The 57,671-nt window shown below is 71.7% G+C and carries 46 protein-coding genes (2 of these 46 running past the window's edge); 18 read left to right on the top strand and 28 right to left on the bottom strand.

The window, feature by feature from the left end:
* On the top strand, positions 1–155 hold the final stretch of the coding sequence (locus WMF11_RS49610; RefSeq protein WP_437975749.1) for a 2OG-Fe(II) oxygenase. Its footprint begins 244 nt before the window's first position; 155 of the gene's 399 nt are visible here — the last part of the coding sequence; its start codon lies beyond the left edge, outside the window; the stop codon is at positions 153–155.
* A gap of 252 nt (positions 156–407) precedes the next feature.
* Here the strand turns inward: WMF11_RS49610 and WMF11_RS49605 are convergent, their stop codons facing one another.
* From WMF11_RS49605 to istA, 3 genes are all read right to left on the bottom strand, one after another.
* On the bottom strand, positions 408–2,852 hold the full coding sequence (locus WMF11_RS49605; RefSeq protein WP_437975748.1) for a cellulose binding domain-containing protein: 2,445 nt from the start codon (positions 2,850–2,852) through the stop codon (positions 408–410).
* Positions 2,853–3,616: 764 nt separating this feature from the next.
* On the bottom strand, positions 3,617–4,438 hold the full coding sequence (locus WMF11_RS49600; protein WP_437975131.1) for an ATP-binding protein: 822 nt from the start codon (positions 4,436–4,438) through the stop codon (positions 3,617–3,619).
* Positions 4,438–6,024, bottom strand: coding sequence for an IS21 family transposase (gene istA / locus WMF11_RS49595; protein WP_437975132.1), 1,587 nt, complete (start codon positions 6,022–6,024; stop codon positions 4,438–4,440). The genes WMF11_RS49600 and istA overlap by 1 nt, the downstream gene beginning before the upstream one ends.
* Positions 6,025–6,515: 491 nt before the next feature.
* Here istA and WMF11_RS49590 point away from each other — a divergent pair, with 491 nt between their 5' ends.
* Positions 6,516–6,950 carry a fosfomycin resistance glutathione transferase gene (locus WMF11_RS49590; protein WP_437975747.1) on the top strand — a complete coding sequence of 145 codons (435 nt, stop codon included), beginning with the start codon at positions 6,516–6,518 and terminating at the stop codon, positions 6,948–6,950.
* 111 nt (positions 6,951–7,061) lie between these two features.
* On the opposite strand, the gene WMF11_RS49585 is transcribed toward WMF11_RS49590, so the two are convergent.
* On the bottom strand, positions 7,062–8,309 hold the full coding sequence (locus WMF11_RS49585; protein ID WP_437975746.1) for an MFS transporter: 1,248 nt from the start codon (positions 8,307–8,309) through the stop codon (positions 7,062–7,064).
* A 74-nt stretch (positions 8,310–8,383) separates the two neighbouring features.
* On the opposite strand from WMF11_RS49585, the gene WMF11_RS49580 reads away from it, so the two are divergent.
* The 8 genes from WMF11_RS49580 to WMF11_RS49545 all read left to right on the top strand — a co-directional run bounded on the left by WMF11_RS49580 (position 8,384) and on the right by WMF11_RS49545 (position 16,268).
* Positions 8,384–9,340 carry a LysR family transcriptional regulator gene (locus WMF11_RS49580; RefSeq protein WP_437975745.1) on the top strand — a complete coding sequence of 319 codons (957 nt, stop codon included), beginning with the start codon at positions 8,384–8,386 and terminating at the stop codon, positions 9,338–9,340.
* Positions 9,337–11,523: a WD40 repeat domain-containing protein gene (locus WMF11_RS49575; RefSeq protein ID WP_437975744.1), complete on the top strand. Its 2,187-nt coding sequence runs from the start codon at positions 9,337–9,339 to the stop codon at positions 11,521–11,523. Before WMF11_RS49580 ends, WMF11_RS49575 begins: the two co-directional genes overlap by 4 nt.
* Before the next feature lie 390 nt (positions 11,524–11,913).
* Positions 11,914–12,186 carry a hypothetical protein gene (locus WMF11_RS49570; protein ID WP_437975743.1) on the top strand — a complete coding sequence of 91 codons (273 nt, stop codon included), beginning with the start codon at positions 11,914–11,916 and terminating at the stop codon, positions 12,184–12,186.
* 131 nt (positions 12,187–12,317) lie between these two features.
* Entirely contained in the window at positions 12,318–13,157 is an 840-nt protein-coding gene (locus tag WMF11_RS49565) for an N-acetyltransferase (protein WP_437975742.1), read from the top strand.
* A 58-nt stretch (positions 13,158–13,215) separates the two neighbouring features.
* On the top strand, positions 13,216–13,812 hold the full coding sequence (locus WMF11_RS49560) for a DUF4291 domain-containing protein (RefSeq protein ID WP_437975741.1): 597 nt from the start codon (positions 13,216–13,218) through the stop codon (positions 13,810–13,812).
* A 71-nt stretch (positions 13,813–13,883) separates the two neighbouring features.
* Positions 13,884–14,414 carry an SMI1/KNR4 family protein gene (locus tag WMF11_RS49555; RefSeq protein ID WP_437975740.1) on the top strand — a complete coding sequence of 177 codons (531 nt, stop codon included), beginning with the start codon at positions 13,884–13,886 and terminating at the stop codon, positions 14,412–14,414.
* 115 nt (positions 14,415–14,529) lie between these two features.
* Entirely contained in the window at positions 14,530–15,213 is a 684-nt protein-coding gene (locus WMF11_RS49550) for an aspartate/glutamate racemase family protein (protein ID WP_437975739.1), read from the top strand.
* Positions 15,210–16,268 carry an AraC family transcriptional regulator gene (locus WMF11_RS49545; protein WP_437975738.1) on the top strand — a complete coding sequence of 353 codons (1,059 nt, stop codon included), beginning with the start codon at positions 15,210–15,212 and terminating at the stop codon, positions 16,266–16,268. The genes WMF11_RS49550 and WMF11_RS49545 overlap by 4 nt, the downstream gene beginning before the upstream one ends.
* Here the strand turns inward: WMF11_RS49545 and WMF11_RS49540 are convergent.
* Positions 16,244–17,539 (bottom strand): tyrosinase family protein, encoded by a 1,296-nt coding sequence (locus WMF11_RS49540; RefSeq protein ID WP_437975737.1) that lies wholly within the window; start codon positions 17,537–17,539, stop codon positions 16,244–16,246. The genes WMF11_RS49545 and WMF11_RS49540 overlap by 25 nt on opposite strands.
* A 97-nt stretch (positions 17,540–17,636) precedes the next feature.
* Positions 17,637–18,368 carry a hypothetical protein gene (locus tag WMF11_RS49535; protein ID WP_437975736.1) on the bottom strand — a complete coding sequence of 244 codons (732 nt, stop codon included), beginning with the start codon at positions 18,366–18,368 and terminating at the stop codon, positions 17,637–17,639.
* Positions 18,369–18,488: 120 nt separating this feature from the next.
* Between WMF11_RS49535 and WMF11_RS49530 the strand changes: the two genes are divergently transcribed.
* On the top strand, positions 18,489–18,911 hold the full coding sequence (locus WMF11_RS49530; protein ID WP_437975735.1) for a hypothetical protein: 423 nt from the start codon (positions 18,489–18,491) through the stop codon (positions 18,909–18,911).
* A gap of 45 nt (positions 18,912–18,956) precedes the next feature.
* On the opposite strand, the gene WMF11_RS49525 is transcribed toward WMF11_RS49530, so the two are convergent.
* The 10 genes from WMF11_RS49525 to WMF11_RS49480 form a co-directional block, all read right to left on the bottom strand.
* Positions 18,957–19,694, bottom strand: a complete 738-nt coding sequence (locus tag WMF11_RS49525; RefSeq protein ID WP_437979410.1) for a DUF4328 domain-containing protein — start codon at positions 19,692–19,694, stop codon at positions 18,957–18,959.
* Positions 19,695–19,913: 219 nt separating this feature from the next.
* Positions 19,914–20,924 carry a UDP-glucuronic acid decarboxylase family protein gene (locus tag WMF11_RS49520; protein ID WP_437975734.1) on the bottom strand — a complete coding sequence of 337 codons (1,011 nt, stop codon included), beginning with the start codon at positions 20,922–20,924 and terminating at the stop codon, positions 19,914–19,916.
* Between the two features lie 69 nt (positions 20,925–20,993).
* Positions 20,994–22,193, bottom strand: a complete 1,200-nt coding sequence (locus WMF11_RS49515) for a CgeB family protein (protein WP_437975733.1) — start codon at positions 22,191–22,193, stop codon at positions 20,994–20,996.
* Positions 22,184–23,383 carry a glycosyltransferase family 4 protein gene (locus WMF11_RS49510; RefSeq protein ID WP_437906021.1) on the bottom strand — a complete coding sequence of 400 codons (1,200 nt, stop codon included), beginning with the start codon at positions 23,381–23,383 and terminating at the stop codon, positions 22,184–22,186. Before WMF11_RS49510 ends, WMF11_RS49515 begins: the two co-directional genes overlap by 10 nt.
* Positions 23,370–24,662: a TIGR04295 family B12-binding domain-containing radical SAM protein gene (locus WMF11_RS49505; RefSeq protein WP_437975732.1), complete on the bottom strand. Its 1,293-nt coding sequence runs from the start codon at positions 24,660–24,662 to the stop codon at positions 23,370–23,372. The genes WMF11_RS49510 and WMF11_RS49505 overlap by 14 nt, the downstream gene beginning before the upstream one ends.
* Positions 24,659–25,747 carry an SDR family NAD(P)-dependent oxidoreductase gene (locus WMF11_RS49500; RefSeq protein WP_437547764.1) on the bottom strand — a complete coding sequence of 363 codons (1,089 nt, stop codon included), beginning with the start codon at positions 25,745–25,747 and terminating at the stop codon, positions 24,659–24,661. The genes WMF11_RS49505 and WMF11_RS49500 overlap by 4 nt, the downstream gene beginning before the upstream one ends.
* A 638-nt stretch (positions 25,748–26,385) precedes the next feature.
* On the bottom strand, positions 26,386–27,804 hold the full coding sequence (locus WMF11_RS49495) for a hypothetical protein (protein ID WP_437975731.1): 1,419 nt from the start codon (positions 27,802–27,804) through the stop codon (positions 26,386–26,388).
* 283 nt (positions 27,805–28,087) lie between these two features.
* On the bottom strand, positions 28,088–29,188 hold the full coding sequence (locus tag WMF11_RS49490) for a hypothetical protein (RefSeq protein WP_437975730.1): 1,101 nt from the start codon (positions 29,186–29,188) through the stop codon (positions 28,088–28,090).
* Between the two features lie 43 nt (positions 29,189–29,231).
* Positions 29,232–31,541 carry a substrate-binding domain-containing protein gene (locus WMF11_RS49485; RefSeq protein WP_437906017.1) on the bottom strand — a complete coding sequence of 770 codons (2,310 nt, stop codon included), beginning with the start codon at positions 31,539–31,541 and terminating at the stop codon, positions 29,232–29,234.
* A gap of 112 nt (positions 31,542–31,653) precedes the next feature.
* Positions 31,654–33,903, bottom strand: a complete 2,250-nt coding sequence (locus WMF11_RS49480) for a substrate-binding domain-containing protein (RefSeq protein WP_437975729.1) — start codon at positions 33,901–33,903, stop codon at positions 31,654–31,656.
* 256 nt (positions 33,904–34,159) lie between these two features.
* On the opposite strand from WMF11_RS49480, the gene WMF11_RS49475 reads away from it, so the two are divergent.
* From WMF11_RS49475 to WMF11_RS49465, 3 genes are all read left to right on the top strand, one after another.
* Positions 34,160–35,353, top strand: coding sequence for a hypothetical protein (locus tag WMF11_RS49475; protein WP_437975728.1), 1,194 nt, complete (start codon positions 34,160–34,162; stop codon positions 35,351–35,353).
* A 222-nt stretch (positions 35,354–35,575) separates the two neighbouring features.
* Positions 35,576–36,646 carry an alpha/beta hydrolase family esterase gene (locus tag WMF11_RS49470; protein ID WP_437975727.1) on the top strand — a complete coding sequence of 357 codons (1,071 nt, stop codon included), beginning with the start codon at positions 35,576–35,578 and terminating at the stop codon, positions 36,644–36,646.
* Between the two features lie 77 nt (positions 36,647–36,723).
* Positions 36,724–37,989 carry a DUF3237 domain-containing protein gene (locus WMF11_RS49465; RefSeq protein WP_437906011.1) on the top strand — a complete coding sequence of 422 codons (1,266 nt, stop codon included), beginning with the start codon at positions 36,724–36,726 and terminating at the stop codon, positions 37,987–37,989.
* 79 nt (positions 37,990–38,068) lie between these two features.
* Here WMF11_RS49465 and WMF11_RS49460 read toward each other — a convergent pair whose 3' ends face one another.
* From WMF11_RS49460 to WMF11_RS49435, 6 genes are all read right to left on the bottom strand, one after another.
* Entirely contained in the window at positions 38,069–39,100 is a 1,032-nt protein-coding gene (locus WMF11_RS49460; protein WP_437975726.1) for a hypothetical protein, read from the bottom strand.
* Positions 39,097–39,498 carry a hypothetical protein gene (locus WMF11_RS49455; RefSeq protein WP_437975725.1) on the bottom strand — a complete coding sequence of 134 codons (402 nt, stop codon included), beginning with the start codon at positions 39,496–39,498 and terminating at the stop codon, positions 39,097–39,099. Before WMF11_RS49455 ends, WMF11_RS49460 begins: the two co-directional genes overlap by 4 nt.
* Before the next feature lie 6 nt (positions 39,499–39,504).
* On the bottom strand, positions 39,505–39,744 hold the full coding sequence (locus tag WMF11_RS49450; protein WP_437975724.1) for a hypothetical protein: 240 nt from the start codon (positions 39,742–39,744) through the stop codon (positions 39,505–39,507).
* A 298-nt stretch (positions 39,745–40,042) separates the two neighbouring features.
* Positions 40,043–41,218 (bottom strand): glycosyltransferase family 4 protein, encoded by a 1,176-nt coding sequence (locus WMF11_RS49445; protein ID WP_437975723.1) that lies wholly within the window; start codon positions 41,216–41,218, stop codon positions 40,043–40,045.
* Positions 41,215–42,585, bottom strand: coding sequence for a phenylacetate--CoA ligase family protein (locus WMF11_RS49440; protein WP_437975722.1), 1,371 nt, complete (start codon positions 42,583–42,585; stop codon positions 41,215–41,217). The genes WMF11_RS49445 and WMF11_RS49440 overlap by 4 nt, the downstream gene beginning before the upstream one ends.
* Positions 42,586–42,910: 325 nt before the next feature.
* Entirely contained in the window at positions 42,911–46,852 is a 3,942-nt protein-coding gene (locus WMF11_RS49435) for a protein kinase domain-containing protein (RefSeq protein ID WP_437975721.1), read from the bottom strand.
* A 130-nt stretch (positions 46,853–46,982) separates the two neighbouring features.
* On the opposite strand from WMF11_RS49435, the gene hisC reads away from it, so the two are divergent.
* Positions 46,983–48,065, top strand: a complete 1,083-nt coding sequence (hisC, locus tag WMF11_RS49430) for a histidinol-phosphate transaminase (RefSeq protein WP_437975720.1) — start codon at positions 46,983–46,985, stop codon at positions 48,063–48,065.
* 16 nt (positions 48,066–48,081) lie between these two features.
* Here the strand turns inward: hisC and WMF11_RS49425 are convergent, their stop codons facing one another.
* Positions 48,082–48,819, bottom strand: coding sequence for a hypothetical protein (locus WMF11_RS49425; RefSeq protein ID WP_437975719.1), 738 nt, complete (start codon positions 48,817–48,819; stop codon positions 48,082–48,084).
* 479 nt (positions 48,820–49,298) lie between these two features.
* Between WMF11_RS49425 and WMF11_RS49420 the strand changes: the two genes are divergently transcribed.
* Positions 49,299–50,495, top strand: a complete 1,197-nt coding sequence (locus tag WMF11_RS49420) for a hypothetical protein (protein WP_437975718.1) — start codon at positions 49,299–49,301, stop codon at positions 50,493–50,495.
* Here the strand turns inward: WMF11_RS49420 and WMF11_RS49415 are convergent.
* Complete coding sequence (locus WMF11_RS49415) at positions 50,417–51,688, bottom strand: cytochrome P450 (RefSeq protein WP_437975717.1); 1,272 nt, start codon at positions 51,686–51,688, stop codon at positions 50,417–50,419. The two genes, WMF11_RS49420 and WMF11_RS49415, sit on opposite strands and share 79 nt — an antisense overlap.
* A 42-nt stretch (positions 51,689–51,730) precedes the next feature.
* Here WMF11_RS49415 and WMF11_RS49410 point away from each other — a divergent pair, with 42 nt between their 5' ends.
* Both WMF11_RS49410 and WMF11_RS49405 read left to right on the top strand, forming a co-directional pair.
* Positions 51,731–52,477: a helix-turn-helix domain-containing protein gene (locus tag WMF11_RS49410; protein ID WP_437975716.1), complete on the top strand. Its 747-nt coding sequence runs from the start codon at positions 51,731–51,733 to the stop codon at positions 52,475–52,477.
* A 100-nt stretch (positions 52,478–52,577) separates the two neighbouring features.
* Positions 52,578–53,750, top strand: a complete 1,173-nt coding sequence (locus WMF11_RS49405) for an aminotransferase class V-fold PLP-dependent enzyme (protein WP_437975715.1) — start codon at positions 52,578–52,580, stop codon at positions 53,748–53,750.
* On the opposite strand, the gene WMF11_RS49400 is transcribed toward WMF11_RS49405, so the two are convergent.
* From WMF11_RS49400 to WMF11_RS49385, 4 genes are all read right to left on the bottom strand, one after another.
* Positions 53,747–55,003: a phosphatase domain-containing protein gene (locus WMF11_RS49400; RefSeq protein ID WP_437975714.1), complete on the bottom strand. Its 1,257-nt coding sequence runs from the start codon at positions 55,001–55,003 to the stop codon at positions 53,747–53,749. The two genes, WMF11_RS49405 and WMF11_RS49400, sit on opposite strands and share 4 nt — an antisense overlap.
* 33 nt (positions 55,004–55,036) lie before the next feature.
* A complete protein-coding gene (locus tag WMF11_RS49395) occupies positions 55,037–56,377 on the bottom strand; it encodes a PAS domain-containing protein (RefSeq protein WP_437975713.1) in 1,341 nt (446 codons plus the stop codon).
* 195 nt (positions 56,378–56,572) lie between these two features.
* Positions 56,573–56,752 carry a hypothetical protein gene (locus tag WMF11_RS49390; protein WP_437905998.1) on the bottom strand — a complete coding sequence of 60 codons (180 nt, stop codon included), beginning with the start codon at positions 56,750–56,752 and terminating at the stop codon, positions 56,573–56,575.
* 26 nt (positions 56,753–56,778) lie between these two features.
* Positions 56,779–57,671, bottom strand: partial view of a c-type cytochrome gene (locus tag WMF11_RS49385; protein WP_437975712.1) — the 3' portion only. Its footprint extends 520 nt past the window's final position; the window shows 893 of its 1,413 coding nt (coding positions 521–1,413); its start codon lies off the right edge, out of view; its stop codon occupies positions 56,779–56,781.

Here is a 57,671-nt window from a genome sequence, read left to right as displayed (position 1 = left end):
GCAGGTGGACGGTGCTCATCGGCGCAAGGGCGCCGCGCGATAGCGTTTTCAGCGCGACAAAGAAGAAGGCTCTATATGGTCCGCCTCTGTATCCGCTGGTTGCGCTCGGGACAACAATGTTCAAGCGCATGCGCTCCAACGCTGCGCCGAGTTGACCATTTCATGCGATTGAATTCGCTCGCCCTCAGTCATTTATCGCCGAATAGCGAACGGTCGGGCTACGGCATTTTTGTCCTCAACCGTCTTCGTGCGATTTCACGACCGCGAAATGCGAAGGTTATTGCGATGGCCCAGTGCCCGCATGGGCGACGAGAGCGGCGACGTGGGAATGAGCCTCGTCGCGCGTGAAGTGGCGGTGGGGCGCCCCGGTCCGGCCTCGATGCGGGCCGGGGCGCGCCGTCGTCAGCTCAGGGAGCGAGCGCTGTCTTGTCGAGGTGCCCGAAGTCCCAGGCCACGGAGGAGCCAGGACCGTAGTCGACCGTCATCGGCTCCTGCGCGGCGAGGCGGTCGAAGGCGGCGCGCGGGAGCAGGAATTGAACGGTGTGGAGATCGCCGTTCGGATGGCGAGCCGCGGTGCTTCGCTCGGCGCCGACGGTGAGCACCAGGTTGGTCGCGCGGAGGTCGAAGAACTCGGCGCTCGTGAGCGTGAGCTCGACAGCGTCGGACCCGCTGATCCTCACGCTCTGGATGGCGTTGCCCGCCGTGATCCGCCGCGCCTCGGGCCTGCTCGTGCCTGCGGCGCGCGCGAGGGAGCTCGGCGGCGCCGCGCTCGACGCAACGGAGGCGAGCTGCCCCGAAGCGGCCAGCGCCTCGGTGGTGGCACGGGTCGCGCGGATGTTCGCCAGGTACAGGCTGCTTCCGTCGAGCGGGGTGGTGAAGGTCAGACGAACCCCGCGCACCGACGCGAGCGTGGCGCCGCTGAACGCGGACAGCGGAATGCGCGCGGTCGGCAGCGTGGTGCCGCCGCGCGGCGGCGGACCGAGATCCAGGAACTCATCGATGGCGACGGCGCTCGACCGGGTATCGTCGGCGTTCACGAGCTCCACGAGGAACGACGCCTCGGTCGGGTCGGAGCTCCAGCTGCGGTCGGCGCGAAGATCGAGGGTGTCGTACCCCGTGAGATCGAAGCCCGTGCCTGCGGCGGACCAGTTCGACTGGAAGAACGTCGCGCTGCCCGCGGCCACGTCGTGGATCCAGGCGCCCGAGAGCGAAGGGTCGTGCCCGCTCAAGGGCGTGTGCTCCACCGAGAGGGTGCCGCCGGTCGTGTTCGGCAGTCCGTAGGAGCTCGTGCCTGTCGGATTGATGAAATCCTCGAGCATCAGGCTGTCGGCGGAGCCGCCGCCCGGGTGATAGCCGCGGCGGACGCGGTACGGGACGTCCGGAAAGGGGAAGGCGGGGTCGAACAGGGCGTTCGCGGCCTCGTCGCGCTCCGCGCCCACGTTGGCGGTGAAGAACTGAACGGCCGCCAGGCGACCCGTCTCGCGCTGCGCCGGCGAGCCGTGCTCCAGCGGATCGAAGAGCTCCTCATGGTCGATACAACCCGTGATCCCGCCGCTGTTCCCGTCCGCGAGCTGCCACTCGCTGTTGTAGTAATTGTGATTGGCGCCCCACACATGATAGAAGGACTTGGAGAGGGGCTCCGGTTCGGCGATGCTCATCATGCGATCGAACGGGCGCATCCCGGGCAGATCGCTCAGGTCCCAGTCGCAGGCCGGAAGGATCACGTTCCAGGCCGTCTGGTCAGCGTTGAGGTGCTGGCCGTTCTGGCCCTGATCGGTCGGGCCGATCTCGAAGATCCCGCGGATGCTCACGGGGCTCTCTATCAGCGCAGGCCAGGGGCTGCCGCTCCGGCGGTACTCGTTGTAGGCGAACCGCACGGCCTCGCCGCCGCGCGAGTGCCCCAGCAAGCCCACCTGGTCGAAATCGATGCGATCGAGCAGATCCACGCCGAGCTCCGGGGGCGTCGGCTCGGCGCCGCTGTCCCAGCGGCTCAGCCGCTCCAGGTGGCGGAGCAGCAGGCGTCCGCGCGGCCCGATGACGAACTCGTCGCTGGGCGAGCCCGACGCGGCATGGATACCCCGGTTCGTGTTGATGGACACGACGAAATAGCCGCGCGCGGCGAGGTCCGCGGCCATGTAGTCGTAGCCGCGATGGTTGGGGACGACGACGTAGTTCGCCGGGCACGTCCCCGTCGCGGCATACTGGTTGTTGTTGTCCGTGCGAGGATTCACGCCCGTGCCGCACGTGGGGTGATTCCCGTGCATGAACACGAGCAGCGGATACTGCTTGCCGGCCTCGAGGCTCGTCGGGCGGTAGAAGGACGCCCAGAGCTCGGTCGCGTAGTCAGGGCTGACCATCGCGTCGATCGCGGCCGGGAACTTGTACTCCGCGATCGCCACGCCGCTGCCCATCGGCGGCAGGTCGCTGCTCACCGACAGCACGACCGGCTCGATCCCCGGGCTCGGGATGCTGGCGCAGAACCCGAACTGGCGGCTGCCCGACGGGGGGATCGCCGCATTGCTGCCTTGGGGCGTGACCGTGATCTGACCCGTGCTCCCGCTGAACGTGCCATCCCAGGACGAGAAGATGGCGCCCGGGCCGACGTCGAGCGCGACGCTCCACGTCCCCGTCGTGGCGCTCGGGTGCTGGTTGCTCACCACGATGTGCGCGCAGTACCCCTGACCCCACTGCGAATCGATCACGCGATCCGCGCTGATCCCGTTCGCGCCCTGAAGCGCGGCCTGCGATGTGCCGATCGGCTCTGTCGAGCCGTCGCCGCATGCCGGCAGCAGCGCCAGCGCTGCTGCCGCCGCCCACGTGTTCCATCTGCTCTGGAAGCTGAAGTTGTGCATGGTTCTTACCCAAGTTGGTGATGAAGCGTCCGATCGTCGCGCCTCGTTCGGCAGGGCGACGAACCACCCCGTGCGTCACGACGAGCTGCTGACACTCGAACCGATCTAGCGTCCGGATTCATGACCTGGCAAGCGCCGGGGATGACCCGATGCGCATGCGCGATGCCGTGATTCAGCCGTGATGCCGGGGCTCACACCGGACGACGCACGCCGCGCGCTCGTGCCGGCGCGGCGGGCGGTCGGTCTCGGTGCGACGAACGCTATTGGCAAACAAAGGAGCCCTGTCAAGCTCAGCAGTGCAAAATCATTTGTCCCATCGCCGGACGGCCGATGGCGGCGCATTGCATAGTCGCTCTTCGACCCGTGCGCCAGTAGGGTTCTTCCGGACTTCAGCACGGATCCTCGTGCGCTTGGCGTACCACCTGCCACGTCGCAGGGTCATGGGGCCACCCCGTCGCAGGGTCATGGGGCCAGGGGGAGACGCCGTGATCGGTCTCGACCATGCCCGAGACCGCGAAGCGTGTCGAGGTCCCCGGAGCCGGGCGCGCAGCGACCGGCGACGTCTCTCTTTTCGCAGGGTCATGGGGCCACCCAGGCCCCCGTGTAGAACCCGGCAGGGTCCGCGACGCTCAGGACCAGGCAGGTTCACCCCGCCCCCGGCAGCACCAGCGGTCCTATCGACGAGGGTGGGCGAGGCACACCGATCGGAGCGAGGGGTCAGAGGCGCGGCCCCGGGCTCGACGTCCTCGCCGGGGCCGCAGCGGTCATCGCCGCCTGCTGCGTGGGTGGGTGGGCGGCTTGCTGCGCGCGGGCACCGGCGCGGCCGTGGTGCTCTCGTCGAGCTTCGGCTTGAGCCGCGGTCTGTACGACTCCCCGTCGATGATGAAGTCGAACGCCGCGTTCTTGAACCGATCGACGGCGCTCTGCGCGAGCAGCACGTCGTCGAACATCGCGAGCCACTCGGCCGTGTCGCGATTGCTCGTGACGATCATCGAAGCGTTGCCTGTGCGTTCGAGAAAGAGCTGGTACACGTCGCGGCTCTCTTCTTTGTTCATCGCCTCGAGCGCGAAGTCGTCGAGGATGAGCAGGTCGACGGTCGTGAGCGCGACCATCTCGGCGTCGCGTGAGTTGTCGAGTCTGCTCTGGCGCAGCCTGCGCAGCATCGCGTCCGCGCGCAAGAAGCGCACGCTGTAGCCGTGCTGGCACGCGAGGTGTCCGAGCGCGTTCGCGAGGTAGGTCTTGCCCACGCCGACAGAGCCGAGGATGACGATGTGCTTGTGCTCTTCGAGGAAGCGTAGGCTCGTGAACCCGCCGAGCAGACGCTTGTCGAAGCTGACCTTCGCCGTCTTGTCCCAGAGCTCCAGGCGCATGGCCGGATCGAGCCCGGCGTCGCGTACGCGGCTCTCCGTCGCGCTGGCCTCGCGACGCGCGATCTCGTCGGTGAGCAGCATGAGCAACAGCTCCTCGTGTCCCATCGACTGCTTTTCGGCGACCAGGAGACGCTCGCGCAGCGTCGCCGCGATGCGGCCGAGGCGAAGGCGCTTGAGCGCCGTGATGAGCGCAGGGTCGACTTCGCTCGCGCTCATCACGAGTCCTCCTTGGTCGCGGCAGCCGCCGGCGTGCGCGTCGCGAAGTGCTCCGTGCTACGCGCGAACCGCGGCGCGGGCAGCGCAACGACGGTGCGCTGGCCCGTGGACGGTGACGCCGGCGTCTTCGCCGTCTCGAGCATGCGGGCCACGCGCTGCACGTCGACGACATCGAACGCGAGCGCGCTCTGGCAGATCGCCTCGACGCGCCCGTTACCGAACTTCTTGCACAGACGCAGCAGCGCATAGACCAGCCGCATGCGCGTCCAGGGCAAGGGCACCGCGAGCAGCCGCTCGGCGTAGACCCCGACATGCACTCCGCACGTCTTCGCACTCGCGATGAGGGAGGCGACGTCGCGCACCGCCGCGACGTCCTTGCCCATGGGGTAGTCGCTCGGATCGGTGGAGCGCTTCCCCGGCGCGACGCGCGCGTGCACCTTCACGAGCTCCGTACCGGCGTAGAGCCTCACCGAGGCGCGGTCGGCGCGGACGCGCACCGTGCTGCCGACGTAGCGGGTGGGCACGCTGTAGAGCGACCGGAGCACCTGCACGTGATGATCGGGGTGCACCTTCGCGTCGGTCCAGTACGGCACGTCGAACGGTGCTGCCGGCGCCGGCTTCATGGCGCTCCTCTCGCGCGCCTCGAACACCTCACGCGGCACCTCGCGCGTCGTGCCGTGGACGCGCGCGCCGGCGACGTCGCGGCACCACCGCTCAGCCGACACGCGCGCGTCGTCGAGGCTCGTGAACGACTCGCCGTCGAACCAGCTCTCCCGCACGTAGGCGACCTGATTCTCGACACGTGCCTTGTCTCTCGGCGACCTGACACGCGCGGCATCCACGAACAGCCCGCGCGTCTGAGCGTAGTCGAGGAAGGCCGGCACGAGCACGGGGGCGAGCTCGTCAGCGCGCAGCACGATGGCCTTCATGTTGTCCGGGATGATCACGCGCGCCATCGCGTCGAAGAACCGCCACGCCGCATCCAGGCCCGCGCACACCGCCTCGGTGGTCTGCTCGAACGACGGCCACACGAACTGGTAGCGGCTGTACACGAGCGTCACCACGAGCACCCACAGGTTGCGAGCTCGCTGCGTCGCCGGATCGAACAGCTTGCCCATGAGGCCGAAGTCGACCTGCGCGACCTCCCCGGGCTCGGTATCAGCGACACGAACCGTCGGCGTCTTCTTGCGCCACGCGAGCTCCTCCTTGGCGAAGCGCCAGAGGGTGTCGTAGCTCGCGGTGACGCCGTGGTCGCGCTGAAGCAGCGTGTGGATTTTCCGCAGCTTCAGCGGGCGAGATTGGGCGAGCCAGGCCTCGATACGCATGCGATGCGCGTCGACCTGCTTCCTCTCGTCGCTCGCGTCGGGCACCGGGCGCGCCTGCACGCGCTGGGCGATCGCGTGAATCTCCTCGTCCGTCGGCTCGCGGTCGCGCGGCAGTGGCAGCGTCGCTGCGGCCTCGAAGTACCTGCCGACCGTCTTGCGATCGAACCCCGTCTCGCGCGCCACCTGACGCGCGCTTTGCCCCGCCGCACGACGGCGGAGCATTTCCTTGATGTCAACCATGATCAGCTCTCGGTAGGGCATCGGGCTCCTTCCGACGGCGACCCGCGCCGTCGTCGGAAGGAGCCCGTCTCAGATCCCGACCGCGGCGTCCCGAGCTGGCCCCATGACCCTGCGAAAAACCTCGGAAGCTGGCCCCATGACCCTGCGAAAAACTGGGTCACGCCCCCGCGCGGGTGGCCCCATCCTCCTGCGATTGGGGTGGCCCCATGACCCTGCGAAAAACGCCGTCAGGTGGCCCCATGAGCCTGCGAACTGGCACCACCCACCCTCGGCGATATGGATCCATGTGCCAGGAGCGATTCGTGGTTTAATTTCGAAAACTATCGTGTGAAGTAATGTAAAGGAGCATGAAATTCATTGCGTCCGGGCGTCTGCCAGCGGCGCGACGCGCCGTGAAGGGGCGAGGCCGCGACGGGGCTCGGCGCTCGCCGTCCCCGCACCGGTCCGTCAACCAGGAGCCTGGAGATCGAACACTCCATCACGGGCCCGTTGTCGCCTATGCTGCCGGAGCCATGGCGATCGGCGGCATCAACCACGTGACCCTCGCGGTTCGAGATCTCGACCGCGCCGTGCAGTTCTACGTCCAGGTGCTCGGCGGAACGCGGCGAGCGCAGTGGGCCAGGGGCGCGTACCTCGAGCTGGGAACGCTCTGGCTCTGTCTGGAGCTCGACGCGCGCGCCGCGCGGCAGGCCGACGACTCGCACCTCGCCTTCTCGGTCGATGCAGAGGGCTTCGCCTCCCTGGGCGAGGCCGTTCGCCTGAGCGGGGCCCGGATCTGGAAAGAGAACCGCTCCGAAGGGGCATCGCTCTACTTCGAGGACCCGGACGGCCACAAGCTCGAGATCCACGTCGGCGACCTCCGGACGCGCATTACGTCCTGCCGCGAGAAGCCCTATGAAGGGATGGAGTTCTTCGACGACGGAGAGAGCGAGGCGCCGGCGCGCTGAGCGATCACCACGTGGCGCTCGGCATCGTCGAGGTACAGAAGGAGACGTCGCGCGGATCACGCTGGCAAAAGCAGGGCTGAAGGACAGGGGGAGGTCTGCTGTCGTGAGCCGTCACGCGCTCGGAGACGGGCGCGGCGCCGGCCAGAGTCGGACGAGGAGCGCGCTGGCCGCCGCCGACGAGGCGAGGGCCGTCACCGCCAGCCAGCCCCACCGGGCGAAGAGCACGCTGCCCAGCGCGGCGCCGGCGGCCATCCCGACGAACATGCCGACGACGAGCACGGCGTTGACACGGCTGCGCGCGCCGGGCTCGATGCCATAAACGATGGTCTGATGCGCCACCAGCGCGGCCTGGATGCCGAGGTCGAAGGCGACGGCGCTGGCGCCGAGCAGCCACAGCCGTCCATGCGCCGACAGCATGGGTGACAGCGCCATGGCGGCGAAGGCCACGAACGAGAGGGCGGCGCCCATGCGCGTCACCCGTTCGGGCCCGCTGCGGTCGGCGATGCGGCCGGCCAGGGGCGCCGCCACCGCGCCGGCCGCCCCGGCCAGGCCGAAGGCGCCCGCCACCGCGCTGCCGAGGTGGAACGGCCCGCCGTGCAGCATCACGGCGAGCGTGGACCAGAACGCGCTGAACCCCACCGACAGCAGCCCCTGGGCCATCGTCGCGCGGCGCAGGGCGCCGTGGCGCTTCCACAGCGCGGCCAGGGACCCGAGCAGCGCGGCGTAGCTCAGCTGCGTGGTCGGCTCGAAGCGCGGCAGGCTGCGCCACATCGCCGCGCCGAGCAGGGCGATGCTGGCCGCGGCGGCGACGAACACCGCGCGCCAGCCGAAATTCTCCGCCACGAAGCCGCTGATCACGCGGGACAGCAGGATGCCCAGCAAGAGGCCGGTCATCACGGTGCCGACCACCTTGCCCCGATGCGCCTCCGGGGCCAGCGTCGCGGCGGCGGGCACGATGTCCTGCGCCAGGGTCGCGGCCAGGCCGGTGACCAGGCTGGCGACCAGCAGCGTGCCGATCGCGTGCGCGGCGCCGCCAAGCAGCAGCGCGGCGGCCAGAAGGGCAGCCTTGGCCAGGATGATGCGCCGCCGGTCGTAGCGGTCGCCGAGCGGCGCAAGCAGCAGGATGCCCAGCGCATAGCCCAGCTGGGTGAGCGTGGGCACGAGGCCGAGCGCGCGGTCGGAGGCGCCGATCTCGGCCCCCAGCACGCCGAGCATGGGCTGGCTGTAGTAGATCGAGGCCACGGCCAGGCCCGCGCCGGTGGCCAGCAGCAGCACCAGGGCGGCGGGCAGGGGCGGCGCGGACGCGGCGGGCGGCGGCTGGGTGGCGGGGGGTGTATGCGTCAACTGAATGGCGTGCATGGTACACCGAGTATGGGAAGCGTCGCTCCAGCGCTGTAGTGGCATGGAGCGCACGATGGTTATACGGTTGACGTATGACCAGGCCGGCACCCCCCTCGCCCTCGTCGCTGGACGACATCGGCTTGCTGCAGACGTTCGTGAGGATCGTCGAGGCCGGCAGCCTGTCGGCCGCGGCCACGCTGCTGGGCACGACGCAGCCCACCGTGAGCCGGCGCTTGCAGGCGCTGGAGCGCTCGCTGGGCCTGCCGTTGCTGCAGCGCTCCACGCACACGATGAAGCTGACCGAGGACGGCGAACGGTGCTTCGAGCGCGCCAAGGCGCTGCTGACCAGCCTGGAGGCGTTCGCGTCGGACATGCGAGGCGACCGCGACCAGCCCGACGGGACGCTTCGCGTGGTCGTGCCGCACGCGTTCGGCCAGCACCAGCTGGTCAAGCCGCTTGCCGACTACCTGCGCCGCTACCCGCGCGTCTCGGTCGAGTGGCTGCTGCACGACGGGCAGCCGAACTTCATCGCCGACGGCATCGACTGCGCGATCCTGGTCGGCGCGGTGGCCGATCCGGCCGTGGTGGCGATCCGCCTGACCGAGGTGCCGCGCATCGTGGCCGCCGCGCCCTCGGTGCTGGGCCGGGCCGCGCGGCCGGCTCATCCATCGGATCTGGCCGACATGCCGTGGCTGGCGTTGCGCACCTACTACCGCGACACGATCACGCTGACCCGCGCGTCGGGCGATGAACGGGTCGAGCTCGCGATCCGCCCGCGCATGAGCACCGACAGCCTGTATGCCCTGCGCAGCGCCGCGCTGATGGGGCTGGGCGTCTGCGTGGCCTCGTCCTGGCTGTTGACCGACGACCTGGCGCAGAAGCGGCTGCTGCACCTCGCGCCGTCGTGGCAGGCGGATCCGCTGCCGGTCCACCTGGTCTATCCTCATGCCCGCTTCTATCCGGCCCGGCTGCGTCGCTTCATCGAGGTGATGCGGGCGTCCGTGCCGGCGGTTGTCGACGGCGCGGACAGCGCAGGAGGAAACCCTTGATCCCGTTCAGCGAACTCCACGCAAGGCTCGAGGTCGAGGGGCCGCACGCGCTCACCGAGGATTCGAGTCTCTCCGCCACCGCTGCGACCAGGCTCGTCATGGACGCGATCCGGCTCTCCGCGCACGTGCTGGCCGGCGATCCGGGGGCGCTCGCGGCCCAGCTCCGCGGTCGCTTGCTCGGGTGCCCCCTGCCCGAGGTCGAGGCGCTGCTGGAGCAGGCCACGCAGGCGGCGAAATCTCCCCAGCTGTTGCCCATGACGCGCAACCTCACCCCTCCCGGCGGACCGCTGCTCCGCACCCTGACCGGCCACTCGGGAGCGGTTCACTCGGTCGCGCTCACGCCGGACGGCCGCAGGATCGTCTCCGGATCGAGCGACCACACCGTCAAGGTCTGGGACCTCGCGAGCGGCGCCGAGATCATGACCCTGACCGGCCACGGCGATGCAGTGAAAGCGGTGGCCGTCACGCCGGACGGGCTCGGCGTCCTCTCGGGCTCGACCGATGGCACGTTGACGCTCTGGGACCTCCAGTCCGGCGCCGAGCGCTGGGCATTCCCGGGGCTCTGCCCGGTCGAGGCCGTGGCCGTGACCCCCGATGGAGAGCGCGCGCTCATCGCCCAGGAGGACGAGATCCTGAAGGTCGTCCGCCTGCGCGACGGGGTGGAAGAGCACGCGCTCGAAGGCCACGTAAAAGCGGAGGAGAACGCCTGGTTCCCCAACGTGACCCGCGCGGTGGCGATCACGCCCGATGGGCAGCGGGCCGTGTCCGCCTCGGAGGACAGGTCGTTGATCCTCTGGGATCTCGCGCGCGGCACGGCGGTTCGCGCCCTCTGGGGTCACACGAGCTGGGTGACCGCGGTGGCCATCACGCCCGGCGGAGCGCGGGCGATCTCCGGCGGGGGAGACGGGCTCAAGGTGTGGGAGCTCGCGACCGGCGAGATCGCCTGCGACTTTCCGAGCGATGGTCGGAGAATCAACGATCTCGCCGTGATGCCGGACGAACGCCATGTCATCTCCGCAGGCTTCGACTTTGGGGAAGACGGAGGCGATTGGCTCTTCCGCATCATCCGGCTCGCCGACGGCTCGGAGGTGCGGGCGCTCGACGGCCACGCGGATGAGATCAACGGCGTCGCCATTTCGCCCGACGGACAGCGCGTCGTCTCTGCCTCCGGCGACGGTACGCTCAAGATCTGGGATCTGAGCCGTGACGGTCATCCGGTCGAGGACCTCTTGAGAGGCGCTCGCCGAGGCCACACGCGCGCTGTCTCCGCGATCGCCGTGCTCCCTGGTGGCCAGCGGGCGATCTCCGCGTCCATCGACCACACGATCAAGCGCTGGGATCTCCAGAGCTGCCGCGAAGAGCGCGCCATGAGGCATGAGCCCGCCCTTCCGACGTGGAACATGTCGGAGTTCGACTCGGCGCTCCTGGTCATCGATCGCGACGGCAAGCGGATGTTCTCCGCCATCGAGGGCCCGTCGCTCACCGCGTGGGACATCGCGTCTGGCGAGCGCCTCTGGCACGCCGAGGGCTCCGAGTTCGTGGTGGCTCGGCTGGCCATCACCCCCGATGGATCGAAGCTGATCGTCCAGCATGCGCACGAAGATCACATCCGGGTGCTCGACTCGGGCGAGGGCGAGCAGCTGCGCGCGCTGGGCCCGACCTGGGGTCAAGCGGGCACCATGGTCGTGACGCCCGATGGACGGCGTCTCGTTGTCGCGTCCTGGCACACCATCGAAGTCTGGGACATCGCGAAGGGCCTGCAGCTGTCGAGCTTGACCCCATCCACGGGCAAGGCCTGGACGGTGGCGGTGACGCGCGACGGGCGTCGTGTGCTGGCGAGCGGGATGACCCCGGACATCCACGTCTTCGATCTCGAGAGCGGGGCCGAGATCGGCGTGCTCAGGGCGCACACGGGCCTCGTACAGGCCCTCGCGCCCACCGACGACGGCCGGCTCCTGGTCTCTGCTTCCAGGGATCGCACCGTCCGCGTCTGGGACCTCCGTCGGCTCGCCCTCGTCGCGACGTTCACCGGCGACGCCCCGTTCTATGCCTGCGCCGCTTCCTCCGACGGCTCCACGATCGTCGCCGGCGATGTGCTGGGCGAGGTCCATTTCCTGCGCTTTCAGCCAGAGCGACCCGCAGAGACACCGGCCGGCGCCCCCGCGGCGCGGCCGCCCTGCTAACCTGGTCACGACGCGCGACGCTGACGAGCGGGGCTCGTGCCCTCAATGACGAGGCGCTCCTGCTGCAGTCGGAGAGCGCCGCGATCTCCTGGAAGGACAGCTCATCCGCAACGCGAAAGCCCGGCGCGGATCCAGCCGCGGAGAGGATGTCGGCGGACCAGCGGGCTTGACACCCGCCTCTACCCGGCGACACTCGAGCTAACCTGCTACAACAACCCGAGTACCGCCTCACACGACCGAACCGCCACGGAGGAATCCAGAACGTGGGAAGCTGGAGCGTCGTGGGTGTTCTAGGATGTTCGGCCGCTCCGAGAGGTTCGCCCCATGTCCAAGCTTCGCCTTGTAGCGCACGTTGGTCCCCTGCGGGGTGAGCCTGGCACTCGCCACACCATGGGCACGCTCGGAGGCGCAGGCCACCTCATGCCATTGGCTGAAGTCGTCTTGATGGAGGTCCTCGACGATGGACCAGCGCTCCTCTATCGCTTCACACGGGATGGCGTCTTCGCTGGCGACACATGGCACGAATGCCGCGAGAACGCTGAAGACCAGCTAGAGTACGAGGTTGGCGATGCCGTCGGCGCGTGGACTGCTGTGCCTTTGGACGTGGAGGATGCCCAGGCATACGCGGTCAACTGGGCACAGCGCACGCATCCAGAACGCTGACCGTACACCGCTGACGCGGAGCGCTCGCACGATGTCGTCGAGGTCCTGTGCGGGCGAGGCAGCACGATGCCGCCGACCCGTCGGGCCGCAGTGAGCGTCCGCGCCGCCGTCTCCGGCGCTATCCTTCCCGCGTGACGCCCCGACCCGTCTTCGTCGATCAGGCCCTGTCCGCCCGGCTGGAGGCCACCGAGGCGGCGAAAATCGAGGCGCTCGCGCGCGAGGTCGCCGCACGGGTCCCGGCGCGGCGCGCCGCCGTCGCCGTTATCGCCGGCGGTCGCGCCGCGTTCGTCGCCCCGCACGCCCGGCTCTCGCGCGCGGTCGGCCTCGGGTTGAGCGGCCCGGTCGAGGCGCGCGACGTCGAGGCGCTCGAGGACTTCTACGCCTCGCGCGGCACCGCGGCGCGCATCCTGGTCTCGCCCTTTGCCCACCCTTCGCTGCTCGCGCGGCTCGGGGAGCGCGGCTTCCGCCTGGACTCGCTCGACACCGTGCTCGTGCGCCGGCTCGCCCCCGCGGTCGAGGTCCACGCGCCCGAGCCGGCCGCGCACGGCGGCCTGGTCGTGCGGCGCGCCGCGCGTGAGGAGGCCTCGACGTGGGTCGCGGCCTCGCTCTCCGCCTTCGCCATACCGGGTGAGCCTCCGTCCGATCGGACCGACGTCTTCGAGGCGGGCTTCCACGTGCCCGGGGCGGCGTACTTCCTGGCATCGTCAACCGCCGGCGCCGTCGCCGGCGTCGGCGCGGTCTACGTGCACGAGCGCGTCGCCCTCCTGTTCGCGGGCGGGACACTCGCGGCCCACCGCGGCCGGGGCGTGCAGCGCGCCCTCATCGACGCCCGCCTCCTGTACGCCCGCGACGCCGGGTGCGACATCGCCTACTCGGTCGCCGACGCGGGGAGCACCTCGCAGCGTAACCTGGAGCGCGCGGGCCTCGTGGCCATCTACTCGCAGGCGACGCTCATCAAGTCCTTCGCCTGAGCGCCGTCTTCGGGGGTAGCCTCCCGGCAGATCCTACCGATCGCGAAGAGTGGACCGCATGCCGAAGCTTCACGAGATCCGAGCGGACTATGACGCGGAGACCATCGTCATGTACCAGGCCTACGCGCCGGCCATCGCCGAGCCTGCGCTCGCTGCCCAGCGCTTCGTCGCCCCGTTCTCGTTCGGTCGCATGACCTGGATCAAGCCGTCGTTTCTCTGGCTCATGCACCGCAGCAACTGGGGGCGCAAGGCCGGGCAGGAGCGGATCCTCGCCGTCCGCATCCGGCGGACGGGCTGGGAGCAGGCGCTCTCCCTCGCCGTCCTCACCTCGCCGGAAGCGACGGTGTTTCGCTCGCCGGACGAGTGGAGCAAGGCGTTTGCCGAAGCCAAGGTCCACATTCAATGGGACACCGAGCGCAACCTGCGAGGCGGCCCGCTGCCTTGCTACAGCATCCAGGTCGGCGTCGGCCGCGATCTCATTCGCGAGTACGCAGAGAGCTGGGTCGTCGCCATCGAGGACCGAACTCCCCTGGTCCGGAAGATGTACCAGCAGATTCAGGCCGGCCACGCGGACAGCGCGGCGAAGTTGCTGCCGCGCGAGAGGCCCTACGCCGTTGACGAGAGGATCGCCAGGCGGCTGCTCATCGACCCATGACGCGCCATCGACGAACTGACTCATCGAGCGGACGGGAGAGGCGGATGGACTGGCGAGCGGAGCTCCAGATCTTGATCGACGCGGGTATCACGATTGCCCCCGGTCTGACGGAATCCGAGATCGACCGGGCCGAGTCCGTCATCGGCGCAAGGTTTCCGCCTGATCTGCGCTCCTTTCTCTCGGAGGGGCTCCCGGCTGGCGGGCGCTTTCCCGACTGGCGGGAGCCACACTCGACGGAGATTCGCCGGCGGCTCGACTGGCCCTTCGAAGGCATCGCGTTCGACATCGAGCACAACGTCTTCTGGTTGGACGCATGGGGCGCTCGTCCTCCGGAGCTACCAGAAGCGTTGCAGATCGCTCGGGCCGCGGTCGCAGAGGCGCCCCGCCTGATTCCCGTCGCGGGCCACCGCTACATTCCGGCGGAGCCGGCGCTCGCCGGAAACCCCGTCTTCTCGGTCTACCAGACCGACATCATTTGCTACGGCAGCGATCTCGCGACGTACCTGCGCCGCGAATTTCGCCGACCGTCTCCCGTCGACGCCGCGAGCGGAGACATGCGCAGGATCCGGTTCTGGAGCGAGCTCGTGGATGCCAATGGATAGGGGGCCGCCAACGCCGGACGGCATGATATTTCAACAGCCGGATGTACTGGCTGTTCATCCACGAACATGGGTCCCTCGCGCGGGCGAGCCCTGAACCTTCCGGATACCGAGAAACATGCTCGCATTTCTTCATACTTCCCGCGTCCACGTCGAGACGTTCAGCCGTCTCGTTCGGGACGCAGACGACGCGATTCCGGTCCGGCATGAGGTGCAGGAGAGCCTCCTTGCGGATGCGCTGGCGGCCGGTGGGATCACCGACGGCATCCGCTCGGCCACCGCCACGGCCGTCCAGGCGCTCGCGAACGAGGGTGCGAGGGTCATCGTGTGCACCTGCTCGACCCTCGGCGGCGTCGCGGAGGCGGTCCCCGTCTCGGACTGTACCGTGATGCGGATCGATCGCCCGATGGCCGAGCAAGCCGTCGCGAGCGGTCGCCGGATCCTCGTCGTGGCCGCGCTCCAGAGCACCTTTCAGCCCACCGGAGCGCTGCTGCGTCAGATAGCCTCCGACGCGGGTCGCTCGATCGATGTCGTCGAAGTCCTGTGCGGGCGAGCGTGGCGGCTCTTCGAGAGGGGTGACTCTCCTGGTTATGCCGGCGAGATCGCCAGGACGATCGAGTCTACGGCGCTCCCGGGCGATCTCGTGCTCCTGGCTCAGGCGTCGATGGCCCCCGCGGCCGAGCTGGTCCGGCACCTCGGAATCCCCGTTCTGAGCAGCTCGCGATCGGGCGTGGAGGCTGCCGTGTCGAAATATCGATCGAGGGCGCAACACGATGCCGCCCAGCTCCGCGGGGAGCCATGAGCGACATCTCCGTGAAGGTCTTCCAGGCCGTCGTCGCCGGCGCGGCGGCCGACGGCGTGGCGCCCGCGGAGCTGCTCGCCGCCGCCGGGGTCGATCCGGGGGACCTCGCCGATCCGGACATGCGCTTTCCGCGGGCGATCGAGGCCCGGCTCTGGAGTGAAGCCGCCCGGCTCACCCGCGACGACAGCTTCGGCCTGCGCCTCGCAGAGAGGCTGCCGGTGGGCAGCCTCGGGGCGCTCGGGTTCGCGGTGCGGAGCAGCGCCACCCTCGGGGAAGCCTACGCGCGCGCGGCTCGCTACCTCCGCGTCGTGGCCATCGGCCCCTCGCTCGAGATCCAGATCGACGGCGATGTCGCCCGCCTCCGCCACGAGCCGCCCCGGAGCAGCCCGGCGCCCTCACGCCACGCCGTCGAGTTCTTCCTTGGCAACCTCGTCGTCCTCGCGAGGCGGGGCGCGGACCCGGCGTTCACCCCGCGCGCGGCGCGGTTTCGCCACACCGCGCCCCCGCGCGTCGATGAGCACCGCCGCCTCTTCGGCGCCGGCCTGCGCTTCGGGGAGGCCCACGACGAGCTGGTGATCGAGCGCGCTTTCCTCGCGAGGCCCCAGGCGCACGCCGAGCCCCTGCTCTGCGAGGTGCTCGACCAGCACCTCGCCTCGCTCGCCGCCGCGCTGCCGGCCGAGGCGAGCTTCCTCGAGCGCGCGCGCGCCGCGATCGCGGCCGAGCTCGCCCACGGCGAGCCGGGGCTGCCGGCCATCGCGGCCCGACTGCGCATGAGCCCGCGCAGCCTCCAGCGGCGGCTCAAGGAGGAGGGCACATCGCTCTCGTCGGTGCTCGACGGGCTGCGCGCCGATCTCGCCGTGCGCTACCTGAGCGAGTCGCGCGACGCGATCTCGGAGATCGCGTTCCTGCTCGGGTTCTCCGAGGTGAGCACGTTCCACCGCGCCTTCAAGCGCTGGACCGGCGTGACGCCGGCCGCCTACCGCCGCGGCGCGGGGCGCCCAGCGCGAGAGCTCCCCCGCGCGGCGGCGCGTCATTCTTCGAACAGCACATCGTAAACGTACGGCAGCGCGTCGTGCGCGGTGAGATCGTCGAGTGTGTACGTCTTTCCGCCGCCGTACCAGGCGCCCTCGCTCGCGGTGAGCGGGTTGAAGTCCCGGTCGTCGCCCTGGAGCGGCGGCGTGTCCGCGTGCGTCTTCTCCCATGTATACCAGTACCGATCGAGCTCGCCGTGGAGCATCCAGAACACGGGATCGACCGTCAGCTCATTGAAATACGTCACGGTGCCGCGCACGTCCGCGTTCGCCGGATCGAGCCCGCCCGCCCACAGGTGCATCCGGACGTGGGGCATGAAGTTGAAGAGGCCATAGACATCCTTGACGGCGCCGACGAGCTCGGTGTCGGGCGCCGCCTTCTGCGCCTCGACGGCTCCGATCCAGCCGATCTCGAAGAGGGCGTTGGTCGTCTCCGCGCCCTGCTGCGAGCTGCTCGGGGGTCCGCCAAAAGCGTCGACGAGCGTCTGGACGGCCGCGCTGTCCGGCAGCTTCACCTTCAGCACCTCCAGCGCCGACAGCGCCTTTGGATAGTTCTCGATGCGGAGCTCGGGGGTGACGTCGAGCGCATCGTAGAAGTCGGCGAACGTGCCCTCCGCAAGGATGCGCCCGACGTGTTCGGGCGCCTGCAGCGTATCGAAGACCAGGTTCTTGCCCGGCCAGCGCCGGAAGACGATGTCGTAACGCTCGCCCACCTCCTTGCCGTACCCGGCGTGCCCCTCGGGCAGGCCGGGGGGCACGACGGCCGTCCCGCCCCTGGGCTCGAAGCCGTGGACCCAGTGCGGCAGGTCCTGATCGTGCGCCGCGTCCCAGTAGGGAATGAACAGGAGATCGGCTTCGCTCGGGTCGGCGCCCTCTTCCTGGTCTCGCTGGCGGAGGGCAGCGCGGAGCATCTGCTCCGCCTCGAGGAGGAAGGCGCGGTGCCACGGCAGGAGCCGGTATCCCGACGCCTCATCCATGACCATGACGGTCATCGGCGAGGTGGCCTGGAGGTCGGCGCCGTGGTGGCGATGCCGGTGGTGGTCGTAGTGCTCGTCGTTGAAGACGTCGAAGAAGCCGTTCGCGACGGCGTACTCGTAGGCTCGCTTGAACCTGTCGATCTCTTCGCTGGTCATCGCCGACGCGCTCTTGCGGGCGATCCGCTGGGCTTCCGGGCTCGCGTCGCCGGCGTCCACCGGGGTGTCGGCGCCGCAGCCGAGCGAGAGCCCGAGCCACGCCGCCGACGCCGCCGCGATGATCCCACGCACGAACGCTCGTCGATGCAACTCACGTGTCATGACCTGCCTCCTTCGGACGGGAGCTCCGTCGTTCATGAGGCGTTTATAAAGACGCGAGCGCGCCCTCACATTGGCCGAGCGCGACGAAAGCGTTGGCCTACCGCGCCAGCGGGCGGTCACGTCGCCGCGTGGGCGCGTCGTGCTCTCTCGAACGAGCAAATCGGATGGATATACGGTCGCCGACGGCCAGCGCCGGACGGCCCCAGTCCAGGCGTTCGTCCGTGCGCGCGTCCCGCCCGTAGACCGAGAACCAGAGATGGCTGGGGACGCCGCTTCGGGTGGGTCCGGCCCAGGTGATCAAGGCCATCACATGACCACGGCGCGGCAGCCCCGCGACACAGACTCGCCGCGAGTTCAGCTCGACGCGGAGGGCGCGTTCTGCGCGCGCGCCAGGCGCACGGAGAGCGCGGCGCGCCACCGCGGTCGCGGTCCTCGAGAGAAGGACCCGGGCGCTCCGGGAGATGGTCGCGAGTTGCCCTCGTGGATCGCGGAGCATCGGCCCGGCGAGGGCGCCCAGCGCGGCACGGACCTGGCGGAGCAGCGTGGCGCGATACGACTCGCCGCGCGGCGTGCGTTTCAAGGGGGGGTCGACCGTGTCGGCCTCGAGGACCTCGATCCCGATCTCGTCCCCGACCCTGAGCGCGCGGGAAGGCCACACCAAAAACTCTTGGCGGTCGGAGGCCAACCCGCCGATCCACACGTCGCCGTCCCTGAGCAGCGCCTCCGGAGAGCCGGCGCGCCGCGTGATGATGATCGTCAGAACGCCGGCCAGGCCGACGCCCGCGGTGCAGACCTTCGTTCCATTGACCGAGACACGGAATGCGATCATGGCTCCCCCGCGCGCACGCTTTGTTCACTGTATATCCCAACGCGCCAGCGCGCGCCGCGGCGTCGCTCCCGGTGGCCTCCTGGCGCTTGCGGCTGAACCCCGGTACGCTGGTGAAGACCGATGGACAAGGTCGGCGTCGCCCGGTTCGCGCGGTACAAGGAATGGCCGGCCTTCGCGCAGGTCAGCCTGACGGTCCACGACGTCCCGACCGAGATCGCCGGCGTGTCGTTCAGCTGCGGCGGGTCGGGGTTCACCGCTCAGGGCCACGTCGAGGGAGCTCCAGCGGCGGGATACGACGACTGGAAACGAGGCGCGGCAGCGGGCGTGCGCTTCGCCTTCCGCCTTCTCGGCAGCGCCCCACGTCCGGTCACCGTGACCAGGATCGAAGGGCTGAGCACCGACACCAGCCCCGCAGCGGTCGGCGCGGCGGCGGCGCTCGCCGTGTTCAACGCCCTCGAGGCGGCCACGCCGGCTTCGTTCCACGCGCTGGTGGAGGAGATCGTCTTCACGCCCGCGGGGACAAGCGCAGAGTTCTCGCTCTGAAGCCGCCACGCGGAGAGAGAAGATCTCCGCCGGGAGGCGCGGGCCCTACTCGGGATCGTCGAAGTCGGCGATCTTCGCCATGTCCCGCCGCAGCTGGAGATCACGCTCCACGAGGAGCTGGTCGAGCTCCTCTTCGGAGGCGTACGCGAGCCGTCGATGGCGCTCCGCGACCCGGCTGTCGATCGCCCGGATCATCCGCACCCCGAGCCACGCAGCAGCGATCGACGCCGCGTCGGACGCAATGAACGCATAACGGGACCGGATGAACTCCGCCACGGTCAGATCCGGCATGGTAGAGGCCAGCCACCCGAGGCCGCGGCTCGCGACATAACACCCCCACCACGCGCCGAGCGCGGCGTGGTGCACCGCGCCCGCCCGGGGGGCGTGCTCCATCTCGACGCGCCGGTAACCCCCCCCGCCGTCCAGGAGAGGGCGCGGCGCAGGCTCGGGCACGGCCTCCGGGGCAAGGCCGTCGTGGAGATCGCGCGCCACCCTGTACGGCTGCACCAGGTTCACGACGGGAATGAAGAATCCCAGGACCGCCTCGGACGGCGTCCAGGAAAACCCCCGCACGGGATCCAGCTCGCCCGCCAGCGCGACCGCCCTGGCGAGCCAGCGCAGGAACACCACGCCAGCAACGATCCCGAGCCCCAGCTCGAGCAATCCCCCGACCTCACGGAGCGTGTTGGCAAGCCGCCACGTCGATGCCGAGACGTCCGTCGAGCCGAGCAACACGATGTGCCAGGCGCCGGTCAGCGCCGTGAAAGACGCCACCGCCCCCATTGCGATCAGCCCGGCAATCGCCACGCGAGCGCGCCGGCGCACCACGCGGACGTCGCGGCCCCACCCCTCCCGAGCTTCTGCCCAACCGCTCACGGTGAGCGAGGCTATCAGCGCAACGCGCCGCATCGCAAGTGACGTGGCCGAGGAACACGCGTGGTGATCGTGCGCTCCGAGGCGCCCGCTCCGCCCCCGCCACCACAATCGCAGGCTGGCAATCCGTCAGCTCGCCATTGCCGGCTCCCCTCGCCTCGCGCATTCGTCGAGCCCCGCCAGCGCGCGCCGGAAGCTCTGGATCGTCGCATAGAGCCCCTGCCGGAGCGGCACCCGCGGCTCGAACCCCAGCGCCCGCCGCGCCAGATCGATCGCCGGACGCCGCCGCATCGGATCGCCCTCCGGCAGCGGGCGGTACGCGATCCGGCTCGCGCTCCCCGTGAGCCGCACGATCTCCTGCGCCAGCTCGAGCACCGTCACCTCCACCGGATTCCCCAGGTTGACGGGCCCCACCTCCGACGGGTGCTCCATCAGCCGCAAACACCCCTCCACCAGGTCGTCGACGTGACAGAAGCTCCGCGCCTGCGACCCGCACCCGTACACCGTCAGCTCCTCTCCCCGGAGCGCCTGGGCGATGAAATTGCTCACCGCGCGCCCGTCGTCGATCGCCATCCGCGGCCCGTAGGTGTCGAAGATCCGCGCGATCCGCCCCGACGCCCGCCCCTGGCGGTGAAAGGCCATCACCAGCGACTCCGCGCAGCGCTTGCCCTCGTCGTAACAGGCGCGCACCCCGACCGGGTCCACCCGCCCGAGGTAGCTCTCCGGCTGCGGGTCGACCTCGGGATCGCCGTACACGTCGCTCGACGACGCGAGCAAGAGCCGCGCGCCGTGCCGCTCGGCGCACAGGAGCGCGTGCAGCGTGCCCATCACGTTCGTGAGCGTGGAGCGCACCGGATCGCCCCGCCAGCGCGCAGGGCTCGCCGGCGACGCCAGGTGGTAGACCCTGTCGACCTCGTAATCGAACGGCAGGGCCACGTCGTGCTCGACAAGCCAGAAGCGGCTGTTGCGCATCAAGTGAGCCACGTTGGCCGGCGAGCCCGTCGAGAAATCGTCGAGCGCAATGACCTCGTGGCCGTCCGCGAGGAGCCGCTCGCACAGGTGCGAGCCGATGAAGCCGGCGCCCCCCGCCACCAGGACGCGCATGCCGCTCCCCACCGTCCTCCCGTTCGCGTCACCCATAGGAACACCTCCGTCGTCGCAACACCGCCGCTCGTGAACCGCCGAGACCCCCCCGCGCCGCGCCGCACCTCACGCGAGCGGGCTCCGGTAGCGGCCCGGGTCGCGGCGGCGAACGCCGGACGCAGGGCCGCTCCGCTCCACGTCGTCCTCCGCCGCCTCGCCGAGCCGGTAGCACGGCCGCAGGAGCAGCTCGTCGATCAGGTCGAGGAGCGTGTCCACGCGGTGCGCGCACGTGTGCCGCGCGAGCACCGTCCGGCGCCCGTGCTCGGCGACGCCGCGCGCGAACTCCGGGTCCGCGAGTAGCGCGCGGAGGTGCTCCGTCATCTCGGCGCCCGTGCGCGCGACGAGGTAGTCCCGGCCAGGCGAGAAGAGGCGCTCGGCGTCGGTCCACGGCGCGCTCACGAGCGGGATCCCGCACGCGAGCGCCTCGAACGGCCGGATCGTGGGGATGCCGGGGAGCCACGCGGCGTACGGCCGCCGCGGGACATGCACCGTGATCCTGGCGCGCGCATAGGCGTCCGGGACACGGTGGTTGGGGAGCCAGCCGGCGTACTCGATGCCGGCGTCCGCCAGCGCCGAGAGCGCGCGATCGGGGTAACGCACGCCGTGGACCCGCGCGCGGAGCCCGAGCGCCCTCACGGGCTCGACCAGGAACTCGTGGAGCTCCGCCGTCCGCTCGCCGTCACCCCAGTTGCCGATCCACACGAAATCACGCTCCTTCTCGACCTCGGGCAGCGGCCGGAACAGGCGCGCGTCCGCGGCCTCGTGCCACACCACCGCGCGCCGCGCGACGCCGCGGCTCAGGTAGAGATCACAAACGCTCTTTCCAAAGCCGAGCACGCAGTCGTACCCCGAGAGATCGCGCCGCACGATCGCGGCCGGATCGGTGATGAGCCCGTGGTGCGTGTCGTGAAAGAAGAGGCGATAACGATCCGTGCGCGCGCGGTGCTCGCCGAGCCGCCGCACGAGCTCCGGGTCGCTCCGCTCGTGGACGAGCACGACGTCGACCCCCGCGAGCGCGGCGTCGAGGTCCAGCGTGGAGAGCGCGTAACGGCGCGGGCGGAGGCGCGGATAGACGGCGGCGGCCTCGCGCAGCGCGTCCGGGCCGTACGCCGCGACGAGGCCCAGGGCGCTCCAGGCGTCCTCGGGCTCGAAGGCGAGCACGTCGTGGCCGCGCGCGTCGAGCTCGGCCGCGATCCCGCGGAGGAAGTGCGCGTCCGCGTGGTCCCAGTCGGAGAGCAAGGAGTGGCAGAAGAGGGCTATTCGCATGGTGTCCCGCAGGGTGAAGGCGACGAAGGAGGGCAGACCCGCCGGGGGGCCGGCGGGCGGGCGGCGAGGGCGAGGGCGTAGACGTCGAGGTAGCGGCGGGCCATGGCGCGCGGGCTGAAGCGCACCGCGCGCCGGCGGGCGAGCGCGCCGAGCGCCTCGCGGCGCGCGACGTCCCGGATGAGGTGGTCGAGCGCGGCGTGGAGCGCGCGCGGATCGTCCGCGGGGACGTAGAGGGCGGCGTCGCGCCAGACCTCGCGCAGGCTCGGCAGATCGCCGAGCACGAGCGCGCAGCCGGAGAGGGCGGCCTCCAGGGTGGCCATGCCGAACGGCGCGTACCGCGCCGGGGAGGCGTAGATCGCGGCGCGCGACATCCACCACGTGAGCTCCGGCTCATCGACCCACCCGAGGGAGCAGAGGCTCTCCCCGGCGCGGCGGCCGACGCCGCCCGCCGCGACGTCGCTCCCGGCCACGAGCACGGGCCACGCGAGGTGGGGCGCGACCTTCTCGAGGGCCGCGAGGTTCTTGGCCTCGTCCCAGAGCCGGCCGGCCGCGAAGACGAACGGCTCCTTCAGCCCCGGCGCGAACCGCCTGCGGTCGCGCGCGTGCGGGATGACATGGCCGCGGCCCAGGCCGAGCGCGCCATACTCGCCCGCGAGGGCGCTCAGCATCGCCGCGCTCGGCGCGACCACCGCGTCGGCGGCCCGGAGCCCCTCGGCGACCCGCGCGCGGTAGCGCTCGTAGCGGACCGGCGCCGGCCGGCGGTGCACCGCGCGCCACCACGACAGCACGCAGGCGTGCGCCACGACGACGCGGGGCGCCCGGAACGGCAGGGCCGCATGGCAGTAGCCGTTCAGGTGGACGAGGTCCGGCCGCACCCGCTCCTCGAGGTCGAGCAGCCAGTCGCCGGCGGCCGCGACGTCGTCCCACGGGTCATCCATCCATTCGAGCCGGTAGGCGCTCTCGACGAGCTCGAGGCCCGGTACCGCGGCGGCCGCCGCGCGCGCCGCGGGCGACAGGGGCCCGCCCATGATCGCGAGCACCGTGGCCACGCCGGCGCGGGAGAGCGCGCCCGCGAGCTCGAGCGCGACCGTCCACACGCCGCCCTGCGTGTCGGCCGTCATCAGCACCCGGCCGGGCCGCGGCGCCGCGGCGCCCGGGGATCCCGTGGATCCGGCGTCAGCGCGCGCCATGCTCGAGCTCCGTGAGCGGCAGCGGCCGGCTGTCCGGCAGATCGCCGAACGTCCGGTGCTCGGCGATATAATGGGCGTGCGCCCGCTCCCAGGCGCCGTCGTCGGGCGCCCCCCAGCGCCGGGTGTACGCGGCGGAGCCGGGGTACGGGAACGCCGGGACAGGCTCGTTGGCCCAGACGCCGAGCCCGAGGAGGCGCTGCCGCCACGACGCGGCCTCGGCCGGATCGCCGGGGCCCGCGTCGCTCAGGTTGGCCTGCACGAAGGGCACGCTGCGCCGGGCGTGGACGAGCAGCGCGGTGAGCTCCTCGGTCGACGCGCTGCACCGCCTGGCGAGCGCGTCCATCCCCTCGATCGACGGGCGCTCGACGCTGGCCTCGATGGATACGCAGCCCGCGCGGCCGAGGAGATCGAGCATCTCGCGCGACCAGCTGTCGATCCTGAGCTGGACGCCGAACACGATGTCCCGCGCCCAGAGCTCCTCGAGCAGGGCCCGGTCGGGCAGGAAGCGCTCGTCGATGAAATAGACGTGGCGCACGCCCTCGGCGAGGAGCGCGTCGAGCTCCTCGAGCACCGTCGCGAGCGGGCGCTTGCGGAGCCTGTCGCGCGCGCCGTCCCTGGCGCAGGAGGCGCAGCGGCAGGGGCTGCCGCGCGAGGTCTCCATCTCGGCGCTCGGCCCCTCGGGCACGGCGTCGAAGCGGTGGTGGTGGTGGACGTGCCGCGCGAGCGTCGCGCCGTCCCACCGCAGGGCCGGCAGCGTCCTCAGGCAGGCGGCGTAGGGGCCTCCTTGCACGTGGTCGATGCCGTTCCTGCGGTAGGCGATCGAGGGGATCTGCCAGAAGCGCGACTCGGTCGCGCCGGCGAGCATGACGAGGATCTCCTCGCACTCGCCGAGGACGACGACGTCCACGCCGAGCTTGCGGAGCGCCGCGCGCGGGGTCGCGGAGCCATGAGGCCCGACGGCGACGAGGAGGCCGCCGTGGCCCCGCAGCGCGGCGGCCGCCGCCATGGGCACGCGCAGCTCGGGCGGGGGGCTGCGCCAGGAGAGGTAGCTCGGCGCCGTGGCGATCACCGTCATGGCCGGGCGGAGCGCCGCGACCTCGGCGCGCAGCGCGATGAGGTCGATCCCGCGCGCCTGGGCGTCGATGAGGGCGGCCTCGTGGCCCGCGCGCTCGAGCAGCGCCCTGGCGTACCCGAGCTCGATCGGCAGGTGCGGCTCGCGGCAGCCGAGGTAGACGCTGCCGTGGAAGGTCCAGGGCGGGTTGACCAGCGCGACCTTCACGAGGCGGCCTCCAGCCGGTCCATCCGGACAGACGAGGGGATGTCGGCGTAGACGGCCCCGAGGCGCGCCTCGACGCCGAGGCGCCATTGATAGAGCGCGCGCAGCCCGTCGCGCAGGGCGACCCGCGGCGCCCAGCCGGTGAGCGCCTGGAAGGCGCGGCAATCGGAGACGTAGTACCGCGGATCGCCCCGCCTCCACGCGGCGAGCGAGACGACCGGGCGGCGCCCGTCGAGCTCCTCGAGCAGATCGAGCAGCTCGACGAGGCTCACCGCCGTGCCCGGGCCGCCCCCGATGTTGAAGGCGCGGCCCGAGGCGGGCTTGAGCGCGCGCCGCGCGCGCAGGAGGGCGTCGACGAGGTCCTCGATGAACAGCGCGTCCCGGACCTGCAGCCCGTCGCCGTAGAGGGTGATCGGATCGCGGCGGATGGCGCGCGCGACGAAGTGGGCGATCCACCCCTGGTCCTCGTTGCCGAACTGCGGGGGGCCGTAGACGCAGCTCACCCGGAGCACCACGGCGTGGAGGCCGAAGGTGCGGGCGTAATCGAGCACGTACTGGTCGGCGGCGCCCCGCGAGCACCCGTAGGGGCTGCGGAGATCGAGCGGCTGACTCTCGGAGATGCCGTGCTCGCGCGCGCTCTCGCACAGGGGTCGATACCGCTCCTCGCCGCGCTCGATCGGCAGATCGGGCAGCGCGCCATAGACCTTGCTGGTGGAGGCGAAGAGCAGCGGCGGAGGGCGGTCGAGCCTCCGGAGCGCCTCGAGCACGTTCAGGGTGCCGCGCGCGTTCACCTCGAAGTCGTGCGCCGGGTCGGCGACGCTCCTCGCGATGGCGACCTGCGCGGCGAGGTGGAAGACGAACGAGGCGCGCCGCACGGCGTCGCTCACGGCCTGCTCGTCCCGGACGTCGCACACCCGGACCTCCACGCCAGCGCCGTGACGCCCCTTGAGGCGCTCGACGTTGCGCTCGACGAACCCGCGCGAGAGGTTGTCGAGGACGAGGACCGGCTCCCCCTTTCGGAGCAGCTCGTCGGCCAGGTGAGAGCCGATGAACCCGGCTCCCCCCGTGATCAGGACATGGTCAGGCATAGAATGCTCCGTTCCGGTCTGGACGAGCGGCGGGCGAGCGGGCGATGAGAGAGAGCGCCTCGCGAACGGACGGCGCACGACGGCGCAGCGCGGCAGGCAGGCCGAACGCCCGCCCGCCGCGCGATGTCCCCCCCGGCTCCGCGCCTCGCTGCGCGGGAGTCCCTGAGGAGACACCGATTAACATGCGAGCTGGAGAGCCGCAATCGATCGAAGGAGCTTTGTTTGACGATCGGTATCGCGCCTTCCGCGCCTCCTGGAGAGGGTACGGCGCCGCCGGATGGCAGGCAGACTCGATGTGTCGCAAAGGGGGTTTGAGGCGAGGAGCGCCCCTCGGACAGGCGATGAGCGCGGGCGGGGACGGGGGGGAGAAGGGAGGAGCGCGCTCGGCGCGGGGCGGAAACGGAAGCGGAGAGGGAGGTCTGCGGCTTCTCCTGGAATTTTTCGGAGAAATTCACAGGGAGGCGGGGAGACGGGGAGTGAGATCCCACCAATCTCCCCGTCTCCCCGCCTCCCTGTTCAATTTCCCGCTAAATGAGGGGATCTGTCAGGCGGGAGATGCGAGGCGGCGCGACGATGGCGCGCGGGAGGGGCTCGGCTTGCAGGGAGGAGGGCGGCGCGGGAGCGCGCCCTCGGGAGGCTCAGCTCGCGGTGGGCTGGCCCGTCAGACGCAGGTAGATGAACGCAAGCCCGATGCCGGCGACCGGTGCGGCCACGAGCGTGCCGAGGCAGCAGGCGAGCACGCCCGCGAGCACGAGCGCGCAGGCGAGCAGGGCATAGACGAGGAGGCCGCCCTTGTGGCCGGTCGTGATTCGCCAGCTCTCCTTCATGGCGTCGATGGCGCCCAGGTTCTTATCGACGATGCACAGCGTCGTCATGCTCAGACCGAGCGCGACGATGACGCCCGGGACGATCAAGAGGAGCATGCCGGCGCCGACAGCGAGACCGGTCAGGATCTGGGCGCCCAGGATGGACAGGAACCACCGCCCGCCGCCAAGGACGTCGCTGAACGAGTACGGCTCGCCGCGCGCGACCTTCAGCAGCAGGTTGTTCATGCCTCCGGCGAAGTAGGCGCCGACCACGAGCGCAACGGCCTGCATCAGGAACTGGATGGCCGCCCCCGCGGTGGGCGCGTCCCTCGCGAGCGCCGCCTGGATGCCTCCGCCGATGCCGTTGGGGACGCTCGACGCAAGCCCGACGACGACCATGGCGCCGATGAGGACAGCCGGGTCGCGCTTCAGGCGCTCCCAGCCGAAGGACGCCGCATCTCCCGCTCCCCACGGCGCCGCGACGCCCGTGCCCGGGGGTGAGCCATAGCCCGCGCCGCCGCCCGGGGGCTGGTAGGGGTTGGCCCCACCCCAGCCGGCGCCGCCACCCGGAGGCGGTCCGTAGCCGCCGCCACCACCGCCCGGAGGCTGGCCCCAGCCGCCGCCTCCCCCCGGGGGCGGGCCGTAGCCGCCGCCGCCGCCCGGAGGCTGGCCCCAGCCGCCACCGCCCGGAGGCTGCCCCGGCGGCTGGCCGTAACTGCCGCCCGGAGGCTGCCCCGGCGGCTGACCGTAGCTGCCGCCCGGAGGCTGCCCCGGCGGCTGACCGTAGCTGCCGCCCGGAGGCTGCCCCGGCGGCTGGCCGTAGCTGCCGCCCGGAGGCTGCCCCGGCGGCTGGCCGTAACCGCCGCCCGGAGGCTGCCCCGGCGGCTGGCCGTAGCTGCCGCCCGGAGGCTGCCCCGGCGGCTGGCCGTAACCGCCGCCCGGAGGCTGCCCCGGCGGCTGGCCGTAACCGCCGCCCGGAGGCTGCCCCGGCGGCTGACCGTAACTGCCGCCCGGAGGCTGCCCTGGCGGCTGGCCGTAACCGCCGCCCGGAGGCTGGCCGTACCCACCGCCCGGCGGCTGTCCCGGAGGCTGGCCGTAACCACCGCCCGGCGGTTGACCGGGGCCAGCGCCCCCGGGTGGCTGTCCGTAGCCACCGCCCGGCGGCGGGCCGTAGCCACCCCCCGGCGGTTGCCCGTAACCACCACCGCCCTGACCGCCCCCTGATCCCCCGCCCCAGCCACCTTGGCTCATCTTGTCTCCACTGGGTGTGAATACCGACTACGCCCAACCAACTACCCCCACTATACGTGGAGGGCGCCGGCACGGAACAACTAACTTTTCCGGCGCGCGGCGCCCCCGTGCGCGCCCGCACCGAGCCGCCGCGCAGAGGAGCGACGGTCGGATTCCGCGCGCGCGCCGCGATTGCTGACAGCGCAGCAATCGCGGCGCGCGCGCGGAATCCCGCGATCAACAGCGATTGAGCGCTCGACGTCTCAACGTCCATTGCTGGACGCGGGCGCGAGACACGCGCAGCTCACCGCGGCGGCGGGCCGCTCAGGCACAGGCCGGCGATGCTGCTCGTGAACGACGTCCCCTCCTCGCGCCGGACCTCGACGGAGTTGCCCGTGAGCGGCGACGAGAACACCCCCTGAACGACGCCTTCCCCCTGCTTCGCCGTCACGGAGCGGCCGACGAGGGACCCGGGCGACACGGCCTCGATCGGCGCTCCCGGCGCGATCGCCTGCTCCTCGGGCAGCTCCGCGCGCCGGAACCCGCCGAACCGCACCGCCGTGCCGCCGCCCTTCCCCGGCATGATCTTTCCGATGCACTGCCCGAGCGGCGTGCCGACGACCGCGTACGTCACGGCGGAGTCCACCGGCGACCGCCTCGATTCGCCCACCAGGGTGACGGCGACGGCGAGGACGAACGAGGCGACCGGGACCGCGAGCGCGGTCGCCACGACGACCGCGGCGGCGCCGGACGTCGCCCGGCCGAACGAGGCGAGCTCGGCGCTCACGGCCTGCTCGAACGACCGCAGGATCACGACCTGGCGCGCGCGCACCCGCTCGAGGACGGCCGCGGCGACCAGGTTGTCGGCGGCGCAGAAGCCGCACCGCGCGATCGCGCCGTCACCCGCGCCGAGCGGCGCGCCGCACACGTGGCACGCCGCCGGCTCGCCCGGGGCCGCCGGGGGGCGCGCGGCGCACGCCTCCTCGAGCCGCCGCTGCCTGCTGCGCATGACCGCGAGCACGGCCGCGCCGGTCCCGACGGTGCCGAGCCACGCCGCCACCGTCATGCCGCCGGTGATGACGTTCCCCTCGGTGTCGGGGCTGACCCAGACCCCCAGCACGATGAGCGCGCCGAGCAGGGTGATCGGCACCGACGCGAGCGCGAACACGACGAGCAGCCGCGCGTGCCGCTGGGACGCCGTGACCAGCCTCCGCCGCAGCGCCTCCGAGAGCTGGCGGCGGCGCACGTCGGTCTGGAAGACGACGTGCGCCGCGGCGCGCAGGCCCTGCGCCGCCTCCCCGGGCAGCGGGCCGCGGTAGTGGCACGCCGCGCAGGCCATGAGATCCGGGCTGGCGAGGGACACAGGCGCGGGTCGCCCGCAGCGCGGGCAATGCACGGCGAGCATGGACCGATTCTACGCCAGCCGCGTCTCGGCAGGTCAAGGCGCCTCACCGCGCCTTGCGCGCGCGCCGGCCCGCCGGCGCGAGCTCGCGGAGCGCCGCCGACAGCGAGGAGAACGTGCTCAGGACGCCGAGGTCGACGCCGACGAGGCTCATCGCGATCTCGGGGCGCACGCCGACCAGATAGACCCGCGCCCCGAGCAGCGCGGACGCGCGGCTGGTCATGCCCACCGTGTCGGCGACACGGGCGTCCACGAACGGCACGCCCGTGAGATCGAGCAGCACGGAAGACGCCCTGTGCCGGCTCACCCCCTCGGACACCTTCTCGAGCACCTGCCTGGCACGGCCGCCGTCGATCATCCCGATCAGCGGCACGAGCAGCACGCCGGGCAGGAGCGGGATGAGCGGACAGCCCAGCTCCCGCACCGTCTCCGAGAGCGCGCGCTCGATCTCGTACGCCTTCTGCAGGTCGGCGTGCTGCGACGACAGCGACTCCACAAGCGCGTCGCGCTCCAGGGCCGCGCCGAGCAGCGTCCCCCAGATCGCGACCGTCCCCTCGTCTCCGGCCATGGCAACGAGGGTCGGGCCGACGAGCACCAGGATCCCCCAGTCGCGCCGGGCAGAGCGTATCGGCAAGAGCAGCACCATGTGCGTGCCGTCCTCGGCCGACGGCGGCAGCATCGCCTCCGGCAGAAACGCCTCCGGCCGACAGCGGCGGCCGATCGGCGGGGTCGGGCTGCCGTCGCGGCTGTAGGCGCCGGCGACGACGAGGCGGGAGCGCGCCGTCGGGTCATCCCACAGCGCGAGGCAGCCCCAGATCACCGTTGTCGTCTCGAGCCACGAGAGCGACCGCGTCGCCTGCTGGGTGCCGCCGAGCAGCGCCAAACTCACATCGTAATTCGTCCGCGCGAGCACCCCGAGCTGGCGGACATACTGACTCTCGGCCTCGAGCCGGGCCCGCGCGATCGCGAGGCGCACGAGCTCCAGGAACGCTTCCACCCGCCGCCTGGCCGTGTCGTCCAGGGACGCGCCGCGCCGCTCGTGAAACTGGCCCAGCAGGCGGATCGCCGCCAGCAACGTCCCCACATCCATCGTGATGCCGACCGCCTGCCGGCAGGCGCCCCCGAGCTCGGCCGCCGAAGGCAGCGCGGCGCCCCGAAGCGCCGCGAAATAGCCGTCGATCAACGACGTGACCGCCGGCCATACCTCGGTCGGCGAGAGGTCGGGCGGGAGCGGCTGGGGCAGGAGCAGGAGCTCGACCATCTGCCGGGCCAGGGCGCCGCCGGCGTCCTCCTCGGGCACCGTCTCCTCCTTGGCGAGGAACTCCTGGATCGTGTTGCACCCGCACGAGCTCCGCACGGCGAGGGAGTTGGCCGTGCGCACGCCCTCGGCCGGGAAGGCCTCGCCGGCGATCATCGACGCAAGGAGATCGCACGCGGCGCTCCCCATCATCTCGAACCGCTGGCGCACCGTGGTCAGCGGCGGATCGGCGCCCTCCGCGTCCGCGATGTCGTCGAAGCCGATGATGGCGAGATCCTCGGGGATGCGGACGCCCGCCGCCTTCAGCAGGGGCATCACCCCGAGCGCGTTCTTGTCGGTCCCGAAGACCGCCGCCGTGCACCCGGGCAGCCGCGCGAGGAGCGCCGGCGCGGCGCTCTGGCCGCCGCTGTACCAGTTGTTGTCGCTCCGGATGACCAGATCGGGGTCGAAGTCGATGCCCGCCTCGGCGAGCGTGTCCTTGTAGGACGCGAAGCGCTCGCGCACGTCGTACGCGTCGAAGTAGCCGACGAACGCGATGCGCCGGTGCCCGTGCTCGATCAGGTGGCGCACCGCGCTCCGCATCCCGCCGTGGTTGTCCGGGATCACGGCTGGACAGGCGACATCGGCGGCGCGGGTGCCGACGGTGATGAACGGGACCCGGCCGCGCGCGAGCGCCTCGATGCCATGCAGCTCGATCAGGACGATCCACCCATCCACATGCTCGCCGGCGAGCGACGGCGCGTGGACCTCGAACGGCGTACCGCGCAGCACCAGCGTGCGAAACCCGCGCTGCTGGGCCGAGTCATGGATGCCGAGCAGGACAGGGTTCCAGAACGAGCCGTCGAGAAAGGGGGAGATCACCCCGAGGGTGCGAGAGCGGGCCCCGGCGCCGGCTGCCGGGACATGGAGCGGCGGGGCGTCGGTGCGGCGCGCCGGAGGGAGAGACGAGCGGCGCGCCGGAGGGAGAGACGAGAGGCGCGCCGGAGGGAAAGAAGAGCCGGTGCCGCGCCCCGAGCCCGCCCCCTGCCCCGGTGCGCCGGAAAGCTCGCCCCACTGCTCCGGCACCACGATGCCGCTGTCCCGGCTCCCCTGACCCATCCTGGCGCTCCCTCCCTGCCTGCTCGCCCACGTCCGGCCGAGCCTCTCGACTTCCGTCGGCAGCGCGATCCTTAATCGATTTCAGGCGAGAGGTGAGGAAAGCGATGATGCCCTACCGCGCGCCCGGCCCCGCCGCCCGCGCCGCGCGCACCCCCGCCTGCCCGAGCTCGAGGAGCGCCATCGCGAGCGAGGAGAACGTGGCCAGCTCGCCGAGATCGACGTCGATGAGGCTCTCCGCGATCTCGGGGCGCACGCCGACCAGGTAGACGCGCGCGCCGAGCAGGGCGGCCGCGCGGGTGGTCAGGCCCAGGAAATGGGCGACCTGGAGGTCCACGAACGGAACGCCCGTGAGGTCGAGCAGCACGGACAGCGCCTCGTGCCGGCTCACCCCCTCGGCCACCTTCTCGAGCACCTGCTGGGCGCGGCCGTTGTCGAGCATCCCGATCAGCGGCACGAGCAGCACGCCGGCGAGGAGCGGGATGATCGGGCAGCCCAGCTCCCGCACCGTCTGCGACAGCGCGCGCTCGCTCGCGAACGCCTGCTGCAGGTCGGCGTGCCGCGCCGACAGCGACGCCAGCAGCGCGTCGCGCTCGAGGGCCGCCCCGAGCAGCGTCCCCCAGATCGCGACCGTGCCCTCGTCCCCGGTCATCGCGACGACGGCCGGGCCGATGAGCACGAGGATCCCCCAGTCGCGCTCCACGGAGCGTATCGGCAGGAGCAGCACCATGTACGTGCCGTCCGCGGCCGAGGGCGGCAGCATCTCCGCCGGCGGGAACGCCTCCAGCCGATAACGGCTCCCGTTCGGGGGGACCGGGCTGCCGTCGCGGCTGTAGGCGCCCGCGACGACGAGGCCCGCGCGCTCCGCCGGGTCATCCCATAACGCGAGGCAACCCCAGACCATCGTGGTCGTCCCGAGCCACGAGAGCGACCGGTACTCCTGCTGGGTGCCGCCGAGCAGGGCGAAGCTCACATCGTAGTTGGTCCTCGCGAGCACCCCGAGCTGGTGGACGGAGTGGGTCTCGGCGTCGAGCCGCGCCCGCGCGCTCGCGAGGCGCGCCAGCTCCACGAAGTCCTGGACCCGCCGGCTGGCCGCAGCGTCCAGGGACATGCGGCGCCGCTCCGGGAGCTGATCCATCAGGCGGGCCGTCGACAGCAGGGCCCCCAGATCGGGCGTGATGGCGACGGCCTGGCGATAGGCGCGCTCGAGCTCGGCGGCCGGGGCGGGCGCGGTGCCCCGGAGCGCCGCGAAGTACATGTCGACAACCCGCGTGACCGCCGGCCAGACCGCGGCCGGAGGGGTATCCGGCGGGAGCGGGCGCGGCAGGAGCAGCTGCTCGACCATCTGTCGGGCCAGCGTGTCGCCGGCGTCCTCCTCGGAGGCCGCCTCCTCCGTGTCGAGGAAGTTCTGGACCACGTTGCAACCACACGAGCTCCGCAGGACGAGCGCGTTGGCCGTGCGCACGCCCTCGGGCGGGAAGGGCTCGCCGGCGATCATCGACGCGAGCAGCTCGCACGCCGCGCTCCCCATCATCTCGAACCGCTGGCGCAGCGTGGTCAGCGGCGGGTCGGCGCTCTGCGCCTCCACGACGTCGTCGAAGCCGATGATCGCGAAATCCTCGGGGATACGGACGCCCGCCGCCTTCAGCTCGGACATCGTCCCGAGCGCGTTCTTGTCGGTCCCGAAGACGGCCGCCGTGCACGCGGGCAGCTGCGCGAGGAGCGCCGGCGCGGCGGCCCGGCCGCCGCTGTACATGTTGTTGTCGCACGGGATGACCAGATCGGGGTCGAGGGGGATCCCGGCCTCGGCGAGCGTGCTGATGTAGGCGTCGCGGCGCTCGCGCACGTCGTACGCGGCGAAGTTGCCGACGAACGCGATGCGCCGGTGCCCGTGCTCGATCAGGTGGAGCACCGCGTTCCGGATGCCGCCGTGGTTGTCCGGGACCACCGAGGGACAGCGGACGCCGGCGGGGCGGGCGCCGAGCGTGATGAACGGGACCCCCGCATCGGCGAGCGCCTCGATGCCGCCGAACTCGATGATGACGAGCCACCCGTCCACCTGCTCTCTGGCGAGCGAGGGGGCCAGGACCTCGGACGGCGTGCCGCGCAGCACAAGCGTGCGGATCCCGCGCCGCTGGGCCGACTCATGGATGCCGAGCAGGACAGGGCCCCAGAACGCGCCGGAGAGGAACGGGGCGACGACGCCGAGGGTGGGAGGGCGGGCCGCCGGGTGCGCGCCCTCGGAGCGGCGCGCACCAGGGCCGGAGACGCCGGCCTTTCCCCTGGCCTTCCGCTCCGCTGCGCCAGGCAGCTCGCCCCACTGCTCCGGCAACGGTACCGCACTGCCCTGGCGACCCTGACCCATTCGCGACGGCCTCCTGCTCCACAACCTGACCGCCCTCCCCACGACCGCTGAGGACCGGCTACATCGTATACGCTGCGCAGCCGGCCCGGGCGAGGAGTCTCGTGTCCTGCCGTGGAATCCGGAGCGTAGCGTCAGACTGCGAACATGGCCGCCCCACGCGCGGCGCGAGTGTCGACGCGCTCCGACGCGCTCCGACGACCGGCGCGCCGCCGGCGCCCGGCGTCGCTGGTGAGCTGGTCGGTGGTATCGTCGAGCAATGCAATACCGCGACGAACGAGACGCGCTGCGGGGGCGTGTGGACAGCCTCGAGGAGCAGCTCGCGGCGGCCAGGAAGGAGCTCGCGGAGCACCGCGACGACGATCGGGCCGCGCGGGTCGAGCAGATCGAGCGCCAGATGGCGGAGGCCCGCCGCGTGCTCGACCAGCTCGGCCGGGAGCTCGCCGCGGTGCGCGGCCGGCCGAAGCGGTCGTCGGCGGTGCCGCTCCTCGTGACGATGGCGGGCGTGGGGCTCTGCGCGATGATCGCGAGCTACCTCTTGGCGCGGCCCGCGCGCGAGACGATGGCGATCGTCCAGCAGCCGGCCCTGCCCCCGCCTGCCCCTCCCCCCCCGGAGCCGCCGGCGCCGGTCCCCGAGCCAGCGCAAGCGCCGCCGCAGCCGGCCCCGCCGGCGCGCCAGGCGCCGTCGCGGACCGCGACCGCGACCTGGAAGGCGGCCGTCACGCGCGCCACGGGGCTCCCCCTCGCGGCCGGCGCGACGTGCACCGTCGAGGCGGAGCTCGCGAGTTCGGGCGACGACATCCGCGTTCCCGCGCTCCGGGTCCTCTGCGGCGGCAAGCCGATCTACCGGTCGAGCGATCCGCTGAACGGTATGTCGATGTTCAGCAGCGGCGTGGAGGAGGACTCCGGTCCTGAGCCTGGCACCTATGCTTATGCCCTCTCGTACCAGGACAAGGGCTCGCGCGCCGGGGAGCGGGCCGAGGTCTCGCTCGACAGCATCCGCAAGGCGGGCGCCGTCTGGCGCGACTCGGCGCCCGCGTACCGCGTCGAGCTCATGCTGGCGTACCAGAGTCTGCCCGTCGCGGGGGAGGCGCTCCTCGACGCGACCCGGCAAGCGCTGCGCCGGTCCGCGCGCGTCACCGAGTCCACGGGACCGAGCCCGGTGAAGGTGGGCCAGAGGTGCGCGCTGCTCGTCTCGCCGCTCCCGCGCGGCGGCAAATGCCTCACGCGCCTCGCGTGCGCCGGCCGAATGCTCTACGGCGCGGGCACGACCGGCGTCTCCGAGTGCACGGTGGAGGGAGACAAGGTCGTCCGCGTCCACGACGGGAACACGACCCCGAACGGCGGCGACCCCGCGTTCGAGCTCGACGCCGCGACGGGGCGCATCACCGTGAAGGACGAGGTGGGCGGCGCCGCGTGGACGGTCGGCGTGCAGCTCGATCCGAGCGGCTAGGCCGCTTCGAGCTCGCCCCTCGCCCGCGTCGTCCAGTCCGCGCCTCCGGGCGTGACGTCTCGCATCTCGACATGGGCGAGTATGCCTATGCCTCACGCCCGAGGCATAGGCGAGTATGCCTATGCCTTGGGCGTGAGGCATGGCGTACGACGTTGTCGCAGATGACCTGCATCGGGTGATGCGAGGACGGACGGCGATCTTGGAATAGAGAGGCGGGGACGAATGAAAACGCTTCGCAATTTCGGCGCGATCGCTCCAGGGCTCGTCGCGCTCGCGGCGTTCGCGGCGCTGGGCTGCTCCAGCCAGATAGAAGGAACGAACGAGGCATCTTCCGGCGGCAGCGCAGGAGGGCCCGCCGGGCCCGGATCCAGCGCCTCCGGTGCCACGGGGAGCACGTCGGCAACCGGTGGCTCGTCGGCCAATGGTGGCTCGTCGGCAAACGGTGGCTCGTCGGGGGCGGTCAGCGGCGCCGGCGGCAGCGGCGGGCGCCCGGACCCGGGGGAAACCGGCGCGGGCGGCGGGGGCGTTGTCGGCTCCGGCTCGAGCGGCGCTGGAGGAGCGGCGCAGAGCGCGGGCTGCGGCAGCGCGACCGCGCCGAAGAGCGGCCGTTTCAGCGTCGATGTCGGGGGCACCAAGCGCGAGTACATCCTCGCCGTGCCGGACGGCTACGATCCGAAGCACCCTTACCGGCTGATCTTCGCCTGGCATCCCCGCGGCGGCTCGGCCGAGCAGGTCGCGACCGGGTTCGGCGGCGGCTACTACGGGCTCCAGAGCCGCGCCGACGGCTCGGCGATCTTCGTCTCGCCCGAGGGCATCGACCAGGGCTGGGCGAACACGGGGGGCCGCGACATCGCGTTTCTCCGCGCCATGCTCGACCGCTTCCGCGCCGAGCTCTGCATCGACGAGAGCAGGATCTTTTCGACGGGGTTCAGCTACGGCGGCATGATGTCCTACGCGATCGGCTGCGCGATGGGCGACGACTTCCGCGCCATCGCCTCCATGTCCGGCGCGATCTACAGCGGCTGCGAGGACGGCGACCATCCCGTGGCCATGTGGGGCGCCCACGGCAAGACCGACAACGTGGTTCCGCTCGCGAACGGGCAGAGCGCCCGCGATGTCTTCCTCGAGCGAAACCACTGCGGCCAGCAGACCAAGCCGGTCGAGCCGAGCCCCTGCGTCAGCTACGAGGGCTGCGACGCGGGCTATCCGGTCGTCTGGTGCGAGTTCGACGGGGGCCACGCCCCGCAGAACAACTCCGGCGAGTCGATCTGGAGCTTCTTCTCGCAGTTCTGAGGCGAGCGTCGCTCGAACCAGCGCCACGTTTCAGCGTGCATCGAATCCCAGCGTGGATTGAATGGATGGGTCCGGCCATGGTGATCAAAAATCTGCCAGCGAAGCTCTTGATAACTGGAATCCTGGGCATCTGCTCTGGAGGGTGTGGTTCGTCGAGCGACGATACCAGCGGAGGGACGACGAGCAGCAGCTCGGGCGGCGCGGCGTCGAGCGGTTCCGCCGGAGCGACAGGCACGGGCGGCGACGCCGGCGTGGGCGGCGCGGGTAGCGGAACCACCGCGGGCAGCGGAACCACGGGAACCGGTGGCGCCGAGGAGACGGGCAGCGGCGGCAGCGGCGGCGCTGGCGGGACGCCCGGCGCTGGCGGCGGCAACAACGGCAGCGAGGAGGCGACGATCGTCCCCGATCCGTCGTGGACCTGCGGGATGCCGAACGGCATTCCGCTGCCCACGCGCGGCGAGCTCGTCCTTCGGGCGACGCTCCAGCTCGGCGCGACCCACGATGTCGGGACCACCCAGTTCGGACACCGCCGCCTCCTCGACGTGAAGGGGGGCACGCTCACGGGCGACAAGATCCAGGCCACGGTCCTCACCGGCGGCATGGACCTCGAGCTCACGCTGTCGAACGGATCCGTCGAGCTCGAGGAGATCAACATCCTGAAAGCGAGCGATGGCACCAGCATCTTGATGCGGACCTGCGGCGTGGCCGCCGCTGGCGATGACGTGGTCCGGATCGTCCCGGACTTCGAGGTCCCCAACTCGAGCTCGCTCGCGTGGCTCAACACCGGGAAGTTCGCGGGCACCCGTGTCGTCGACGCCGAAGCGGGCACGATCCAGCTCGACGTCTACGACATCAGCAAGGTGGACGCCGGAGAGCCGAAGATCCAGCTCAAGGATCCCGCGGGCGTCCCGAACCAAACGTGGGAGTGCTCGACGGCGACCGGAGCGAAGGGCTCGAGCGTGTTCACCGAGTCCGTCACGCTCGGCGCATCCGTGTCTATCGGCGCGAGCAAGCGCGGCTCGCGCAACATCATTCCCATCACCGGGGGCACGGTCACCGGCGGAATGCTGCTGAGCGGCCTGTCGGGCTCGGTGCTCCCCGGAGGCGCGGATTACCAGCTCATCGGGGCGACCACGGTGCTGGACGCCAGGTACGCGCTGTCCTCGAAGGACGGCGAGGTCATCGTGGTGAGGAACTGCGGACCGTTCGGCGCGCTCATTCCTGTCTTCGAGACGCGCGCGGACGGCCCCTATGCGATCCTCAACACGAAGCAGTATGTGAGCTCCGACCCGGGCGGCGCGGCGGGCGGCGGGGTGAGCCTCACCTTCTACGAGCGCAAATAGAACAGCAGCGCCGCGGTGACAGCGGCGCGTCCGGGTGGCAGGGGCGCGACGACCACGGAATCGGGCGTCTCGGGTAAAGCTACCAGGGCCTCGGGATGTGGTCGGCCATCTCCTCCCACATCTTTCGCGCGGCGCGGACCGCCGCGAGCCAGTGGACCTGGTCCGGGTCGCCGTCCCACGGCGGCGCCTCGCGCCAGCGCGCGTCCCAGTACTCGCGCGCGGCCGCCTCGGCCGTCGCGAGCTCGCTCTCGTCCTCGGGCGCGTCCTCGACGCGATCTGCAACGAACCGCCACGGTTCCGAGTCGCGGTCGCTCCGCTTCGACCAAGGGGGCGCAGGCTCCCCGTCGAGGATTCCGTCGCTGCTCCGGAGATAGGCCTCGTAGGCGCTCTGCGCCACCGCATCGCGCCGGTGGACGATGACCCAGTGCGCGCACGTCTCGCGGTACGCCTCGGCCCACGCGCGGTCCTCCTCGGGCACGTCCTCTCGCCAGGCGCTCGCGTGGAGCTCGCGCAGGGCCTGCTGGCTCGCCTCCACGTCCTCGCGACTCGCGCCGCTCGCGCGCCATGCGGCCACGAGGGCTCGCTCGCGAGCTGCGCTCGGTCCCATCAAGTTCGCCTCCGCCTGCTGGCGATACCAGTGATAGGGAGGATCCACCATCCAGGGGATGTTCCTCTTCGCGGAGAAGGGTCTCTGGCTTCGTCCCAGCCGGAAGCCCCGCTGGAAGGCGCGGAGCGCCTCGGGGCCGTGCCCCTGGGCCACATCGTCGGCCGTCAGCAGCTTCCAGAGATAGCTCCCGTCCAGGCGCGCGAGCGCCTCGGCCTCCGTGGTGGGCTTTCGCTCGAGAGCCCCATAACCGGCGACGAACGCGCGCTTCACGGCGGCGATCAGCATCGGCCACGGCGGGGCGGCTCTGCCGTCGACCCAGTGGTGGAACTCTTTCCGGTGCGCCTCGGCCCACGCGCGCTCCTCCTCCTCTGACAGATCGTCTCGCCATGCCGCGCCGCACACCTCGCCCAGGTTCTGGAGGTAGGACTTCCATTTTCGTGGGTCCTTGGTCCTGAACATGACCGACCCGTTGCCCGCCTCGTGCACGACGAGATGACGTTTCACGGTTGATCCCCGCCAGGAGGGTCCGTGGGCTCTCCGCCCGTAGGGAACGAGTCGGACGGTCTGGGAGGGCATCCCCAGCCCTCCCCTGCGCCGAGCGGGCAGAGGAGCGGCGCGAACCGAGGAATAGCCCACCCTGGAGGCGGCCCCGGAAGGGTGATCATGGCTTGGATGATATCATCCGACTCGATCGCATCTATATCGACCATCTTCGGATCCAGCTTCTCGGGCTCGCATCGAAAATCCCACACATACTTGCACTCGATGTCGGTAAACTCGGGCAACAGAGCCTTGATTTCGCCCTGCGCGGAAGGCACGACGTAGCGCGCAAATTCTTCGGCGCAAAAGAGATAGCTCGGAAGATCGGGCTTCTTTATGAGACAGGTAAGCATATCCTCCACGGTGATTTACTTATTCGGACGATCGTACCATCCGCTCCACAGCCCGCCCTCGTTGTCGCGGCAGATTACCTTGCCCACCTGGTCGTTCTCGTCCCTTGTCTTCAACCATTCCTTCGCCAGCTCGTGCATGGTCCAGCGCTTCATCGCCATCAGCTTGTCGTGCGGCAGCATCGCGATCTGACGTCTCAGCTCATCGCGATCTTCTGGGTCCACGATTGAGCAGCCGACGACGAGCGGAACGAGCACGGCGACACACAGACGTCTCATACGCCTCCCTCCCCGAGCGTGATGCACGCTACACCGCGCCGCGTCTCCGGACAAGACGCCCCGCGGACCATACCGCGCGAGCGGCAAGACTGCCCTTGTGAGCACGGCGCCCGCAACGTCGGCCTTCGTGGTCCCTCCCATGCGGCAACGACGGCAATCACCAGGCTCAGCGACGAGCCGTGGCACAGCGCCACCAGCCACTGCTTATCGCGTGGACGAAATCGAAAGCCGACCGTTCACCTATGGAGCCGACATTCCGTATCGTGCCCCGCGAACGCTACCTCCCGAGCACCTCGTCATAGAGGTCCTCGTACGCGCGCGCCATGCGGTCGATCCCGAACCGCTCCATCACCCGCTCTCGCCCGCGCAACCCCATCTCCGCGCGATCCTCCCGCACGGCCACCGCCTCGAGCGCGGCCGCCAGGGTCTCCGGCGCTCCAGCCGGCACCAGCAGCCCTGTCTCGCCATCCACCACGATCTCCGGATTGCCCCCCACCCGCGTCGTGACGATCGGCAACCCCGCCGCCGCCGCCTCGATGAGCGTCAGCGAGATCCCCTCCGTCAATGACGCGAGCGCGAACACGTCGAATGCAGGCAACAGCTCCGCCACGTCCCCGCGCGTGCCCGTGAACGTCACCGCCCCGCCGAGCCCGAGCCGCGCCGCCTGCGCCTCGAGCGCAGGCCGCCGGGGGCCGTCGCCGATCAGCGTCAGATGCGCGTCGGGCCGCGTCGCGCGGAGCCGCGCGAAGGCGTCGAGCAGCGTCGCGTGATCCTTCTCCGGCGACAGCCGCGCGACGCACCCCACGTGGTAGCCCGTCGCCGGCACCCCGAGCCGCGCGCGCGCCGCGCCCGCGTCGCCCGGCCGGAACACGTCCGTGTCCACGCCGTTCAAGATCGTCACGACCTTGGCCGGGTCGACATGCTCCACCTCGAGCGCGACCGCCCGCGAGTCGTCGCTCACCGCCACCACCCGGTCCGTGAGCGCCGCGGCCAGCCGGTTGACCAGCACCTTCCGCTTCTGCTTCGGGTAGTTGCGCCCGTGCTTCGTGTGGATGACGCGCGGCCCGCCTCCGCCAGGGAACGCCGCCGCCCGCAGGAGGCCCGCCGCGAGCGCGCCATAGAGGTGCGGCCCCGGGTTGTGCGTGTGCACGAGCCCGATCCCCTCGCGCCGCAGCCACGCCGAGAGCCGCAACGGCAGCCCCGGGTCGAGGCCGGGCTTCCGCGAGAGCACCACGAGCGGCACGCCGAGCCGCGCCAGCTCCTCGGCCAGCGCGCCGGGCTCCTGGAGCGCGCACACCACCGGCGCGAACCGGTCGCGCGCCGTCCTGTCGAGCAGCCGGAGCACCACCCGCTCGAGCCCACCCACGTTGAGCGAGAGCACGACGTGGGCGACCTTCACGGGCCGGCCCGGCGCGGCGGACGGCGCCGGCCGGACCCCGGACGCTCCGATCATGCCGCGGCCCCGCGGCCGAACTCGATCGGCACCTCGGTCATGGTGAAGCGGAACTTCCCCCCCGAGGTGACCGGGATGTCGCTGACGAGCTGCACCCGGATGTCCGCCCGCTCCCCGAGGAACCGGCGCAGATCGCGCTCGATGGCCTGCGACGTCTCCGGCCCGTACCCCTCGCCAGGGATGATCTTGATCGTGATCGCCCGCGTCTTGTCCTGGTGGACCTGATACCGCTCCACCGTCGGGTTGTCCTTGAAGAAGTAGGGGAAGAACACGGACGAGAGGAGCTGGCCGTCCGTCCCGACGATCATGTCGAGCACCCGCCCCTCGACCGAGGCGAGCAGCGGCAAACCGCGGCCGCACGAGCAGGGCTTGTCGGCCGCGACCACCACATCCTCGTTCTTGTAACGCAGCAGCGGCATCGACCGGCACACGAGATCGCTCAGGATCACCTCGCCCGGCTCGCCGGGCCGCGCGTGCCGGCCGCCGCGCACCACCTCGAGGAAGACGTTCTCGATGTTGAGGTGCTTGCCCTCGTGGCGCTCACACTCCGCGCCGATCAGCATCATCTCCCTGCACCCATAGCGATCGTAGACCGGCGCCTGGAACGCCCGCTCGATCACCTCGCGCTGGTGAGGGAAGAGCCGCTCCGCCGTCGCGATGATCCCCCTCGGCGTCGGCAGCCGGTGCCCCGTCTCGAGCGCATAGCGCGCCGTGTAGTAGAGAGGGCTCGTGTACCCCACAACGAGGTTCGGCTGGTAGCGCCGGATCTCGTCCACCACCCCCGCGAGCCGCTCCTCCGCCAGGTTCCACGCGCTGACCGTCTTCTTCCGGATCAGCGCCTCGTGCAGCGTGCGCTTCGCCTTCTTCCAGCGGGGCTCCAGGGTCGGAATCCCCCAGATGTACAGCTCCTTGTCCCCGATCCGGCCGCCAGCCCACGCGTCGGAGCGCAGGGCCGCGGCGCTCCTACACTCGTACGTCGCGTGATCGTAAAAGAAGCGCGCCGGCTCTCCGGTCGATCCGCCCGTACCGCTCCTGAAGAGCTTGCCGCGCCACCCATCCGCGATGAGCTCGCTGCCGTGCGCGCGGAGATCGGCTTTGGTCAAAACCGGAAAGCGCGCGAGATCCTCGGGCGCGTGAACGTCCTTGACCCGCACCCCGTATTCGGCGAAGCGGCGCCGGTAGAAGGGCACGCTCTGCTCGGCGAAGCGGAGGGCCGCCAGCATCTTTCTCCAGTTGAGCTCCCTGAGCTCGCGCTCCGGACGCCACTGGGACCGCTCCAGCTCCCCCAGGTAGGCCAGCGTGGCTCTCCCTCGGAGTTTCGTCTCGTAAAACGGAAAGAGCACGTTCCGAAAGAGGGCTGAATACATGGCTGCTGAGGATTCTTTCGAACCTCGGCCACGCAGTCAAGCAGCCGCGGCCGGGTCGCCGCTTCCCCACGCGCGCGCGCCACCCGAGCCCCACCCGCGCCCCGCGCCCCCCTACATGTTGCGCACGCCACGCCACCCGCGGCCACGATTGGTTACCGCGGAGATGGCGTGAGTGAACTCCTTATGACAGCGGCGCGGCTCAGCTCGATCCGCTCACCGCGCCGCGATGACACGCGCGCTGCGCATCCCCCTCGCCCTCCGGCGCAGCCGGGCGAGCCAGCACACATGAGCTCTTCCGTCCGCAGCGCGGCCGCGACTCGGCGCCTCACTGCAGCGTCGGCTCCGCTTCTTGCTGCCAGAGCGCCGCCAGCGCGAACGTCTTGGCGTTCTCCGGCACGGCCTGGCAAAAGCTCTGCCGCCGCGCCGGGTCCTGGATCCATTGCGCCCGCGCGACGAGCCGCTGCATCGCCACCGTGATCGCCTCGCGCGCCGCCTCGTGGTGGCCGCAGGCGCGGAGCGACTCGGCATACACGAGCCGGATCTGCGCCTCGCCCTCCTCCGTCCCGCCGACCGACACGAGCAGCCCGAGCCCGCGCCGGGCCGCCTCGAGCGCCTCTTCTGCCCGGCCCTGCTCGAGCAGCACCCGCGCGCGCACCGAGAGCGCGTGCGCCTGGAGCGTCGGCACGTGCGCCAGCATCGCCACGGCCGCGCCCGCCTCGTTGTCCGCCGCGCCGAGGTCGCCGAGCCGCGTCAGGATCGCGGCGAGGTACGCCCGCGAGCGCGCCTCCTGCCGCCGGTTCGCCTGCGCCACGAAGGCGTCGATCGCCTCGGCCGTGGCCGCGCGCGCCGCGCCGAGATCGCCCTGCTGGATCCAGAGCAGGCCCTGGTTCTGCTTGGCGAACGCGGCCACGTTGTAGAGCCCGAGCCGCCCCGCCTCCGCGAGCGCGTCGCGCAGCTCGGCCTCGGCGCGGCCGTACACGCCGAGCTGGAGCAGGCAGTGCGCCGCGTTCACGCGGCTCAGGCACGCGTTCCTGAGGTCGCCTGTCTGGAGGTAGGCGGGGATGCTCTGCTCCGTGCACGCGAGCGACGCCGCAGGGTCGCCGTAGCAGAGCGCCCGCGACGCCCGGAGCGCGTGGATGCGCGCGGCCACCGCCGCGTCGCGCTCGGCGAGCGGCATCGCCACCCGGGAGAGCTCCTGCACGATCTCCTCCGCCGCGGCGTACTGGCCCCCGTGCAGGAGCGACCCGGCGATGCGCGCCAGCGCGCTCACGGAGGCGCCGGTCGCCTCCGCGACGTCGACCCACGAGCCGCGGTCCCCGCTGCCCGGGCCGGCCCCCCGGAGCTCCTCGACGAGATCCGCGAGCCGGTCGCCCATGCCGAGGCGCACGCGCATCGACGCGGCCTCCCCGGCCGCGGCGTACCAGAGCGCGCTCTTCCGGGGGAAGCCCCGCATCGCCATGACGGCGCACCGCTCGGCCTGGGAGGCCTCGCCGAGCCACTTGTGCGCCTCGGCCTGGACGAGGCGCAGCGCCGCGAAGAACTCCCCGTCCACGTCGGCGCTCGCGGCCCCCTGCTCGGCCCGCTGGATCGCGGCGCGGAAGTCGTTCGCCCCGAGCGCCTGCTCCGCCGCGCGCCGGAACCAGACGACCGCGCGCTCCGCGTCGCCGCCGCGCTCGAAGTGGTCCGCCAGCAGCGCCGCGTCGCGCTCGCCGGCCGCGTCCAGCCACTCGCCGGCGAGCAGGTGGCCGAGCGCGCGATCCTCGTCCGTGAGCGTCGCGTACGCCGCCTCGCGCACGAGCGCGTGCCGGAACGCGTACTCGTGCTCGCTCCGGAACTTGCCCTCGCCCCGCCGCGCGATGAGCTCGCGATCGACGAGCACCGCGAGCCACCCGTCCACCTGGGGGGCGCGGCGCTCGCCGCCGAGCAGCGCCATCAGCCCCCCGCGCCAGAACTTCTGGCCGAACACGCTCGCGGCCCGGAGCACCCGCCGCGCCTCGCCGTCGAGCGACTCGAGGCGGGCCTGCACCATCGACAGCACCGTCTCGGGGAGCGCCTCGGTCCGGCCCGAGGCGGCGGCGCGGATGAGCTCTTCCAGGTAGAACGCGTTGCCCCCGGCCCGCTCGCACAGGCGCGCGCAGAGGTCGGGCGTCACGGCGTCGCCGAGCACCTCGCGCACGAGCCGCTCGCTCCCCCGCCGCCCGATCTCGCGCAGCCGGAGCTCCTGGACGCCGCGCGAGACCCACACCTTCGGGAAGACGGTCTCCACCTCCGGCCGCGCCAGCGCGAGCACCATGAGCGGCTGGTCGCGGAGCGCGAGGGCCGCGTCGATGAGCTTCACCGTGGGCACGTCGCCCCACTGGAGGTCCTCGAGCACGAGGAGCACCGGCTCGGCCCGGCACTCGGCGAGCACGAAGTCCTCGAAGGCGCGGCGGATCTGGTCGCCCATGAGCATCGGGTCGCTCCGCGCGGCGCGCAGCTCCACCCGGCCCTCGTCGGAGAAGCGGATCCGCGCCACCTCGCCGAGGAACTCGGTCACGCGGTCGAGGTCGGCGCCGCTCACGTACCGGCCCACGCGGGCGCGGAGGCGCTGCTCGCGGACCTCCTGCGGCTCGCCGCCCGAGAGCCCGGCCTCGCGGCGGAGCATCTGGCGCAGCATCCCGAAGGGCGAGCCGGCGCTCATCGGGTCGGCGTGGCCGAGCCAGACCTGCACCCGCTCCTTGCGCTCCTCGACGCGGCGCAGAAACTCGTAGCGCAGCCGGCTCTTGCCGAGCCCCGCGGGCGCCGTGATGAGCACCGCGCGCGCCGTCGGCTCGGAGAGGCACTCGTCGAGCACGGCGTCGAGGATGGCGAGCTCGTGGTCGCGCCCCACGAACGGCGTCGTGCGCCCGAGCAGCGTCCGCGCGGCCTCGACGAGGTCGCGCTCGGCGCGCAGCACGAGGCCTGTCGCGTCGCCGCCGACCTCGAAGCGGGCGTCGAGCAGGCCGGCCATCACCTCGTCGAGGCGGATCGACCCGCCGTCGGCGCGGTCGAGCAGGCGCACGGCGCGGTCGATGGTGGGCCCCATCGGGAGCTGGTCGTCGGCGGAGCCGCGGCCGGCGACCAGGGCCATCTGCACGCCGGGCAGGAGATCCCGCACCTCGAGCGCGCACCGCGCCGCGCGCGCGGCCTGGTCCGTGATGAGGCCGCGCCCCTCGAGCGTGATGAGCAGGAGCCCGTCCGCGAGCGTCTGGAGCGCCCCGCCGAAGCGCGACGCCACGCGCTTCACCTCGTCCTCCGGGACGGTGCGCGCGAGGGGCATCGTCATCGGGAGCGTCATCGGCATGGTGGGCCCCTGCCACGAGGGGACCTCCGGCGCGCCCACGCGCGCGAGCATCAGGCACAGCGTGCGCCGCTCGCCGGTCGTGAGCGCGCTCGCGCGCCGGCTCGCGGGCGCGGGGGGGGTGCTCTTGATCTCGCCGACGCGGAGCAGCTCGAGGGCCACGGCGGCGCCGTTCGCGGGCCGGTCCGCCGGGGCCTTGGCGAGCATGCGCGCCACCGCGATGTCGACGTTCTCGGGGATGTCGGCGCGCAGGTCGCGGAGGCGCGGCGCCTCGTCGAGCACGACGCGGAGGAGGGCTGTGTGGATGTCGTCGCCGACGAACGGCGGGCGCCCGGTGAGGCAGTGGAACAGGACGCAGCCGAGCGCGAACACGTCGGCCTGGGTCCCGACGTCGCGCTCGCCGCGCGCCTGCTCCGGCGCCATGTAGAACGGCGTGCCCATCACGACGCCCGTCATCGTGAGCGGAGCCAGCGACGTGAGGCGGGCGATGCCGAAGTCGAGGAGCTTGGCCTGCTCGACCGACTTGTCGACGAGGTACAGGTTGCTCGGCTTGAGGTCGCGGTGGACGACGTTGTGGCGGTGCGCCTCGGCGAGCGCCTCGGCGACCCGGAGGCCGAGCGTGACGCTCTCGGCGATGGTGAGCCCGCGCCGGCGCAGCCGGTCGCCGAGGCTCTCGCCCTCGAGCCACTCGAGCGCGAGCCAGGGCTCGCCGCTCTCCGTGGCGCCCTGCGCGATGTACCGGACGATGCCGGGGTGCCGCAGCTCGGCGAGCACCTGCGCCTCGCGCGCGAAGCGCTCGCCGTGCTCGAGGCCGCGGCCCGACATGACCTTGAGCGCCGCCGTCTCGCCCGTGTGCCGGTCGAGGGCGCGGTAGACGGAGCCCATCCCGCCCGACCCGGCGAGGCGCTCGATCAAGAAGCGGTCGGCGACGATGTCCCCGGGTTTCATCGGGACGGCGAGTATCACACGGAGCCCCGTGGGAGAGGCCAGATCCCGGCAAACCCCGGCGACGAACCCGCGGCAGGGCGCCGGCGAGCCGGCTCACGCCCCACGGCGAAGGTGTGATAGGGTGCGCGCTATGTCTGCGCTAGTTCTGCCCTCCGTCGAGCTGCTTTCGCCGTACGAGACGGGCAAGCCGCTCGATGAGCTCGCGCGCGAGCTCGGCGTGACGGACGCCGTGAAGCTCGCCTCGAACGAGAACCCGCTCGGCCCGAGCCCGCGCGCCCTCGAGGCGGCGCGCCGGGCGCTCGAGAGCGTGCACCTCTACCCGGACGGGGCGGCCTACCGGCTGCGCGAGCGGCTCGCGGCGGTCCACGGCGTCACGATGGGCGAGATCGTCCAGGGAAACGGCTCGAACGAGCTGCTCGACCTGATCGTGCACGCCTTCGCGACGCCCGGGTCGCACATCGTGTTCGCCGACCCGGCCTTCGTCGTCTACAAGCTCGCCGCGCTCGCCTACGGCGTCCCGTTCACGGCCGTGCCGCTGCGCGACCAGCGGCACGACCTCGAGGCCATGGCCGCGGCCGTCACGCCGAAGACGCGGCTCCTGTTCATCGCGAACCCGAACAACCCGACGGGCACGCACGTGGGCCGCGCCGCGGTCGAGCGCCTGCTCAGGGAGCTCCCGCCCGAGGTGATCGTGGTCATGGACGAGGCGTACATCCAGTACACGGACGCGCCGGACTTCCCGGACTCCCTGCGCCTCCGCGGGCTCCGCGAGCGGCTGCTCGTGCTCCGCACCTTCTCGAAGATCTACGGCCTGGCGGGCTTCCGCGTCGGCTACGCCGTCGGCCCGGTTCAGCTCATCGACTACCTGAACCGGGTGCGCGCGCCGTTCAACGTGAGCGCGCTGGCGCAGGCGGCCGCCGTCGCGGCGCTCGACGACGCCGAGCACGTCGAGAAGAGCCGCGCGCTGAACCTCCGCGAGCGCGACCGGCTCACGCGCGAGCTCACGGGGCTCGGGCTGTCGGTGGCGCCGAGCCAGGCGAACTTCGTGCTCGTGGACGTCGGGCGGCCGGCGCGCGCCGTGTACGACGCCTTGCTCCGGAAGGGCGTCATCGTGCGGCCCTTCGGCAACCTGCCGACCAGCCTTCGGGTGACCATCGGCACCGAGCGCGAGAACCAGCGATTCCTCGACAGCCTGTCCGAAGTGCTGGCCTGACCCGGCGAGCGGCGCGCTACCAGCGCCTCGCCTCCGGCGGCGCGCAGCCCACTGCAGCGCGCAGCATGCCGCCGAGGCGCAGCGGCACGAGCGCGATGAGCTCGCGCTCCTCCGCAGCTCCGGGGCGCGCCGAGAGAAAATAGCGCAGCGACGGGTTCTCGTGGACGTGCAGGAAGTCGCAGTCGCCCGCCGGCTCGGCCGCCGTCTGCCCGACCTCGAAGACGAACGGGCCACCGCGATCGTTCGCCTCCGGGTCGAACGAGGAGGCGAGCCTGGACATGAGCTCGTCCGCGCCCTCCGGCGGGCTCGTGCGCGCGATGTCAACGAAGCGCGAGAACAGCGCATAGCTCGACGGGTGAGCCACCGAGCACAGGCAAAACACGGGTCGACCCGGGTGGGCGAGCATGTACCGGATCAGGCGCAGAAGGACGTGGCGGAGGACGTCATCGTCGCCGACGTGCTCGCCGAGCGCCCCGGACTCCCCGCGGAAGATCGCGATCTGCGCGCCGGAGGGCTCCGGATCGATGATCTGAGCCGCGAAATAGGCGGTGATCTGGCCGCCAGCGCCCCTCTGGACCACGACGGCGCCGTGCTCCGCGCCAGCGTCGATGACGTGGGTGGCGAAGCTCTTCTCCCGCTGCGCGCCCTCGAAGATCACGCGGCGTAAGCCATAGAGCTCGTCGATGAGGCGCTGCCTCTGATCCGGCGACATCTCACGTGGAACAAGAACCTCGACGGAGGTCTGGTCTTTCATCGAATCCTCCATGCCTGCCCATCCCGATCGCCCACCTGGGTCGCGGGACGGCGGTCCGCTGGGCGCCGTCGGCGTCGTTCATGCGGTCGGCGCCGGCGCCATCAGCGCCATCCCATCCAGCAATGGTGGTGCCACCGGTGCGAGCAGCGGCGATGACGCCGCGGTCCTCCCCTCATCTCCGGCCGTGCGCCACGCACGACGCGCCAGCCCGGCCCGGACAGGCCCGTCGGCGCGGCGCCGCCGCGAACCTGACGGCCGATCGCGGCGCGTCCGCTGGCCTCGCCGGACAGCACTGCAGGACGGTGAGGCAGGCGGGCATCAGTCCCGCAGGCATCAGGAGCCATCAGACACGCCAGCGGAGCACGCGACCGAGCCATCCATGCAACGAGACGCTCGCGGCGCGCCGCCCTCAGCGCCTCGTGCCACGCGGCCGCGAGCGCGATTGCCCGCTGGCAAACGGTGCTTTACGGTCGCGCTCCATGCGCCGCGTTCGTCGAGCCCGCCTCTCCCGCCTTCCCTCCGCGCTCGCGCTTGCCTGCGGAGCCCTCCTCGCCTGCGCCGCGTGCTCCGGCAGCGGCGGCGCGCCGGCCAAGGCGCCGGCCACAGCGCAGGGCGAGGCGCCCGCGCCCGCGGCGCAGGGCGAGGCGCCCACCGCGCCGACCCAGGCCTCGCCCGGGCCCGCGGCGCCCTCGCCCGATTTCCTGGACAAGCGGCCGGCCACCTCGCTGCTCTCGGGTCGCCTCGCGGTGCGGCTGCCCGAGGGGGCGCGGATCGAGGCGCGGGCGCGCTCGATCATGGCCGCGGCGGAGCCGGACGAAGAGGAGACCCGCGTGGTGCTCGACGCCGGCGACGAGCGCTTCGTGATGATGGCCTCCGAGCTCTTCGCGCTTGGCGGCAAGGATCCCGAGGGCGGCGTGCGCGCCGCGATGGCCGCGGACTTCCCCGGGGGCAGCGCCACGGCAGAGCCGCTCCGCCTGTCCGACGAGCAGCTCAGGGCCTGGGCCGTGTTCCCTGGAAGCACGAATCGCGGCAGCGTCGCGATCCCGGTGCTCGGCCTGTACGTCCTGCACCCGGACGGCTTCGTTCAGAGGCTCGCCTTCTACGTGAATCCTCCGGCCGCGAAGGACGCGGCGGGCTGCAGCGCGCTCGCGGCCGGCGCGGGTGATCTGCCGGAGGCGCCCGGCGAGCTGCCCCGCTGCACGGCCTTCGCGCGCGCGATCGCCGCCACGGTGAGCGCGGGACCGCGGCGCATCGACGCGGGCGGAGGAGAGCGCCCCCTCAAGGGACAGGGCAGCGAGGACAGCTTCCTCGTGAAGGTCCCGGCAGGCGCGAGCACCGCCCTGCAGCGCGGCCCGGACTTCACGGTGCACCGCGTGCGATTGCCCGCGGAGCTGGGCGCGCCGCAGTCCGCGATAGGCATCTATGTCGGTGACCACCCGTCGTTCCAGTACAACCAGAACGAGGCGAAGGTGACCCCCGCGCGCAGGCCAGGCAAGGTGTTCGGAAAGGCGATGAGCTGGCAAGTCTGGCCCATGAGCCCCACGCGCGTCATGGCGGAGGCGATCCTGCCGCACCCGAAGATCAAGGGCCTGATGGTTCACCTCTTCGCCGGCGCCGCGGACGACAAGGCGCTCGCGCCGCTGCTCGACATCGCCGCCTCGCTGCGGGTGCCCTGACGGCCCGGGGCGCCGCCGAGACGCGGCCCAGGCGCGAAGCGGATCGGCAGGCGGGTCGGGCCGTGCACGTGGATCGCCCGTCGCGGCTCCCACGGCGCGTCGCTCGCGAGCTCGAGGCCGCCGAGCCGCGCGACGAGATCCGCCAGCGCTACCCTGGCTTCGAGACGCGAGAGCGGCGCCCCGATACAGAAATGAATGCCGTGCCCGAACGCGATGTGCGGGTTGGGATCGCGGGCGATGTCGAAGCGGTCAGGGTCGCGAAACTGCAGCGGATCTCGGTTGGCTGAGCCGATCATCGCCAGCACCGCCTTGCCGGCCGGGATCACCTGGCCGTGCATCGGGACATCGCGCCTCGTCACGCGGAACATCGCCTGGACCGGCGAGCGGTAACGCAGGACCTCCTCGATCGCGGAGGGCAGCAGATCGGGCTCGGCCCGGAGGCGGGCGAGCTCGTCCGGGTTCTCGAGGAAACACAGCATCGCATTGCCGATCAGGTTCGTTGTCGTCTCGTGGCCGGCCACGAGGAGGAGCTGGAAGAAGCCCAGGATCTCGTCCTCGTTCAGCCGCTCTCCGTCCACCTCGGCCTCGACGAGCCTGGTCAGGAGATCATCCTCCGGCGCCGCCCGCCGCTGCTCGATGAGGCCTCTCAGGTAGGCCTGCATCTCGGCCGTGACCGCGGTGAACTCGTCGAGCGCCCGGGCCGCCTCCTCGCTGCCGGAGACGGTGGTGCTGAGGTCCAGGATCGCGTCGCTCCAGCGCTTGAACCGCGGCTGGTCCGCCGTCGGGGCGCCGAGCATCTCGGCGATCACCAGGAGGGGGAGCGGGACCGCGTAGTCCTCGGCGACGTCCATCTGGCCGCTCTCGATCGTCCGGTCCAGGAGCTCGCGCGACAGCCGGCGGATGCGCGGCTCGAGCCCCGCGACGGCGCGCGGGGTGAAGGCCCGTGTGATGAGGGCGCGCAGCTTGGTGTGGCGCGGAGGGTCCGAGAAGATGAGCCACTCGGCGGGCCTGCTGCCCGGCGGCGACACGACCGAGCTGAACGCGTCGTGATCGTGGAGCGCCCGCTTCACGCCGTCGTGATCGAAGATCAGCCACGAGTCGGACGGCGGGTAGTGGAGCACGGGAGTCCGGCTCCGGAGCTGGTCGTACACGGGGTAAGGGTTTCGGCGCATCTCTTCCGAGAACAGGTTCATCGCTCACCACCTCCAGCGGTGGCCAAGGTAGGATCAGGCGACGTGGGCCGCTTGAACGAATCCCGGATCAGCGCCGTGCTCGCGGACGCGTTCGCGGTGCGCGCCTCGACGGCGATGGGGTCGACCCTCCACGCCGAGCACGGCGCGGCGATCCTGGTGGGGATCGAGCGCGAGGTGACCGTGACCGAGCCGGGCGGCGCGGTCGTGCGCGGGCGCGCCGTCGTTGTGCCCCCCGACCTGTGGCACGCCGCCGCGAGCCCCGGGCCGACGCTCGGGTTCCTGTACGACCCCGAGGCGATGCCGCACGTGGCGGGTTACGCTCGCCTGCGCGGCGGCCCCTGTCCGCTCGAAGGCCGGCTCCTCTCGCGCCTCGAAGGCGCCGTGGCGGCGCACCGCGCGTCCCTGTCGCGCCCCGACGTGCTCGGCGGCCTCGCGCGCGAGGTCGCGTCCTGGCTCGCGAGGGAGTCGCCGCGCGCCTCCCTGGATGGGCGGGTCGCCCGCGTCCTCGAGGCGCTGCGCCACCCGGCGGCGGACCGGCGCCTCGCGGTCTCGCGCGCCGGGGTCTCCGAGGCGCACCTGCAGGCGCTGTTCGTGCGCGACGTGGGGCTGCCGATCCGCACCTTCCAGCTCTGGCGCCGGCTGCTCGCGGCGCTCCTGGCGTTCGCGCACCTCGACGCGACGGGCGCCGCCCACGCCGCGGGGTTCGCCGATCTGGCGCACTTCTCGCGGACCTGCCGCCGCATGCTCGGCTATTCCCCGAGCGAGCTGCGCGGCGGGCTCATGAAGTAGCCCTCACCGCGCCGCGCCGGCGAGCTGCCGCCGGCGGCCGCCGCGATTGACGTGGAGCTGCCCAGCCGGCAGCGTATCGGCCTCTCGAGGAGACGACGTCATGACGATGGATATCGCCGCGCTGCGCCGCGACACCCCGGCCTGCGCCAGCGTCCTTCACTTCAACAACGCGGGTTCCTCGCTGCCTCCGGCCGTGGTGGTCGACACGGTGGTCGAGCACCTGCGCCGCGAGGCGACCGTCGGCGGCTACGAGGCCGAGGCGGAGGCGGGCGAGCGGCTCGAGGCGGTCTACGGCGCGATCGCCCGGCTGATCGGCGCGGCGCCCGGCGAGATCGCGCTCGTCGAGAACGCCACGCGCGCCTGGGACATGGCGTTCTACTCGCTCCGCTTCGGCCCTGGCGATCGCATCCTGACCGCGCGGACCGAGTACGCCTCGAACTACATCGCGTTCCTGCAGGTCGCGCGGCGCACCGGCGCCGAGATCGTCCCTGTCCCCAGCGACGAGCGCGGCGCGGTGTCGCTGCCCGCGCTCGATCGCCTGCTCGACGAGCGGGTCAAGCTGATCGCCATCACCCACGTCCCCACGAACGGCGGGCTCGTCAACCCGGCGGAGGAGATCGGCCGCCGCGCCCGGTCGGCGGGCGTGCCCTTCCTGCTCGATGCTTGCCAGTCGGTGGGCCAGCTGCCGATCGACGTCGAGGCCATCGGCTGCGATCTCCTGTCGGCGACCGGGCGCAAGTACCTGCGCGGGCCGCGCGGCACCGGCTTTCTCTATGTCCGGCGCGCGCTGCTCGACCGGCTGGAGCCGCCGTTCCTCGATCTCCACGCGGCGCGCTGGACGGCGCCGGACCGCTACGAGCTGCGGCCCGACGCCCGGCGGTTCGAGAACTGGGAGAGCTACGTCGCCGGCCGGCTCGGGCTCGGCGCGGCCGCGGAGTATGCGCTCCGGCTGGGCCTGCCGGCGATCCGCGACCGGGTAGGTGCGCTGGCCGAGCGCCTGCGCGCGCGGCTCTCCGAGCTCCCCGGGGTCACCGTGCGCGACCTCGGCGCGCAGCGCTGCGGCATCGTGACCTTCACCCGGGCCGGCGAGGACGCCACGGCCATCAAGGAGCGGCTCGGCGCTCAGGCGATCCATGTCAGCGTGTCGACCTCCGCCGGGACGCTGCTCGATTTCGAGGATCGCGGGATTCCCGATCTCGTGCGCGCCTCGGTCCATTATTACAACGACGAATCCGAGATCGACCGCTTCGTCGCCGCGCTCGCCGCGGCCTAGAGCGACGGAGGGAGCGCCTCGTTCAGGCGTTCGACGTCGCGCGCCATCTCGAGGCGGCGCGCCTCCCGGTCCGCCTGCGACGGGAACGGGATCGCGGCGAACGCCGCCATGGCGGCCTCGGCCACGCGCGCCGCGCCCTCGGGGCCGAGCAGGCCGCGCTCGAGGGCCGTGAGCGCGGCGCCGATGTAGGTATCGAACAGGTGAACGCCGGAGGCCGCGAGCTCCCTCCGCGCGAGATCGGGCGTGGCGACCACGTCGTGAATGAAGACCGCCTTCACCGCCTCCGGCGCGACCTCGAGCATGCGCTGGCCAAAGTGGATATCGCCCTGCCCGCTGTCACCGACGAAGACGAAATCGTACTCCGGGTACAGCCGCCGGTACTCGAGGAAGTTCTCGAGCTTCTTCTCCGCGATCGTGCGGTTGCCGATGAGGCGGGTGAACGAGCCCGCGAGCACGGTCGCGGTGAGCTGACCGCGCTCGGCGAGCGCCTTGATCGTCGCGTCCTCCACGAGGCCGAGGCGGTCGCCCGGGCGGGCGGTGACGAAGGTCAGATCGCCCGCCCGCCCGGGCACGGGGCCAGGGCCGCGGTCGAGCTCCGCATAGAACTGCAGGACGCCGGGATAGACGGTCTTCTTCGGGTACCGGGCGTCCTTCCAGTTCGCATAGAACGTATCGTCGATATCGGACAGGATCTTCACCTCGCGTACCGAGACTGCACCTGAACCCGAAAGGGAGCCAGACGCCGAGACCGCCTCTCCGGCGAAGTGCGCGAGGATCTCCTCGCGCAGGGAGTCGTCGTCGATATCGTGGTAGAAGAGCTGGTGAAGGTCGCGGTAGCCGCCGCGGCCGTCGAACGCGTTCTTGAGCCGCGTGACGTCCGCGCCGCGCGTGCCGAGCCAGATGCGGCGCAGCGCCTGCTCGTCGCGGCTACCCGTCCGGCCGCGCTGCAGCGCCGAGACGAGCGCCGCGCGGGCCGGGATCCCGAGGTCGCCGAGGCGCTCGGCGGTCAGGAGATCGAGCAGCGCCGTGCGGTTGTCGGGGCCGATGAGGCGATCGTCGATGTCTCCGAGCAGGGCGGGCAGATCGAGCTGGAGGAGCAGCTGGTCGAGCTCGACGCCGGTCGAGCCCGCGAGGATCTCCAGGACCCGCCGCTCGTCATCGCGATCGGTGTGGGAGGCCATGCGCTGCCGGATCTCGTCGAGCTTCGACAGCACCGACGGGATGGGCGCGTCGGGAGAGGTGTCGATCGTCATGGGGTCCTGACAACGTAACCGATTCAGACGGACTCAACCCGCTGGCCGCTGGTTCTGCGGGTGGCGGAGGGCATGCGCGATGCCGCTTTGCAGGGTGCCCAGCGTGGTGATACCGGACAGATCCACGCCGAGGGTGACCAGCGTCTGCGCCACCTCCGAGCGCACGCCGGTGAGCACGACGCGCGTGCCGAGCAGCTGGGCGGCGCGCGCGGTCCGCGTCAGCGCGTCGGCGACGTGCGCGTCGACCGCGCGCACGCCGGTGACGTCCAGGATCGCGGTGTGTGCGCTCTGACTGCTGATGCCGGACAGCAGCGTCTCCATGATCTGCGCCGCGCGCGCGCTGTCGATCGTCCCTACGAGCGGCATCGCCACCACCCGGTCGGCGATCGGGATGAGCGGCGTGGACAGCTCCCGGAGGGCCGCCTGCTGGGCGACGATGATCTTCTCCTGCAGCGCGGCCCGCTCGGCCTCCGCGTGCCTCAGCGAGGTGGTGTTGGTGACGACGCCGCCGAGGCCGACCGGCTCCCCACGCCCGTCGAGGATCGGGAACTTGACGGTGGAGAAATGAATGCTCGTGTCGCCGAGCAGCAGCACCTCTTCGTACTGCATCGCCTTTCCCCCGGACATCACCTCGTGCTCTTTCGCCACGACCTGATCGATGGCCTCGGCGGCCAGGGGGCTCAACTCGGCTTCATCCTTGCCGATGATCTCGCAGACGTGCCTCTGGAGGACCTCCGCGTGAGATCGGTTGACGAAGACGTAGCGCCCGTCTGTGTCCTTGACGAAGATGGAATTGCGCGAGTGATCCAGCAGCTGAAGGAGCAGCCGAAGCCGCCCGAGCAGCACGTGCTCGCTCCACGTCGGGTCGCCGGCGTCCTCGACGATCGCCGCGATCTCACGCGCGCCGCCGCGGTCGTCGCGCAGCACCGCGTGGGTCCACCGGAAGAGGCGCGCCTGCCCCTCTTTCGTCCTGCCCTCGCTCGTGGCCGAGGCGAACCGGTTCTCCGCCCAGTCGAGCAGGAGCGCACGCACCGCGTCCGGGGACACGGGATCTGCGCCCACGAGCTCGGAGAGCCTGCGGCCGACGGCCTCGCCCTCGCTCCAGCCGAGGACCCGTTCGGCGCCATCGCTCCAGCGCGTCACCGTGCCATCGGGACGCCAGTGGATCAGCGCCGGCGCCGGTGTGAGCAGCCACGCGAGCGCGCCGAAGGCGGCGTGAGCGTCCGCGCTCACCGCATCGGGCTGCGCTGCTCCCTCGGCCGCGCCGCCGCTCGACCGCTCCGCCAGCGCGCTCTCCAGCTCCTCGACGCGCGCGTGCAGCGCCGCGATCTCTGCCCTGAGCCGCCCGATCTCCCCTAATCCCTCATCTGCCATTCGCTAGGTGCCGGACTGTATCCGGAGCGCGCCCGGGGTGGCAAGGTCGACATCCCCGAAGACGTACGCGAGATCCGTACGCCGGCACACGACGACGCCGCGAATCGCGGCACTCTCCAACCACCCGACGGGATGGGCGCGGGGCTGCGCGGCTCCGATGGTGGATGGGGCCGTGCCGTCTCCCTCAGCGCCAGGTCATTCCCAGTTCTTGCGCTGGGGATTCACCCAGGGGGAGGTGCACATCACGCAATCATCACCGTAGAAGTAGTGCTTCCCACCGGTGTCCTTGTAGATCCAGCAACGGAGCCAGGCCACGATCGCCGGCCGCTGGACGCCTCCCACGTCGCGCGTGATGTACCCATGCTCCGCGCCCATCACCGTCGCCAGTCACGCGGACGGCGCTACTTGGACAGCTCTTCGATGGCCGCGGCGAGCTCTGCGGGGGGCAGCTCGTCGGCGGCGCGCCACGGCGGCATGCGCAGCGGCGAGGTCGCGGGCTCCTGCAAGCGAAAGATGGCCTTGTCCTTCGTCTCTCGCGACATGCCGTCCAGGTTCTTCACGTTGAACCTGGCGCGGTTCAGCGCCGGGTTCCCGCGACCGTCGTGACAGCGCGAGCAGAGCTGCGTGAGCACGGCGCGCCCGCTCGCGCCCGGCGGCGGCACCAGGCCGAGCTTCACCTTCGCGTCTGCGGAGAAGAGGTCGCGCAGATCGAGCAGGGATTGTCGCGGGGCCGCGCCCGTCACCACGTCGAGGTAGGACCGGGCCCGCTCCGCGCGGAGCGCGGGCTCCGTCACGTCCACGAGCGGGTAAGGCACCGGGATCGAATCACCCGCCTGCGACAAGGCGAACTGCTCCTCCCAGATCGGGCTCGACGAGCCGGCCTTGGCCTCGGCCTCGATGCGCGGGTCGAACGCGTTCGGCTGCGCCGCCTGGCCTTCGGCGACGAGCAACGCCTCGAGCTGCGCGCCGCTGCCCTCGTCGATGGCATTCTGGATGACCGCAATGGGGATGCCGCCGTATTGCGCGTCGTGCGCGTGGGCTTCCAGGAACTGCGCCGTGAGCACCCGATCGGACTCCGTCCGCTGCACGAAGCGCTGCGGGAACCAGTGCATCCAGGGAAACTCAAGCTCCTGCATGCGCAAGATCTTCTTCGTGCCATGACCGTCGGGCTGGTGGCACGAGCGACAGTCGAACGACGTGTTCTCGACGTCTTCCTCGCTGTAGATGCTGAACGCGGTCCAGCCGTGCTCTATCTCCTCGGTGAGCAGGCTCGCCAGATCGCAGCTGCCGTCGT

The sequence above is a fragment of the Sorangium sp. So ce295 genome, assembly GCF_051527405.1.
In the GTDB taxonomy this organism is placed as follows: Bacteria; Myxococcota_A; Polyangia; order Polyangiales; family Polyangiaceae; genus Sorangium; species Sorangium cellulosum_B.
This window is presented reverse-complemented; position numbering and strand designations above follow the sequence as displayed.

Coding starts and splice junctions, on each gene's coding strand:
- hisC (WP_437975720.1), top strand. CDS start 46,983: ATGTCTGCGCTAGTTCTGCCCTCCGTCGAGCTGCTTTCGCCGTACGAG.
- WMF11_RS49445 (WP_437975723.1), bottom strand. CDS start 41,218: ATGATCGGAGCGTCCGGGGTCCGGCCGGCGCCGTCCGCCGCGCCGGGC.
- WMF11_RS49605 (WP_437975748.1), bottom strand. CDS start 2,852: ATGCACAACTTCAGCTTCCAGAGCAGATGGAACACGTGGGCGGCGGCA.
- WMF11_RS49530 (WP_437975735.1), top strand. CDS start 18,489: ATGGACAAGGTCGGCGTCGCCCGGTTCGCGCGGTACAAGGAATGGCCG.
- WMF11_RS49545 (WP_437975738.1), top strand. CDS start 15,210: ATGAGCGACATCTCCGTGAAGGTCTTCCAGGCCGTCGTCGCCGGCGCG.
- WMF11_RS49585 (WP_437975746.1), bottom strand. CDS start 8,309: ATGCACGCCATTCAGTTGACGCATACACCCCCCGCCACCCAGCCGCCG.
- WMF11_RS49600 (WP_437975131.1), bottom strand. CDS start 4,438: ATGAGCGCGAGCGAAGTCGACCCTGCGCTCATCACGGCGCTCAAGCGC.
- WMF11_RS49465 (WP_437906011.1), top strand. CDS start 36,724: ATGGTGATCAAAAATCTGCCAGCGAAGCTCTTGATAACTGGAATCCTG.
- WMF11_RS49535 (WP_437975736.1), bottom strand. CDS start 18,368: ATGATCGCATTCCGTGTCTCGGTCAATGGAACGAAGGTCTGCACCGCG.
- WMF11_RS49390 (WP_437905998.1), bottom strand. CDS start 56,752: ATGGGCGCGGAGCATGGGTACATCACGCGCGACGTGGGAGGCGTCCAG.
- WMF11_RS49540 (WP_437975737.1), bottom strand. CDS start 17,539: ATGACACGTGAGTTGCATCGACGAGCGTTCGTGCGTGGGATCATCGCG.
- WMF11_RS49590 (WP_437975747.1), top strand. CDS start 6,516: ATGGCGATCGGCGGCATCAACCACGTGACCCTCGCGGTTCGAGATCTC.
- WMF11_RS49415 (WP_437975717.1), bottom strand. CDS start 51,688: ATGAACCTGTTCTCGGAAGAGATGCGCCGAAACCCTTACCCCGTGTAC.
- WMF11_RS49400 (WP_437975714.1), bottom strand. CDS start 55,003: ATGACGATCGACACCTCTCCCGACGCGCCCATCCCGTCGGTGCTGTCG.
- WMF11_RS49395 (WP_437975713.1), bottom strand. CDS start 56,377: ATGGCAGATGAGGGATTAGGGGAGATCGGGCGGCTCAGGGCAGAGATC.
- WMF11_RS49520 (WP_437975734.1), bottom strand. CDS start 20,924: ATGGGTGACGCGAACGGGAGGACGGTGGGGAGCGGCATGCGCGTCCTG.
- WMF11_RS49425 (WP_437975719.1), bottom strand. CDS start 48,819: ATGAAAGACCAGACCTCCGTCGAGGTTCTTGTTCCACGTGAGATGTCG.
- WMF11_RS49560 (WP_437975741.1), top strand. CDS start 13,216: ATGCCGAAGCTTCACGAGATCCGAGCGGACTATGACGCGGAGACCATC.
- WMF11_RS49475 (WP_437975728.1), top strand. CDS start 34,160: ATGCAATACCGCGACGAACGAGACGCGCTGCGGGGGCGTGTGGACAGC.
- WMF11_RS49510 (WP_437906021.1), bottom strand. CDS start 23,383: ATGGCGCGCGCTGACGCCGGATCCACGGGATCCCCGGGCGCCGCGGCG.
- WMF11_RS49570 (WP_437975743.1), top strand. CDS start 11,914: ATGGGCACGCTCGGAGGCGCAGGCCACCTCATGCCATTGGCTGAAGTC.
- WMF11_RS49440 (WP_437975722.1), bottom strand. CDS start 42,585: ATGTATTCAGCCCTCTTTCGGAACGTGCTCTTTCCGTTTTACGAGACG.
- WMF11_RS49405 (WP_437975715.1), top strand. CDS start 52,578: ATGACGATGGATATCGCCGCGCTGCGCCGCGACACCCCGGCCTGCGCC.
- WMF11_RS49500 (WP_437547764.1), bottom strand. CDS start 25,747: ATGCCTGACCATGTCCTGATCACGGGGGGAGCCGGGTTCATCGGCTCT.
- istA (WP_437975132.1), bottom strand. CDS start 6,024: ATGCCCTACCGAGAGCTGATCATGGTTGACATCAAGGAAATGCTCCGC.
- WMF11_RS49515 (WP_437975733.1), bottom strand. CDS start 22,193: ATGCGAATAGCCCTCTTCTGCCACTCCTTGCTCTCCGACTGGGACCAC.
- WMF11_RS49485 (WP_437906017.1), bottom strand. CDS start 31,541: ATGGGTCAGGGGAGCCGGGACAGCGGCATCGTGGTGCCGGAGCAGTGG.
- WMF11_RS49550 (WP_437975739.1), top strand. CDS start 14,530: ATGCTCGCATTTCTTCATACTTCCCGCGTCCACGTCGAGACGTTCAGC.
- WMF11_RS49470 (WP_437975727.1), top strand. CDS start 35,576: ATGAAAACGCTTCGCAATTTCGGCGCGATCGCTCCAGGGCTCGTCGCG.
- WMF11_RS49480 (WP_437975729.1), bottom strand. CDS start 33,903: ATGGGTCAGGGTCGCCAGGGCAGTGCGGTACCGTTGCCGGAGCAGTGG.
- WMF11_RS49435 (WP_437975721.1), bottom strand. CDS start 46,852: ATGAAACCCGGGGACATCGTCGCCGACCGCTTCTTGATCGAGCGCCTC.
- WMF11_RS49495 (WP_437975731.1), bottom strand. CDS start 27,804: ATGAGCCAAGGTGGCTGGGGCGGGGGATCAGGGGGCGGTCAGGGCGGT.
- WMF11_RS49580 (WP_437975745.1), top strand. CDS start 8,384: ATGACCAGGCCGGCACCCCCCTCGCCCTCGTCGCTGGACGACATCGGC.
- WMF11_RS49420 (WP_437975718.1), top strand. CDS start 49,299: ATGCGCCGCGTTCGTCGAGCCCGCCTCTCCCGCCTTCCCTCCGCGCTC.
- WMF11_RS49525 (WP_437979410.1), bottom strand. CDS start 19,694: ATGGGGGCGGTGGCGTCTTTCACGGCGCTGACCGGCGCCTGGCACATC.
- WMF11_RS49490 (WP_437975730.1), bottom strand. CDS start 29,188: ATGCTCGCCGTGCATTGCCCGCGCTGCGGGCGACCCGCGCCTGTGTCC.